Below are 56,971 nucleotides of genomic sequence, written 5' to 3' on the forward strand. Positions count from 1 at the left end.
AGCGCCGCCATCCGTTCATGCGGCGGGTACATGATCTGCGTCAGCGACATGACCTGCGGCAGCATGATCGCCGCCGTTGCCCCCTGCAACAATCGCGCGGCGACCAGTTGGCCAGGATCCTGCGCAAGACCGCAGAGCAGCGACGTCAGGGTGAAACCCGCGACGCCGATCAGGAAAGCGCGGCGATAGCCGAATATGTCGCCCAGCCGCCCGCCGGTGATCAGCAACAGCGAAAAGATGGTCGAATAACCCGCGACCATCCATTGCACTTCGGCGTCGCTGGCGCCCAGTTGTGCCTGCAATGTCGGCACCGCGACATTGATGATCGTCATGTCGACAAGGTCGAGCACCATGGCGGTGGCGACGATGGCCAGCGCGATGCTGCGTTGCCGATGGGTGAGCCGCGACGCGGACGCAAGCGCACTGTCCGCGCCTGCCACAGCCTGCCCCAAGGCCCGACCTACACCCTGCCCTGCGGTGCCGTTCATACCCCTCCCCTGCGGACCCGCTGGCCTTGCCGCGAGTCAATTATGAACTAATATTCTAGTAATAGAATATCGCAATCTGCGTGCCCGTCAAGTTTGCCGATCTGGTCTAGCAAAAGCCTATCGACAAGCAGAATTTTTGTTCTAATAAATGTCGCGCGGCGCTTTGTCTGCCGCGCGAATCGGTAAGACTGCACCAATTTTTGTCCCGCAGCATCAACCCTGTACGGGGTGATTGACGCTGCCGGACAACGCGCCCGGCCGCACCTGACAGCTCGCCTCGACTGCCTGCATCATAATCACAATCACAAGAGAGGAGAATGCAATGAAGCTCGCCACCCTTGCGGCTATGACAGCCACCGCCATGCTGGCCCTGCCCGTCAGCGCGCAGGTTATCGTGAACATCAAATATCGTCCGCCCGAAACCGTGCAGCGCGTCGCCATTCCGGTCGATCCGGCGGAAAAGCGGGTGAAGGTGCTGATCATCAGCGGCCAGAACAGCTATGAACATGACTGGACCGGCGTGAACAACATGCTGCGCACGCTGATGCAGGACACGGGCCGTTTCGATGTGCGTATCACCGAAGATTTCGACCATGGTGATCTGGCCACGCTGAAAAATTACGACGTCGTGCTGCTCAACTATTCCAGCCGCTGGAACTATGCCGACAAGGATGAGCATCGCTGGTCGAAACCGGCCGAACAGGCGCTGCTGGACTATGTGAAGCAGGGCGGCGGTCTGGTCGCCTTTCATTCGTCCTTCACCTGGGGACAGAATTGGCCGGAATATCAGACGCTGATCGGCGCGGTCATGGAACCGGGGGCCAGCCGGCGGTCGCCGCCGGGCGCTTTCCCCGTTCACATCGTCGACCGCGATCATCCGATCACGGCGGGGATGCGCGAATATGTCTGGACCTTCAACGACGACATGTACACGAACATGCGGATGGACTCGAATGCGAAGATCCATGTGCTGGCGACGGCGCATGATTCTTCGGCCAGTTACGATCCCAAGCTGGCGGGCCACAAATATCCCGCATCCGCCTATACCCCGGAAAAGCTGAAGGCGATGAAGGGCATGGACGCGGACCATCCGCAAGTGTGGACGGCCGATTATGGCAAAGGCCGCGTCTTTTCCATGACGCCGGGCCATGACGAAGTGTCATTGCATTTCGCGGGCCTGCAATCGCTGATCCTGCGCGGCACGGAATGGGCGGCGACAGGCAAGGTGACATTGCCCGTGCCCGAAGAAGCGAAGGATTATCCGATTAAGTAAGCATATGGTTCGGGGGGGGGTGGCGTAGCTGCGCCGAAGCGGGCCTCCCCTATTCCTCCCCAAGCTTGTCTTGGGGAGGAATTAGTCCGCCCTTCCACAGCCCACGGTCTTCCAGACCCTCTAGGGGAGTTACCGTATTGCGGACCGTCGATCGGTGGATTGACAGGCCGCAATCAAACCAATAGACGAATATCAGTTCTAATTAGAGACGGCCAATTTTGAGTCGTCCGGGATAGAGGAGCTGAGGCGCAGTGCGTTCCCTGATCGATTTCTTCCGACGCCTGTCGCTGATCCCGCAGGGGATCACCATCGTCGTAGCCGGTTTCCTGCCGATCTTCGCGATCGTTTCCATGTTTCCCGCCATCCCAGCGATCATCGATCATTTCGCGGGCGATCCCGATGCGCGCTGGAAAGTGCCGATGATGGTGTCGGCCCCCGGCCTGACCATCGCGCTGCTCGCGCCGTTTGCGGGCTTCTTCATCGACCGGTTCGGCCGCCGGCCGCTGCTGATCGGCGCGACGCTGCTCTACGGCATTGTCGGCACCGCGCCTTTCTTTATCGATAGCCTGAACGCGCTGATCGCTTGTCGCCTGTTGTTGGGCGTGGCGGAAGCCGCGATCCTGACCATCGTGAACACGCTGATCGCCGATTATTGGGACGATCGCGGGCGCAAGGACTGGCTGTTCCTTCAGGGCATTTGCGGGCCGTTCTTTGCGTCGGGCGTGATCCTGATGTCGGGCGCGGCGTCGGCCGTGCGCTGGAACGGGATCTTCCTGGTCTATGCCGTCGCCTTCCCGATCTTCATCGCGATGATTTTCTGGCTGTTCGAACCGCGCCGCGCCGATGGCGCGACCGTCGCCGACATCGCCCGCAAAGGCCAGACCCAGCGCACCCCCTTCCCCACGGCATCGGTCGCGGTGATCGGTGGCGTGACGCTGATCGCATCGGCGCTCTATTATGTCTTCATCATCAGCGGTTCGCTCGCCTGGCGCGAAGTCGGCGTGATGGACCCGGCCCGCATCGGCCAACTGACCGCCATCCCCAGCCTGTTCGTGATGCTGGGCGCGCTCATCTTCCGCCTGATGGGCAACAAGCCGCAGGCCATTCAACTCGCCACCTTCTTCGGCATGCTGGGCGTCGGCCTGGCGGGCATTGGCCTCGCCCCGGACTGGCGCTGGCTGGTCGCGGCGCTCATCGTGCAGCAGACGGGGGCCGGCATGGCGGTGCCGACCATCATTTCCTGGGCGCAGAGCAAATTGCCCTTCGAACATCGCGGCCGCGGCATGGGCGTGTGGACCGCCTGTTTCTTCTTCGGCCAGTTTTCCAGCCCCTGGCTGGTGCACAAGGCCGAAACCATCGTCGGAACCATGCAGGGCGCATTCCTTGCAGCGGGCCTGACGGGCATCGTCGCCGCCATCATCATCGGTTTCGTGCGCTCGCCGCGCACACCTTCCCCTTCCATCGCTCCAGCGGAGTAAATCATGACCAGCGATATCAAACGGGGCGTCAGCCTCTACAGTTTCCAGCACGAAACCTTTCAGGGCAAGATGAGCCTGGAGGATTGCTTCAAGGCCTGCGCCGACATGGGCGCACTGGGCATCGAAATCATTGGTGAGCAGACCTTCTGGGGCTGGCCCGAAGCGAGCGTCGACGAAGCGAAGATCGATGAATGGCACAGCCTGATCGCGAAATATGACGCGGTTGCCGTCAGTCATGACTTCATGCTGGATTACAAGCGCTACAAGGGCCGCATGATGCCCTTCGAAGAGCAGGTTGCCAGCGTGAAGAAGGACATCGACTTCGGCGCGCGTCTGGGCATGAAATATATCCGCGCCCTCGTGTCGATCGCGCCCGAAGTACTGGTCGCCGCCGCACCCTATGCCGAGGAAAAGAACATCAAGATCCTGATCGAAGTGCACGCGCCGCTGCATTTTGACCATCCCTGGATCATCCGCCATGCCGAAGCCTTCGAAAAATCGGGTTCGGATGCGCTGGGCTTCCTGCCCGATATGGGCATGTTCCTGTTCAAATTCCCGCCGGTGTGGAAGGAACGCTTCATCCGCAACGGCGTGCCGCAGAAGATCGCCGACTATATCGAAACGGCCTATGAAGACCGTGTCCTGTCCGAATATGTCATCCTGAACGTGCGCGAGATGGGCGGCGAAGGCCCGGCGCTGGGCATGGCCGAAACGCTGCGCCACAATGCCGCGTTCGAACCGAAGCGGATGCTGGATTTCATGCATCGCATCCACAATGTGCATGGCAAATTCTACCAGATGGACGAAAATCTGGTCGAACCCTCCATCCCCTATGACGAAATCGTCAAGGTGCTGAAGCAGGGCGGTTACAAGGGCTATATCTGTTCCGAATATGAAGGGAACCGCTGGATCGAGGACGCCCAGGAGGTCGATTCCGTCGAACAGGTCCGTCGCCAGCAGCTAATGCTGAAATCGCTGATCGGCGAACCCACCCCCTCTGCCCTCGCTGCTTAAGGAGCCACACCCATGTTCGACAAGATGATGCTGTGCGACGAAGGCTTTGAAAATGTCGTCGAAGGTGGCGAAGCCATCGGTTTCTCGCTGCTCGCCCGCCTGCCCTATTATCGCGGGCTTGGTCTGTCGATGATCGAGGACATCGGCCTGACCATCGACGGAGAGCCAGTGGCGCGCGAGGATGTGCGCTTTAGCGTGCGCGGCCGTGCCTGGACGCTGGACGAGATGGAAAGCGTCTATGACGATCGCTGGAACTTCGGCGAGAAGGCGAAGGTCACGGTCCTGCGTGCAGGCGGCCTGACGCCGGGTGCGCACAAGGTGGACATCGCCGTGCGGATGCGCGTGTCCTACCTGCCCTTCGTTCCCACGACGAAGACCGGCCGCGAACTGCAACTCGCCGCCTGATGTTTAGCGGCATGGCGGCGTAGTGCGTCGCCATGCCGTCAACCCGCAGAAGACAAAAAGCGCGGGCGATTGCACAATGATGGGGAGAGAATGAGATGATCCGACGCATGCGTTGGCGCATGGCGTGCGCGCTGCTGGCCATGACCATGGCTCCGCCCTTTACGATACAAGCAATGGCCGCCGGGCCGGACAATCCGCCCAGCTTTCAGTTCGCCCCGGCATCCCCCCCTTCGCAATCCGCAGCCATCCCACTGAACACAGGGCCGCAGGCGCCCGACGTTCCGGCGGAAAACTGGTTTCGCATGAACGGCGACCTGAATGTCCGCAACGTGTCCGCCGTCACGCTGACCCCTATCCTGCCCGATCCTGCCAAGGCGACAGGCACGGCCGTCATCGTCGCGCCGGGCGGCGGGTTTCTGGGCCTGGCGATCGAGACGGAGGGCTATGCCGTCGCCCGGTGGCTGGCCGACCATGGCGTCGCCGCGTTCGTCCTGAAATATCGACTGGTCCCGACGCCGGGTGATTTCGGCGTGTTCACGCGCGAAATGACGGCGGGGCGTACAGGCAAGCCATCGTCCATCCGGCCGCCGCAGGACACACCCGATTTTGCGCGCGACGACGGCCTTGCCGCGCTGGCGCTGGTGCGCGCGCGGGCGAAACAGTGGAAGGTCGATCCCGCCCGCGTCGGCATGATGGGATTTTCGGCTGGCGCCTTCACGACTATCAGCGTGACGCTGTCTGCGAAACCGGGGGAACGCCCGGCCTTCATCGCGCCCATTTATGGCAGGCTGACCTCTCGCGACGTACCACCCGACGCGCCGCCGATGTTCGCGGTGCTGGCCGCTGACGACCATTTCTTCGCCAGTCAGGGGTTCGGCCTGATCGACGCATGGTCGCAGGCGAAGCGACCGGTGGAGTTCCATCTCTATCAGGATGGCGGCCATGGCTTTGGCCTGGGGAAAGCCGGAACCACCAGCAATGGCTGGATTAACGGTTTCATGAGCTGGCTGGAGGTGAATGGCCTCCTGCAAAAGCGCTGAGCATTTTTCCGACAGAAAGGGATCATCATGTTGCGCATGTCCCGGATGGAAGGATTGGGCGTGCCTGCCCAGCCCTTCGCCCTGCCCGACATACAGGGCAAGATCGTATCGCTGGACGATTTCGCGGAGTCGCCCGCACTGCTGGTCGCGTTCATCTGCAACCATTGTCCGTTCGTGCTGCACATCATCGATGATTTGGCAGCGTTGGCGAAGCATTATGCGCCAAAGGGGCTGGCAACAGTGGCTATTTCCTCCAACGATCCCGCCGACTATCCCGACGATGACGCGGCCCATATGGCGGCCTTTGTGCAGGATTATGGCCTGACCTTTCCCTATCTGCACGATGCAACGCAGGAGGTCGCGCTGGCCTATGGCGCGATCTGCACGCCAGATTTCTTCCTGTTCGGGCCGGACCGGACGCTGTTCTACGCGGGCCAGTTCGATTCCAGCCGTCCGAAGATCAACCGGCCGCCGGTTCCCGGACTGCCGCCGCTGCGCACCGACCTGCCGGTGACGGGGGAAGATATGCGGGCGGCGGTCGATGCATTGCTGAACGGAGAGGCGCCGCCCTCCCCACAGCGAGCGAGCGCGGGATGCAGCATCAAGTGGCGTGAGGACCGGCAACCATCATGGGCGTGACGCGCGAAATATGGGTCGCCCCGGCGGCGGTGCAGTTGCAGGAACATGGCCCGGACTGGCTGGATGTGGTGGACGACAAGCAGTGGTCGGACGAAAACGGATTCCATCGCGGTTTCTGTTCCAGTTTTCGCATCCGCCCCGACCGGCAAATCTGGTTCCATTTCCCGTTTCAGGTTCCTGCCGGCGGGTCCATCGATCAGGTTTCGTTGCTGTGGGAGACGGAGGAAGGCGCGCAGGTCAGTTGGGCCTGCGTCCATCATGGCGGGATGGAACGCCGGCATCTCTACGAACCCAACGCGCCGCTGAACGGCGTGCCCGAACCGTTCGATCCGCCGGAAATGTGGCGGAAATTCTACCCCGCCGCAAAGCGGATGCGCGCCGACATGGCCGTGGAACCGGCGATCAGCACGCGGTTCGGATTTCAGCTTTGCATATTGGTGGATGGCCCCGGCGTGATCCGACTCTACGGCGCCGGACTGCGCTATACAGACTTGATCGGCTGACGCACGGCGCGCTGGCCGATCCGGTCAGCGCGTCAGCGGACCTGCGCGCAGGAAGGCTGCGCACATGATCGCCAGATCCTCCTTCAGTTCGTCCCAATTGCCCTGATGCGCGGCTTCGGGCGAAGATCCCAGCCCCAGATAGCGCGCCAGCGTGTAATAGATCATTCGATTGGCATTGCCGACCAGACGCGCATGATCGGGGCGGCCGAACTGGTCGGCATAGCGCAACATCTGCCTTTCCGCTTCCTGCGTCAGCTTTTCCGCATAGCTGCGGCCCAGTGCCGAAATCGATTCGTCGGTGATCGCCCGGAACATGATAGGGCGCAGCACCGCGCTGTAGCGCTTGAGCAATTCGGCATAGGAATCGACGAACAGTCGCGCAAAATCGTCCAGCTTCTGCGCCTTGTCAGCAATGTCCTGCATCATCAAAATCTGTTCGTCGTCCAGTTGCGCCAGCACACGGCCATGGACGGCGCGGATCAGGTCATCCTTGCTGTCGAAGCGCAGATAGATGGAGCCGATTGAGACCTTCCCCGCCTTCGCCACTTCGGTCAGCGTGAAATCGTCATTGCCCCGCTTCACCATCAGCTTTTCAGCGGCGGTCAGCATGCGTTCGTAAGAGGCGCGCGAACGGCCCTGCTGCGGTACACGGCTGGCCTCCGCAGGACCAGAAATAGAATCATTCTTCGACTTCGCGGTTGACACTGACGGCATAATGACCCTATCGGTAATGAGAACACTGGTTCTAATTGATTTCTATTCTGACGGCTTTGGCCGCCAATGTAAACAAGTCGTCATATCAGCGCCCACGGGGCAGCGGTGGAGGGGATAATGCGCTTTTCTGTTTTTCTGAACGCCCGGTCGATGGCCGCGGAAGAAGACCGTCAACTGATCCATGATCTGACCGATCACGCCACGCAGGCATCGGACCTGGGTTTCGACGCGATCTTCCTGCCTGATCATCATTTCAATGGTTATATGCCGGTCGCGTCGGACAGCTTCATGTTCGCATCCTATCTGGCCGCGAAACTGCCGCGCATGCACTTCGGCTTTTCGGTCGTGTCCGTGCCGCTGCACCACCCGGTGCGTTTCGTCGAGCGGATCAACATTCTGGACCAGCTGACCGACGGCAAGCTGCTGGTCGGTGTCGGCAGCGGTACCACGCCCGAAGAAATGATCGGCTTTGGCGTCAACTACAAGGAAGCCGGGCAGGTTTCCGAAAACAACCTGGCCGTCGCCGAACAGCTTTGGGCCAAGCGGATGGAAGACCCGGCGATCGACATCGACAACGGCCCGCACAAGGGCCGCGTGTTGCAGCGTATCGCACCTGCGCAATATAGCCCGCGCCACGCACGATTGATGCCCGTCGCCATGAAGGAAAGCAGCACCCGCCGCGCCGCCGAAAATGGCTGGCCCGCCTTCATCCCCGCCTTCACCCCGCCGCAGATCGGCGGCACCGAACCAATGAAACATGTGTCCAAATATTTCGGCATCTATCGCCAGATGCTGGATGAAGCGGGCCATTCGCCCGAAGTGATCGCGCAGGCGCTCGACTGGACGACGCACACCTATCAGGTCGTGCATGTCGCCGAAACGGATGAGCAGGCGCGCGAGGAACTGGAAGTGATCCTGCGCTCCTATCAGGATGCGATCGAACGCGAAGCGGCGTTCAACGCCCGCGCCGAAGCGGATTCCGCCAACAAGAAGACGGACCGCACGCCCAATGCCCTGACCGAAGACTGGATCGGGACATGGTGCCTCTATGGTTCGCCCGAAACGGTGATCGAGCATCTCAAGCCCTATGAAGAACTGGGCATTGGCAACATCCTGTGCGGCACCACCACCGGCCCGCTGACGCAGGAACGTTTGCGGCTGGGTAACCAGACGCTGCGTCTGATGTCAGAAAAGGTGATGCCGGCGTTCAAGGTTGCCGAACCGGCGGAATAAACAGTGTTACGTGCGAGCGCGGCCCACAAGAAGGCCGCGCCGCCCATTTGAGGAGTGTGGAATGTCCGGTCTTTTTACGACCCGTGCAAAGCGGATCGTCGGCCTTGGCGGCACCTTTCGTCAGGCATCCTCCAGCGAGCAGATCGTCCGCGCGGTGCTGGCCGACTGTGCGGCGCTGGGCGCCGAGACGATCATGTTTGATGGCCCGGCGCTGGCCCGGCTGCCCCATTTCAATCCCGAAAATCCGGCACGCACCGATGAGGAAAGCGCGCTGGTCGAAGCCGTGCGCGAATGCGACGGCATCGTCATCGGCAGCCCCGGCTATCATGGCGGCTATTCGGGTCTGGTGAAAAACGCCATCGACCTGCTGGAAGATTTGCGTGCCGACGCCCGCGTCTATTTTGACGGGCGGCCGGTCGGCCTGGTCGTGACGGCGGCGGGATGGCAGGCGTGTGGCACCACATTGTCGGCCATGCGCGACGTGGTCCACGCCATGCGCGGTTGGCCCACCCCCGTCGGCGTCGCCGTAAACAGTGTGGAACAGCGACCGTTCGGGGCGGACGGCACATTGAGCGACGAAGGCGTCGCCAGCGCGGTGCGCGCGCAGGCGCAACAGATCATCGCCTTCGCCATGGACACGCCCCAGATGGAGAATACCGCATGACGGACGCCCTGACGCTGGAGCAGCGGATCGCGATGAGCGCGGGCGCGACCATGTGGACCACGGTCGGCTATGCGGATGCGGAGATTCCCTCGCTCGCCATGGCGGACGGCCCTATGGGCATCGCCAGCGGCCGGGTGGACGAACGCGACATCTCACTACTCACCCCCTGCCCCACGGCACTGGGCGCGAGTTGGGACGTGGAACTGAACGGCCGCGTCGGCGCACTGGTGGGCGGCGAAGCCATCCGCATCGGCGTGGACATGGTGCTGGCCCCGAACGTCAATCTGGCCCGCAGCCCGCTGGCCGGGCGCGCATTCGAATATTATTCCGAAGAACCGCTGCTCGCCGGGATATTGGGCGCGGCCTGGGCGACCGGGCTGCAATCGACCGGTACGGCGTCGGTCGCCAAACATCTGGTGTGCAACGACAGCGAAACCGATCGCGACCGGATGAACGCCGTGGTCGACGAAGCGACGCTGCGCGAAATCTATCTGCTGCCGTTCGAACATTGCGCACAGGCAGGCGTGGGCGGCATGCTGACCGCCTATAATCGCCTGAACGGGCAATGGTGCGCGGAGCATCATCATGTCATCACCACCATCGTCAAAGGTGAATGGGCCTTCCCCGGCGTCATGATGAGCGACTGGTTCGGCACCCACAGCACCGTCGCGACGCTCAGCGCGGGGCTTGATCTGGAAATGCCCGGCCCGGCGCGTTTCCTGGGCTTCAAGGCCGCCGAAGCGGTGGCGCAGGGGCATGTAAGCGAGGCGCGCATAACCGACGCCGCAACCCGCATCGCCCGCGCGGCCGCCCGGTTCAAGGACAACAAGAACGCGCCGATCATCGGCAAGGCGGCCGAAGACCTGCTGGTGGAGGCTGCATCTGCTGGTTTCGTCCTGCTGCGCAATCAGGACAATCTCCTCCCCCTCATCCCGGGGCGGGACAGGCATATCGCGATCATCGGCCCCAATGCGGCGGCCCCCTGTTATCAGGGCGGCACCTTTGCCAAGATCGCTGTATCGCCCGGCGCATCGCCCCCGCTGGACGCGATATTGGCGCGCTTTGCCCCGCATGGCCGGATCGATTATGAGCCGGGCGTCGACCCGCAGCCGCGCCTGCCATCCATGCCCACCCGCCCAGCGCGCGATCTTGGCGATGGCTATGTCAGCGGCATGACCGTCGATTATTATGACGGGCAGGATGCCGACGCGCGCAGAACCGCCAGCGAAACCCGCGACACCAATTCGCTGGTCTGGTTCACGGGCGTGCATGACGATATGGCGACCCTGAACAAGGCGGCGCGGATCGTCGCCAGCGGCGTGTTCGAGGCCGATCAGGATGGCGACCATAGCTTCTATCTGGGCGCGACCGGTCCCGTCGTCCTGCGCGTCGATGGGCAGGATGTGCTGGCGCAGAAGGAAGCGATCCCGTCGTCCGACGTGATGGGCAAGCTGAAAAGCGGCGATGCGCGCAGCACCACCATCGCGCTGAAGGCGGGGCGGAGCGTCAACATCGAAATCGAGTTCTGTTACGATCCTGCCCGCGTCCATGGCCTGTGGTATGGCATCCGCCGCCCCGACACACCGGAAGCCATGCTGAAGCGCGCCGTCGATCTGGCGACGCAGGCGGATGCAGTGATCCTGATGGTCGGTGAAACGTCCGACGCCAGCGTGGAAAGCAAGGACCGTAGCCATACGCGGCTGGCCGACGAGCAGATTGCGCTGATCGACGCGGTGACCGCCGCCAATCCGCGCACCGCGATCATCGCCAATGTCGGCCATGCGTTCGACACGGCATGGGAGGACAAGGCCGCTGCGTTGATGATCGCCTGGTATCCGGGCGAAGGTTTTGGCGAGGCGATTGCGCAGGTGCTTGCCGGGGACCGTGAACCGGGCGGGCGCATGCCCGTGTCGATCGCGCGCCGGGATGAGGATTATCCAGCCCTGTCGCTGAAGCCTGATGCTGATGGCAACCTGACGTATGCGGAAGGACGGCGCGTGGGGTATCGCGGCATGGCCGATCCCCGCCACACACTGGGCGCCGGGTTCGGCTATGCCGACATCACCATCGTCGCAGCGCAGCTTTTGCCGGATGGAGGCGACGGACTACGACGCATCACGGTGACGGTGGAGAACCGGTCCGACCGCGCCGGTAGCGACGTGGTGCAAATCTACCGGCGGGAACCCGAACTGGCGCTGGTAGCCTTCGCCAAGCTGCATATGCAGGCGGGCGAGCGGCGAGACGTGGTGATCGATGTGCTGCAACGCCGCCTGCAATATTGGCGCCATGGATGGCGCGACATTGCCGCCCCGCGCCTGTTCGTCGGCCGGTCCGCCGCCGACATCGCCTTTGACCTTGCCCTTCCCGTTTCGGAGTCCGTTGCATGAGCCGCGTTAGTGAGATTCGATATGTTGGCTACGCTGTGCCTGATGTTGCGGCGGAGCGGGCCTTTTATGCTGAGCAGTGGCAGTTGGTTGAGGCTGGCGAGCGGGACGGCATGGCCTATTTCGCGGCGGACGGCGGCGAAGAAGGCTATGTGGTTCGGCTCCGCGCGGCGGAAGAAAAGCGGATCGATGTGATCGCGCTAGCGGCGGACAGCCGGGCCGATGTCGATGCGCTGCATGACAAGGTCGCGGCATCGGGATGCCGGATCATCTTTGGTCCGAAGGATCTGGACACGCTGGGCGGCGGCTATGGCTTTCGCTTCTTTTCGCCCGACGGCCTGCCGTTCGAGATTTCGAGCGACATGGCGCGGCGCACCGCGCGCGAGATCGTGCATTGGGAAGGCGTGCCGCAGAAGATCAGCCACCTCGTGCTACATTCTCCCGATCACAAGGCGCTGGTGCAATGGTTCTGCGATGTGCTTGGCTTCAAGGTGTCGGACTGGCTGGGCGATTTCATGTGCTTCCTGCGCTGCAACGAGGCGCATCACCGCATCGCCATCCTGCCCGGACCGCCGTGCCTCAACCATGTCGCCTACGACATGCTGAGCGTCGACGACATGATGGTTGGCATCAACCGCCTGCGCCAGAAAGGCACCGACATTCGCTGGGGTCCGGGCCGTCACACTGCGGGTAACAACACGTTCAGCTATTTCACCACGCCCGCAGGCTTCGCTGTCGAATATACGTCCGAGCTGGAATATGTGGATTTCGAGAGCCATGAGCCGAAGGTCCATATTCCCGGCCCGAAGGTGATGGACCAGTGGGGCATTGGCGTGGGCGGTCCGCAGACCATGCCGCACCCCGAATCCGACAAGGGTCTGTTCCAGGCGGTCGAGGTCTGAACCCATGGCCTTATTCGAATATTTCCCCAACTATATCTGGAACCTGTCGGTATCGATCGCGATGGAGAGCGGCGCGCAGCTCGGTGAGATCATCGACATGTGCAAGCCGATCAAGGACGCGGCCGATGGCGGCGCGGACGCCGGCACGACGATGTTCATGAAGGCCTGGGCCGCGATGGGCGACAAGCTGCTCGACCTCGCCGCCGAAGACGAGGCGAAGGGCCGCCATTTCTCCGCCTCCAACAAGCTGGAGCGCGCGTCGCTCTACCTGATCACCGCCGAACGCATGCAGGGCCATGGCGCACCGGGCCGTGAGGCGACCTATGCCCGTGCGCGCGACGCCTTCGATCGCTCGACTGCATTGGGCGCGATCAACCGCGAGCGTGTGGAAATCCCGCTCGACACCGGCACCATGCCCGCGCTGTTCACCCGTGCGCCGGGTGAGGGGAAGAAGCCGGTCGTGGTCTTCTGCAACGGTCTCGATAGCTGCAAGGAGCTGCTCTACTGGACCCGGCTGCCCGCCGAACTGGCGCGGCGCGGCATTTCCACCCTGTGCGTCGATCAGCCAGGCAGCGGGGAGGCGCTGCGCCTCCAGAATCTCCCCGTCGATCCGCATAGCGAAAACTGGGCGAGCAAGGCGGTCGACTGGCTGGAACAGCAGCCTGAAGTGGACCCACAAGCGATCGGCATGACCGGCATTTCGCTGGGCGGCCATTTCGCGCCGCGCGCCGTCGCCTATGAACCGCGCTTCGCCAGTGGCGCGGTGTGGGGCGCGAACCACAATTGGCGCGAAGTGCAGGACAAGCGCATGGCGCGCGAGGGCGAGAATCCGGTTCCCCATTATTGGGCGCATGTCCACTGGGCCTTCGGTGCGAAAGATCAGGAGGATTTCCTCGCCAGGTCGGAGGCGATGAACCTCAACGGCCATATGGACAGCATCAAGGTGCCCTTCCTCGTCACTCATGGCGCCAATGACCGCCAGATCAGCGTCGCCTATGCCGACGATCTCTATGACCAGCTCGTCAATTCGCCGCGCCGCGAGAAAGTCATCTTCACCCCCCGCGAAGGCGGCGTGGAGCATGTCGGCGCCGACAATATGGCCTATGGTCGCGACCTGATTTCGGACTGGTTCGCTGAAACGCTTGGAGGGCAAAAGGCATGACTCGTCGCTTCATCGACCTGTCGATCACGCTGGACAATGACGTTGTCTCCGATCCGCCCTTCATGCGGCCCAGGATCACCTATGAGACGCATCAGGAAACGGTGAAGGAACTCCAGCATTTCTTCCCCGGCGTGACGGCGGAGCAGACGCCGGGCGGGGAAGGCTTTGCGGCGGCGGAGTGGGTGACGCTGACCACGCATAATGGCACGCATCTCGACGCGCCCTATCATTTCTCGCCGACCATGGACGGTGGCGAGCGGGCGATCACCATCGATGAAGTGCCGCTCGACTGGTGCTTCCGCCCCGGCGTGAAGCTGGACTTCCGCCATTTCCCCGACGGCTATGTCGTCACGGCCGCCGATGTGGAGGCGGAACTGGCGCGCATCGGCCATGATCTGCAACCGCTCGACATCGTGCTGGTGAACACGGCGGCGGGCAAGGCGCTCGGCCGACCCGATTTCGTCAATGTCGGCTGCGGCATGGGCTATGAAGCGACCATGTATCTGACCCGCCAAGGCGTGCGCGTGACCGGCACCGACGCCTGGAGCTGGGACGCGCCGTTCAGCTACACGGCCGAAAAGGTCAAGCAGACCGGCGACACCTCGCTCATCTGGGAAGGGCATAAGGCCGGCCGCGACATCGGCTATTGCCATCTTGAGAAGCTGCACAATCTGGAGGCGCTGCCCGCCCACGGCTTCACCGTCAGCTGCTTCCCGCACAAGATCAAGGGCGCGTCGGCTGGCTGGACCCGCGCCGTCGCCATCATCGAAGAGTAAGCCCATGCGCCTCGCCACCCTTGCCGACGGGTCGCCCGACGGCGCCCTGTTCGTCGTGTCGCGCGATGCGCAGCGCTGCCTGCCCGCCGGCGGCACGCTGCAACAGGCGATCGAAAGCTGGACCACGGCCGAGCCGGATTTGCGCGCGCTCGCCGCCCGGCTGGAACAGGGCGGTGGCGAACCGCTCGACCATGGCCGCCTGCTCGCACCGCTGCCGCGGGCCTGGCAATGGCTTGACGGATCGGCCTTTCCGCAACATGGCGAACTGATGCAGAAGGCCTTCCACCTTCCGCCGATCGAAACGGATCGGCCGTTGATGTATCAGGGGCTGTCCGATCGTTTCCTGTCCGGCACGCAGGACGTGCCCCTGCCCAGCGAAGCGGACGGCATCGATTTCGAAGGCGAATATGGCGTCATCACCGATGCGGTGCCGATGGGCACAAGCGCGCAGGATGCGCTTTCCCATGTCAAGCTGCTGCTGCTGATCAACGACTGGTCGCTGCGCGCCATCGCCCCCATCGAAATGAAGACCGGCTTCGGCTGGGTTCAGGCCAAGCCCGCCTGCGCGGTCGCGCCCTTCGCCGCGACGCCCGATGAACTGGGCGACGCATGGGCCGATGGCCGCGTCCATCTGTCCTTGCAGGTGCATGTCAACGGCCAGTGGTTCGGCCATCCCCATGGCCGCGAAATGGCCTTCGGCTTCCATGTGCTGATCGCCCATGCGGCGCAGACCCGCAACCTGCCCGCTGGCACCATCATCGGTTCTGGCACCGTCTCCAACGCCGGCTATGCCTCCGTTGGGTCCTCATGCCTCTCCGAACGCAGAGCCATTGAAATGATCCGCACAGGGCAACCTCAAACGCCCTTCCTCTCTTTTGGCGATAGCGTTCAAATGGAAGCCTGGGGTGCAGACGGATCGCCGTTCGGGAAAATCGACCAGCGCGTCATCGCCGCAAACTGAACGACGGCAAGGAGGAGAGACGTGAAAATCCGTGCAAAAATCCGTATGGGCATGGTCGGTGGTGGCCCGGGCGCCTTCATCGGACCGGTCCATCGCATTGCGGCCGAACTGGACGGACATATCGCGTTGGTGGCGGGCGCGTTCAGCAGCAGCGCCGAACGCTCTCGCGCGGCGGGCGCGCATTATCGCATCGATCCGGCCCGCGCCTACCCTGACCTGGGCACGATGCTGGCGGACGAGGCAGCGCGGGACGACGGCATCGATTTCCTGTCCATCGCCACGCCCAATCACCTGCACTTACCCGCCGCCATAGCTGCATTGAACGCCGGTTTGCCGGTGATGAGCGACAAGCCCGCCACCGCCACTCTGGACGAAGCGCTGGAGTTGCGCCGTGTTGTACGGACGTCAGGCACGCCCTATGCGCTGACCTATACCTATTCTGGTTATCCGCTGGTGCGCGAAGCGCGGGCGCGCATCGTGACCGGAGAGATTGGCAAGGTGCGCAAGGTCGTGGTGGAATATCCGCAGGGCTGGCTGGCGGGTGAAGCCAGCGGCAAGCAGGCGGAATGGCGCGTCGACCCGGCCCGGTCGGGGCTGGGCGGGTGCATCGGCGACATCGGCGTCCATGCCTTTCATCTGGCGGAGTTCGTCACCGGCCTTACCGTCACGGAATTGCTGGCGGATCTGGCCGCCGTGGTGCCGGGCCGTGCGCTGGACGATGACTGCGCTGTGCTGTTGCGGTTCGACACCGGCGCACGCGGCGTGCTGATGGCGTCGCAGATTTCGGTCGGCGAACGCAATGGCCTGCGCATCCGCGTCTATGGCGAACATGGCGGCATCGACTGGCGGCAGGAATCGCCCAACGCGCTGACGTTGCATCATGGTGACGGGCGCACGGAGATCATTCAGGCGGGCGACGCCGCACTTGGCCCAGACGCGCGCGCCGCGACGCGCACGCCCGGTGGCCACCCGGAAGGCTATCTGGAAGCCTTCGCCAACCTCTACAGCGATTTCGCCCGGATGCTGCGCGGCGAAGCCGCCCCGTTGCTGGCCGGCATAGACGATGGCGTCCGGTCGATGGCGTTCATCGCCACCGCCGTCGATGCCAGCGCCCGCCGTGCAGGCTGGACGCCACTCATCATCCCTGGAGATTGACATGAAGACGATCAAAGGCCCGGCCATTTTCCTGGCGCAGTTCGCAGGGGACGTCGCGCCGTTCAACAGCCTGGACAGCATCGGCCGGTGGGTCGCGAGTCTGGGGTACAAAGGTGTACAGATACCAAGCTGGGACGCGCGCCTGTTCGATCTGGCCAAAGCAGCGGACAGTCAGGATTATTGCGACGAAATAAAAGGGACGCTGGCCGCCCATGGCTTGGCGATCACGGAATTGTCGACCCACCTTCAGGGACAACTGGTCGCCGTCCACCCCGCCTATGATGCGCAGTTCGATGCCTTCGCCGCGCCGGAAGTGCGGGGCAATCCCACCGCGCGACAGGCATGGGCCGTGGATCAGGTGAAGATGGCGGCAAAGGCCAGCCAGCGTCTGGGCCTTAACGCCCATGCGACCTTTTCCGGCGCGCTGGCATGGCCCTATGTCTATCCCTGGCCGCAGCGGCCCACCGGACTGGTCGAGGATGCGTTCGACGAACTGGCGCGGCGCTGGAAGCCGATACTGGACGTGTTTGAAGACCATGGCGTGGACGCGGCGTTCGAAATCCATCCGGGAGAAGACCTGCATGACGGGGTAACGTTCGAAATGTTTCTGGACCGGCTGGGCGGACATGCCCGCGCCAACATCCTGTACGACCCCAGCCATTTCGTGCTGCAACAGCTCGATTATCTGGCCTTCATCGACATTTATCGCGACCGCATAAAATGTTTCCATGTGAAGGATGCGGAGTTCCGGCCTACGGGGCGTTCCGGCGTCTATGGCGGCTATCAGGGCTGGGCCGATCGGCCTGGTCGGTTCCGGTCACTAGGCGACGGTCAGGTCGATTTCCCCGCGATATTTTCCAAGATGGCGCATAACGACTTCCCCGGTTGGGCCGTGCTGGAATGGGAATGTGCGCTGAAACACCCGGAGGTCGGTGCAGCGGAAGGCGCGCCGTTCATCGCGCGGCACATCATCGAAGTGACCGAACATGCGTTCGACGATTTCGCTACCGGTGGTGCTGACAGAGCGCTCAACAAGCGCATGATGGGCATTTATACATGACGATCCACTCATAAGCCTTAAGCCAGAGACGTGCAGAGAATGGATTGATGGCGGCCAAACAGGTGCTGTCTTTAGGAGTAGCTCTGAGCGGCAAATCAACCTGCCGGCAATCACTCGCCTGTCCTTCCGAAAGGTGCAGCCGTAGCGCTCAGGAATGATCTTGAGCGCAACAATTCCCATGAGCCTGAGCGTGGAAGATTGATCGCCGAGCGGCTGGAAAGAACGTCAGTGACGGCTTTCCGGACCGGGAACGAGCGAACAACCGAAAATTCAGGATGAAATATACGCGCCACAATATTGCAATAACAACGGCCTAACCGCCCCCTGTCGGCCTTGGAGCCTTGGGGAGAACCACCACATGTCACGTTCATCGCGCATGCTTTGCGCGCCGCTTCCGCTCGCCATTTTTGCGCTGGTGCTGTCGCCGCCGGTCCAGGCGCAGACCGTTGCACCGGCCGCCGATCAGCCGGTAGCTGCCGATGGGCAGGACGAAGGCGCGATCGTCGTCACCGGTACCTATGCCCGCAGTCTGGCGACCGCGACCGAAATGAAGCGCAAGGCCGCCTATGGCGTTGATTCCATCGCGTCCACCGACATCGGTAAATTCCCGACCCAGAATGTCGCCGAAGCGCTTCAGCTCGTCACCGGTGTCGCGATCACCCGTCCGCGCGGGGAAGGCCTTTACGTCAGCGTGCGTGGCCTTGGCCCGCAATTTCAGAGCACGCTGGTCAACGGCCGCACCATCGCGATCAACGACCTCATCGAAAATGGCGGCGCACAGGGGCGCCAGTTCCGCTTCGAGATGCTGCCGGCCGAATTCGTGTCGCAGATCGATGTGGTCAAGACGCCAACCGCGGACATGACCGAAGGCGCGCTGGGCGGCAATATCGACGTCAAGACTTTCCACCCGCTCGATGTCGGCAATAAGACCACGGTCAATCTGCGCGGCACTTATACCAGCATGACCGACAAGGTGCGGCCGAACGCCACCGTGCTGACCAGCTTCAAGACCAAGGACGATCAGTTCGGCATCCTGGTCGGCGCCCAATATTGGGCCAAATCGGTCCGCAACGACCGCTTCTACAATACGGGCTGGAACCTGAACAAATTCGTGCAGCCTGCCAATCCGGTTGCGGGCGCCGAATATCTGCCTGCCGGCTATTATACGCCGACCCGCACCCGCCCCACCATCGAAACCGAAGACCGCAAGCGGTTGTCGGGCCTGATTTCGGCCCAATGGCGTCCTTCGGACGAACTGGAAACGACGCTGGACGTGTCGCTGACGCGGCTGGATGTCGAATATGACGAATTCGGCCTCGACATCTATCCAGACGATCCGGGCACCTATCTGGTGCCGGGGTCGGTGATGCTGGACGGCAATACGGTCACCAAGGCGACGATCAACAATGTCCGCTTCATGGCCTCGCGCGAATACAGCCTCAACCGCCACGACCTGATCAATGTCGGCCTGAAGCAGGTATGGAATCCGGGCGACTGGCATGTTTCGGCCAATGCCAACTGGTCCTACGCCCATAGCTTCCACCCCAGCTATGCCGAAGGCACGGTGCGCAGCCGCATGCAGATCATCGCGCCGCTGACCTATGATGCGTCAGGCGGGTACAAGATCGCGCCGACGCTCAGCACGCCGGTCGACGTCAGCAATCCGGCCAATTACATCTATTACCCCTTCAACATCGCGCCCAAGAACAGCAAGGACTGGGACAGCTATGCCCGCCTTGACGTCGGCCGCGATCTCAACGGCTTTATCACCAAGGTCCAGGCCGGTGGCGAATATCATTGGCGCAAGCGCGACTATTGGCGCCGCGACTTCACCGTGAACATCGCCGGCAACCCGCCGATCTCGCAGGTCGTGCCGGGCGGCTACGAAGCGCTGCCCTTCGACGACGCCTTCTCGAACATTCCGGGCAATTTCCCGCGCAATTGGGCGGTGCCCATCACCAGCGCCTTCTATGATGCGCTGTTCACCGATGCGATCGCCAATGCGCCGCTGACGGCCGGCGACATGCGCGCTTCCTATGTCGTTACGGAAAAGATCCTTGGTGGCTATGTCCGTGCGGATTATGGTTTCGATCTGGGCAGCGTCGGCATCACCGGCAATGTCGGCCTGCGCTATGTCCACACCGACCAGGTGGCGAGCGGTACGCTGACGCTGGGTACCACGCCCACCCCGGCGAGCTTCCCCAAGACGTTCAACAACTGGCTGCCCAGTTTCAACCTGCGCGCCGAACTGACGCCAAATCTGATCGGCCGTCTGGCGGCCAGCCGGGTGCTGACCCGACCCAACATGACCCAGACCGCGCCACAAATCAGCGTATCGACCGATGCGCCGACCGCGAGCGGCGGCAACCCGGACCTCAAGCCGTTCCTGGCAACACAGTTCGACGGTTCGCTGGAATGGTATTTCCGTCCCAATGCCTCGCTGACCGGCGCGCTCTTCTACAAGAAGATGGACGATTATATCACGGCGCAGAACGTCAATACCGAGATTCCCGGGCGTGGCACAGTGCTGCTAAGCACCCAGGTCAATGGCGGCACGGCCAAGGTTTATGGCATCGAGGCGGCCTATAACCAGGTGTTCGATTTCCTGCCCGCACCGTTTGATGGACTGGGTTTCCAGGCATCCTACACCCATACCGAAGTCGAATCGAACTATACCGCTGGTGCGCGCCCGATCGTCGATCAGTTGATCGGCCTGTCGAAGGACAGCTACAATCTCGTCGGTTTCTACGACAAGGGACCGATTTCAGCGCGCCTTTCCTATGTATGGCGCGGCGAATATCTGTCGGGCAATGGCAGTACGACCCAGACCGAATCCTATGTGGCGCCGTTCGGCTCGCTCGACGGCAACCTGTCCATCCGGGTGCTGCCCAAGACGCTGGTCAGCCTGGAGGCGATCAACCTCGCCGGGGCCAGGGCCTATTCCTACAATGGCATCAAGGAGCGGTTCAACGAGATCCAATATTATGGCCGTACCTTCCTGTTCGGCATTCGGACTGAATTCTGATGCGCGGGATCGGACCAGCCATCGCCCTTGCTACCGCCGCGCTGATCCTGGTCGGTGCGGCGGCCCCCAGGGCCATGAACGATATCCAGGTGGTGGGGTCGCATAACAGCTTCAAGGCGCGCATACCCGCAGCGGTCATGGCCAGGATCAGGGCGATCGAGCCCCGGCTCGCCGATGGACTGGACTATTATCATCTGCCTCTCACCCAGCAGCTGGATGCCGGCGTTCGCCAGCTTGAACTCGACATCTTCGCCGATCCCCAGGGCGGTCGCTATGCCGACCCCAAGGGCGAACAATGGGCGCGGGAGGCCGGCGAACAGACCGGGTTCGACCGTCAGGCGATGCTGAAGCCTGGTTTCAAGACGTTCCACATTCCCGATGTCGACTATCTCAGTACCTGCCCGGCGCTGGTCCAATGCCTTGCCGAGGTCGATCGCTGGTCACGCGCGCACCCGGATCACCTGCCGATCATGATCACCATCAATGCGGCCGACACACCTTCGAACCGGCCGGGGATCAGCAATCCGATCGGGCTTGATGACAAGGGGCTGCTGGATGCGCTCGATGCCGAAATCCGATCCGTCCTGCCGGGCAAGCGGCTCATCACCCCCGATGACGTGCGCGGCAAGGCCAGGACGCTGCGCGACGCGGTGCGGACCCATGGCTGGCCTAGCCTGGATGCCGCACGTGGCCGCATCTACATCATGCTCGACGTGCGCGACGCGGTCTCCAACCTCTATCGCGATGGCCATCCTTCGCTTGCAGGGCGCGCGATGTTCGGTTGGTATCCTGACGATCAGCCCGAATCCGCGATCCAGATCGTGCAGGATCCGCTGGTCGACGGTGCTAAGATCAGCGATTGGGTGAAGCAGGGCGTCATCGTGCGCACACGGACCGATGCCAACACGGTGGAGGCACGCGCCGGCGATTATCGCAAGGCACAGGCGGCCATGGCCAGCGGCGCCCAGGCGGTCAGCACGGACTTATTATCCCGGAGCGCCCGATCCGTTGCGCAGAGGCTTTTCGGTGACGCTGCCGGAAGGGGCAATGGCGCGGTGCAATCCTGTTCGCATCTCCACAGGATGTTCGGCCGTGCCTTGAGGTTGCGCCGACTGATTTGCAACCTTCGCTATGATAATAGGTGAACTTCAATGCGTAGAAACAGACTGCACAATTCGAACGGTTGCCAATCTCACCATGCCAAAGCGCGAAGTGGCGCTCGTAACGCTCCGCACTGCGATGTCGCGAGAACAAAAATAGACGCCCGAAAAACGGCGACGAAGCAGGTTGCGTGCGGGTAGAGCCTTCACATGTTGTTCGACCTTCCTGACCACCAAACTCTCTATGCGGCGCTGCTTTCACGCGACGCCCGCTTTGACGGGCAAGCCTTCGTCTGCGTGTCTTCCACCGGGATATTCTGTCGGCTTACCTGTCCGGCGCGTAAGCCGAAGTCGGAAAACTACACTTTCTTCCCCACGATCGCAGAGTGCATCGACGCGGGATACCGGGCGTGCGCGCGATGTCATCCGCTGCAGGCCGCCGCACTGGCACGGGCAACACTGGAGGGCTGATCCGCCCTCCAGCCCAAACCATCATTCAGCCGACATTGTCCGGGGCGCCGGGCAGGAACGGGGTATAGATGCCCACAGTCATGCCGCCATCCACCGTAATTTCCGCGCCATTGACGTAGGAGGCATGGTCGCTGACCAGGAACAGGCTGGTCGCGGCGACCTCTTCGGGTTCGCCGATGCGCTGGATCGGCTGGCCAACATAATATTTGGCCAGTTCCGACGGCGCTTCGTTGGTGACATTGCCCATCACGGTATTGATGCCGCCGGGGAAGACCGCATTCACCCGCACGCCCTGATGTCCCAATTCCATCGACGCCGTCTTGCTGATCCCGCGCAGCGCCCATTTGCTGGCCGAATAGGCGGTCAGGCCGTTCATGCCCCACAGGCCCGAACTGGAACAGATATTGACGATCGCGCCCTTCCCCTTCGCGATCATGCCGGGCGCCAGCGCCTTGATGCCCAGCCATGCGCCGACCAGGTTGATGGACAGGACCCGTTCGAAATCCGCCTTGGTCAGGTCCAGCATAGCGGCCGGATGCACGATCCCCGCATTGTTGACCAATATGTCCACGCTGCCCCAGCGCGACTCGACCGTCCGGGCAAGAGCCAGCCATTCCTCCTCGGCGCTGATATCGATCTTCAGCACCATGGCATTGTCGCCAATGTCCGCCGCGACCTTCTGCGCCTCAGCTTCCAGCATATCGGCCAGCACGACCTTTGCCCCCTGCGCCGCGAAGAGCCGCGCGGTCGCCTCACCCTGCCCGCGTGCCGCGCCGGTGACGACCGCAACCTTGCCGTCCAGTTTTCCGCTCATATCCTGCTCCTGTCGTGCATTGCTCTTGTGCGCCTTCCATAATAGCATGCTACAAGACTGTACATATACTAACTATATGGAGAGAGATATGCGGCTGGATGGCAAGGTGGCACTGGTGCTGGGTGCTGCGGGCAAGGACAATATGGGCCAGACGATCGCCCAGCGGCTGGCGGCCGAAGGATGCAAAGTGGTCGTGGGCGGCCGGCATGCCGAGGAACTGGACCGGCTGGCGCAGGAGATCGGCGGCGCGGCGGCCGTCGTCGACATCACGGATCAGGCGCAGGTCGATGCTGCCGCCGATCTGGCTATCGCACGCTTCGGCCGGATCGATATCGGCGTCAACGCCACCGGCTGGGGCCTGCTCAAGCCCACCCATGACACGACCGAGGCGGATCTCGACAAGATACTCGGCATCCAGTTCAAGGGACCGTTCTTCTTCATCCAGGCGATGCTACGGACGATGGGCCAGGGCGGATCGATCATCCAGATTTCGTCGGCCACGGCGACGATCATGCTGGAAAATCACGCTGCCTATATGGGCACCAAGGCCGGCATCGACCATGTGATCCGCACGGTCGCCAATGAATATGGCGACCGGGGTATCCGCGCCAATTCCATATCGCCGGGCATCACCGAAACGCCGATGGCGGGCATGACCTTCCAGATTCCCGAAATGGTCGAAGCCTTCACCCGCGAATATCCGCTGGGCCGGGTCGGCACGCGGGAAGATATCGCTGCTGCCGTCGTCTGGCTGGGGTCGGACGAATGTTTCATGACCGGCCAGAATTTGCAGGTGAATGGCGGTCTGACCCTGCGGCGCAATCCCAGTCTGAAAGAGCTTGGCGCCGTCGCCGAACGCGCCACCGCCCATCTGCATAGCTGACCTGACCGGCGGGCCGCTTGACCGGCCCGCCGGCATTGGCGAGAAAGGCTGTTTCCACATGGCAAGAAGGGGGATCATCACCATGGCATCCGCACAGTCGAAGGGCCGCGCGAAAAAGGCCGTGCCGGCGGACGAAGCCCCCTTTCCCCAGTTCAAGGAAAGCCTCGCCTATCAGGCGCAACTGCTCGCCCGCATCACGCAGAATGACTATATGGCGCGGATCGCGGGCACCGGCATCGCGCCGGCCCAGGCCTATGTGCTGGGGGAACTCTGGTTCGATGAACCCTTGTCACAGGTGGAACTGGCCCGTCGGCTGGACATCGGCAAGGCGACTGTCGGCCAGACGCTGACCCGGCTGGAGAAAGCGGGCCTGATCGAACGGCGGCGGATCGCGTCGGACCGGCGGCTGATCATGGTGCATCTGACGGACAAGGGCCGCACTCTGCGCGAACCGCTGCGCGTGGCGGCGATCGACCAGAATGACGCCTTGCAGGATCGTATCGGCGCGGACCGGATGGAGCAACTCAACGAAACGCTCAAGACCGTGAACGCGCTGCTCGCCAACGCCTTCCCACGGGCGATGACCGACTGATCATCGCCCGCACGGTTGCGCCCTAGCCGATGGTGAAGTGCCGGATCGGATCGGTGCCGTCGAAATCCTGCGCCGACGAGCGGACCAGATCATAGACGCCCAGCAATTGCGGCGTGGGTTCGTACAGTTCCACAAAATGCCCCAGCGTCGCCACGCAATCCATCATGGCGAAACCGACGCCCGGCGCCACTTCGGCATAGAGCGCCGCTTCATGACCGGCCGCTTCGAAACGGGCCATCTCGGCCTTCAGATCGTCCACGATCAGCGCAACATGATGCATGCCCTGCCGCCCGCTACCTTCGGGATAGATATCGTGGAAGCAGGATGCGCCGGGGTTATTCTGCTGCACGAATTCGACCATGATGTCGCCCCACTGGCCATAGGCAGAGCTATGGTCCAGTTCCGCCGGCGCGCCGCGATAGCGGCACAGGCTCAGCGGAATATGCTCGGCGATATAATAGGGGCCGGACCCGAACGTCGCGACATGCGCCAGAGCCGCCTGTTCGACGTCCGGCACGAAATAGGCGATCTGGCGGATCGGCCGCCCGGCGATAAGACTGGTCATCTTCCTCTCCCTTTCAGACCGTTTCCACCATCAGCCGCGTGAGCCGCAGCGAGGCGATCTTCCACTGGCCATCCGCGCGGATGTAACGTTCATGATAATGGCCATAGCCCCGGAAGATGCGGAACGGCCCGCCTTCGGGCGCGCGCAATATGTCGAGCAATGCCCAGATGCCGGTGGCCTCGCTGCCTGAGAGAATCTCGATTTCGGGCATATGGCCAAAATGCGCGCTGGTCAGCGGCGTAATCCCGCGCTGCACATAGGCGGCGATGGCTTCCGCCCCGCGAATCGGATCGTCGGTGATGACGGGATTTTCCTCCAGCGCGCCGCGCACGTCGAACAGCGCGTCGGCCGTGAACAGGTCGGCAAACCCCACCCAGTCCTTTCCATCCATCAACCGGAAATAACGCGCCTTGAGCGCCTTGATCTCCTCGATCGCAATCAGCCTTTCTACCGGCTCCATCCTCTCTCTCCTGAACATCGTTGATATGTACGCTAGCTTTCGATATGCTAGCATTCATATTATCGATAGCAAGACGTTCCAGGAGTGGACATGACGGTTCAAGACAATCTGGGTAGCCTGGCCTCGCCGGATATCCAGACCTGCCCTTTCCCTTTTCTCGATCGCCTGCTGGAGGAGGCGCCGGTCTATAAAGACCCGCTGACCGGCATGTATGTCGTGACCCGGTATGAGGATATCGGCCATATCTCGGCCCATCCCGAACTTTATTCCAACAAGACGACCGTGGTGGTCGGACGCCATGATTCCCCGGTCGCCGAAGAAGTGGCGCGCCGCTTTGCCGACCGGGGCTTCCCGGAAATGCACACGCTCGTCACCAACGACCCGCCCGGCCACACCTCCTATCGCGCTCTGGTCGAAAAGGCATTCACGCCCAGCTACGTCAAATCGCTGGAACCCTATATCGAGGCGCTGGTCGACGAACTTATCGACGGCATGCTGCCCAATGGCGGCGCCAATCTGCTGCCCGGATTCGCGATCAAGGTGCCGATGTACATCATCGCCGACCAGTTGGGCGTCGACCGCGCCGACTATGATCGGTTCAAGCTCTGGTCAGACGTCACGGTGGAGCGCAACAATCCGCTGCTCGATCCCGACCGCGAACTGGAGATCACCGATCATCTGATCGACATGCAGAATTATCTGCACGAACGGGCCGAACGCTATCGCGCCCAGCCGGAGGATAATCTGCTCAGTCGCCTCGTTCATGCGGAGGTGGATGGCGAAACGCTCAGCCCGCCCGCGCTGATCGCGATCGCGCACCAGTTGCTGGTGGCCGGTAATGAAACGACCACGACCGGCATCACCACCGCCATGTGGCTGCTGCTGACCAAGCCGGATTTGCGTGCCGCGATCGAGGCGGACCCCAGCCGTATTCCCACCTTCATCGAGGAAGTGCTGCGCTCGCATTCCCCCGTGCCGCATATGTGGCGCGTCGCGACGCAGGCCAGCCGGATCGGCGATGTCGAAATCCCCGAAGGCGGCGTGCTGATGCTGAGCTATCTCGCCGGCAATCGCGATCCGGCCCAATGGCAATGCCCCGCCGATTTCGATGTGGGGCGCAAGGGCGTGCGCAATCATCTGGCGTTCGGCCGCGGCATCCATTTCTGCATCGGCAACCAGTTGGCGCGCGGCGAGATGCGCATCGCCATCCGCCGCCTGCTGGAACGGCTGCCCAATCTACGCCTGTCGCCCAATCATCCGGAGCCGCAGTTTATCCCGCATTTCGCGATCCATGCGCTCGATCATCTGCACATTGTCTTCTGACCGGCCCGCGCGCATGAACGGAACGGCATCGCCTTGGCCATCGAAGGGACCGGCATGAATTTCGACCATTATAAACTGCTGACCCTGTCGCGTAACGGCCGGGTGCTGACGATCATGATGAACCGGCCGGAACTGATGAATGCGGTCAACCATGCGCTGCATGAGGAAATGGCGCGCGTCTTCTTCGAGGCGGCGGACGACCCGGACAGCGACGTCATCGTCCTGACCGGCGCGGGCAAAGCCTTTTCGGCCGGCGGCGATTTCGACTGGCTGGAAAAACAGGTGAAGGGGGATCGCGTCCCCTTCGTCCATGAAGCCAAGAGCATGCGCCGCATCGTCATGGGCCTGCTCGACTGCCCCAAGCCGGTGATCGCCAAGGTGAATGGCGACGCCATGGGCTTTGGCGCGTCGATCGCCCTGCTGTCCGACATCGTGATCGCCGCCGACCATGTCCGGTTCGCCGATCCGCATGTACGGCTGGGGCTGGTGGCGGGCGATGGCGGCGCGCTGATCTGGCCGCAACTGATCGGCTTTGCCAAGGCGAAACATTATCTGCTGACCGGCGACGCGATCGACGCGGTGACGGCCGAGCGCATCAACCTGATCAGCTTCGTCGTGCCCGCGGCAGACCTGGACAGCTATGTCGACACCTATGCACAAAAGCTGGCACGCGGCGCGCAATCGGCGATCCGCTACACCAAGTCGGTGACCAATATCGCCCTGCGGCAACTGTTCAGTTCGGTGTTCGAAGCGGGCGTCGCCTATGAAGGATTGAGCACCTACACCCGCGATTTCGGCGAGGCGGTCCATGCGGTGATGGAAAAGCGACGGCCCGAATTCAAGGGCGAATAAGCGATACAAAAAAGGAGAGGGATATGGACGAGCAGCTTGAAGCGCGGCTTCGCGTGGCGCTGGACCGGCAGGAGATCGAGCATGTGCTCAAACTCTATTGCCGGGCGATCGACCGGTGCGATCTGGAGCTGCTCAAGACCATCTATCATCCCGACGGCACGGACGATCATGGCTCTTTCTCGGGCAATGCCATGGAGTTTGCCGAAACCATCATCCCGTCGCTGCGCGAAGGGATATTGGACGGCATGCATACCGTCACGCATTGCACCATCGATGTGGAGGGCGACTTCGCAACATCGGAATCCTATTATTGGGCCTATCAGCAGGCGCCGGGCGGCGAAGAGGCGGTGACCGCCTTTTTCGGTCCGGATTATGCGGCGAAAGCCAAAGCCGAGGGCACGATCGACGGCAAGCATGATTATTATTGCGGCGGCCGCTATATCGACCTGTTCGAACGGCGCGACGGGCAATGGAAAATCCTGCGGCGCAAGATCACCAATGAATGGAACGACATTCGCCCCAGCACTCGCATCACCGATGCGGGCCATGTCGCACATTACAACCTGCCCGGCCGCCGGGACCGGCAGGACCCGGTCTATCTCAACCATCTGCCCGATCGCGTACCGGCCTGACGCTTATCCGGCCGGGTCGACGGGATATTGCAGCGCCTCCTGCACCATGGAGGCGACCAGTTCTCCGGCCCGGTTATAGATCAGGCCGCGCGCCAGATTGACGCCATTTTCCGCATTGGGACCGTCGGTTTCGAACAGCAGCCAGTCGTCGCAGCGCACGTCCCGGTGAAACCAGAGGCAATGATCGAGGCTCGCGACGAACAGATGCGGTCCCGGCAGCGCCACCGTATGCCGCGACAGCGGTGCACCGGCGAACATGAAATCGGACAGGAAGGCCAATATCTGCCGCTGCACCATCGGATCGTCGCAGCTTTCCGCCCCCGGCGCCCGCAGCCAATAGTGCCGCTTGCCCGTTGCGTTGCGCTCCAGAAACCCGGCCTTGCCGGGCAACCGCACCTCGATGGGATAATGACCGCCAAACAAGGCGCCATAAGACCGCCCGTCCTCAGCCCGCAACGTGCGAAACGTCGCTTCGTCCAGTGCCTTTTCGGGATCGAAGGCGATAGAGCTGGCGCGATAATGGCTGAACCCGGCAACCGGCGAACGATAGCTCGCCTCCATCGTCAGGATAAGCTGCCCCTTTTGCAACGCCTCGACCCGGCGCGTGGAAAAACGTCCGCCGTCGCGCAACCGCTCCACCCGATAATCGATCGGTTCGCTATCGATGCCCGCCCGCAGGAAATAGGCATGGAGCGAATGGATCGTGCGATCTGGCGCGGTCCGGTCCGCCGCGACCAGCGCCTGCGCCACGATCTGCCCGCCGAACAGCGCGCGATAGACGTTGCGCTGATTGTCGCGGTTACGGAACAGGTCCGGCGCAACCTCATCCAGCGCCAGCAGGGCCGGTATGTCCCTGATCCACTGCGCATCATAGAGGCTATCATCATATTTGCGCGACATGCCCTCTTTCCTCCTGTGTCGCCTTGGCTATAGGCAATCTCCAAATGATATGCTAGCAAACTAATAACGAAAAAGACCGAGAGGGCCATGACTCCATATTATAGCGCCGAAGACACGGCTTTCCGCGCCGAAGTCCGGGCTTTCATCCAGGCGAATCTGCCCCCCGATCTGGCCCGGCGCGGACGCTATGATTATCATCCCCGGCGGGAGGATCAGGCGCGCTGGGCCAAAATCCTGGCTGAAAAGGGCTGGTCCGTCCCGCATTTCCCTATGGCCTATGGCGGCACCGGCTGGACCGGCGTGCAGCGCTTCATCTTGGAGGAGGAGATGCGCCGCGCCTACGCCCCCACCATGGACCGGATCGGCCCGGAACTGGTCGCGCCCGTCCTCTACACCTTCGCGTCCGAAGAGCAGCGGCAGGCCTATCTCCCCGGCATCCGGACCGGAGACACTTTCTGGGCGCAGGGCTTTTCGGAACCGGGTTCAGGGTCCGACCTTGCCTCGTTGCGGACCCGCGCGATGCGCGATGGTGATGACTATGTCGTCACCGGCCAGAAGACCTGGACCACCGAGGGGCATCATGCCGACATGATCTTCATGCTGGTGCGCACCGATATGGAGGCCAAGCCGCAGGCCGGGATTTCCGCCCTGATCATCGATCTTAAAAGCCCCGGCATCACCCGTCGACCGATCTGGACGATCGACGAAGGGCTGACCGTCAACGAATTCTTCTTTGACGAGGTGCGCGTGCCCGCCGCCAATCTGGTGGGACAGGAGGGGGCCGGCTGGTCCTATGCCAAATTCCTGCTGACCAATGAGCGGACCAACAGCGCGGAAGTGCCCCATACCAAGCGCGACATCGCCCAATTGCGCGATATCGCCCGGATCGAGCAGAAGAATGGCAAGCCGCTGATCGAAGACCCGTCCTTCCGCACCCGGCTGGCGCGGATCGAAATCGACACGATGGCGCTGGAAACCGCCGTACTGCGCGCGCTGACATCGGGATCGCATGACGGCGGCTCCATCGCCTCGCTGGTCAAGATACGCGGGTCAGAACTGCGGCAGCGTGTCGCCGATCTTGCCGCCGAAGCGCTGGGCGATCGCGGGCTTGCCGTCTGCCTCAACCCGGAGGGCGAACATCGCATGTTCGAGGACAGCCTGACCCCGCCAGTGCCGGATCATGGCATCGGCATCGCTGCCAAGGCGATGTTCCGCCGCGCCACCACAATCTATGGCGGTGCCAATGAGATTCAGCGCACGTTGATCGCCAAGACCGTGCTGGAGTTGTGACGATCATGGATTTCACCTACACGTCAGAACAGGATGCCCTGCGGGACAGCGTCCGGCGCTTTGTCGAGCGCGAATATGGCTGGGAAGAACGGTTTCGCATCGTCCGGTCGGAGAACGGCCTTGCCTCTCATCATTGGGCCATGTTCGCCGAACTGGGGTGGCTGGGCGCTGGCCTGTCCGAAGAAGCGGGTGGCTTTGGTGGCGGCGCGATCGAAAATGCGCTGATCGCGGAGGAACTGGGACGCGCTCTGGTGACGGAGCCCTTCGTCCCGCATGTCGTCGCGACGCAGTTGCTCGCTGCGATGGGCGGTGAGACGGCGGCCGACCTGATCGCACCCCTGATAATGGGCGAAACCATCATCGTTCCCGCCTTGCAGGAAGCAGCCGGGCGGGGCGACTGGCATCATGTCGATATGCAGGCCCACGGCGATCGGCTCACCGGCGTCAAGACCTTGGCGGAAGGGGCGGCACGCGCTGACAGCTTCTTCATGTCCGCCCGGCATGGCGATGCCATCCGCCTGTATCTGGTCGATGCCGCTGCGGCCGGCATCAGCCGCACCGATTATCGCACGCTCGACAACCGTCGTGTCGCCGATATCACGCTGGACAGCACCAAAGCGCGGCTGCTGATATCAGGCGAGCAGGCCCTGACGGCGATCGATCAGGCCATGGAACATGGCCTGATCGCGTTGTGCGGCGAAGCGCTGGGCGTCATGGATGCAGCGCTCTGGACCACACGCGACTATCTGCGCGTGCGCAAGCAGTTCGGCACCGCCATCGGCAATTTCCAGGCACTGCAACATCGCATGGCCGACATGCTGATCGAGGTCGAGATGACCCGTTCGCTCCTCTACGCCGCGCTGGGCGCCATGGCAGCAGGCGATGGGCAGGCCCGTGCCGCAGCGGTAGCAGCCCTAAAGGTACAGGCCTCGACCGGCGGGCTTCAGGTCGGGGCGCAGGCGATTCAGTTGCATGGCGGGATCGGCGTGACCGAGGAACTGAACATCAGCCACCATTATCGCCGGCTCTATGCCATCGCCCGCCAGTTCGGGGATGTCGACCTGCACCTCGCCCGCTTCGCGCAGGCTCGCGACGAGGGTCAATGATAGGTCCGGCCGCCATCGACAGCCAGGGCAATCCCGGTGATGAAGGCGGATTCGGCACTGGTGAGGAACAGGATGGCCGCCGCCACTTCCTCCGTCTCACCGACCCGCTTCAACGCATAGGGTGATCCGGGTTCGCGCGCGGCAGCCCGCATGGCATCGGGCAGCAGAGGCGTGTCGACCACGCCGGGGCAGACGCAATTGACCCGGATCGTCGGCGCCAGCTCCAATGCCAGCGCCTTGGACAGCGTCACCAATCCCCCCTTGGACGCGCAATAGGCCGCCATGCCGGGCACCGATGGGGTAAGCCCCTGCCCCGATGCGATATTGACGATCGTCCCCTGCCCCGCCGTTTCCAGATGCGGCAACACGGCGCGCATCAGCAGCATCGGCCCGGTCAGGTTGACGCCGATCGTCCGGTTCCAGTCCGCCAGCGACAGGTCGGCAAGGCGCCCTATGCCGCCAATACCCGCGACATTGACGAGCCCGTCGATACCGCCCATCGCCAGCGCCGCGTTCCGCACCGCGCGATCGATCGCCGTTTCGTCCGGCAGATTGACCTGCGCGTGATGCGCCCGCAATTCCCCCGCAATCCCGGCCAGTGCCGCCTTGTCGCGATCAAGCAGCGATAGTGTCGCGCCTTCTCGTGCCAGCAGCCGGGCCGTCGCTAGTCCAATGCCGGAGGCCGCCCCCGTAACGATGATGCGGCGGCCCGCGACCCGTCCCTCAGTCATTATTATCGTCCTCATCCTGCATGCTATGCGCGCTTTTCCATCGGCAGCCGACAAAAGGCTTCCACCCGATGCTTCGCCTCGTTATAGTATGCTAGAATAAGATATATATGCAATCTATCATGCCGGCGGGGCTAAAGGCGTCGGCAGAGAGAATCGCGGGAGAGGGGATAATGATGAAGATATTTGGCAGGACGAGTCCATCCCTGGCCGTCATGGCTTTCACCCTGATGACAGGCAGCGCCTTCGCCCAGAGCGAAGCCCCGCAAGCCAGCGAACAGGCGCAAGAGGAAGGCGCGATCGTCGTCACCGCCCGCCGGCGCGAGGAAACGCTGATGGACGTGCCCATCGCCATCGCCACGGTCGACGCCAAATCGCTGGAGACGAAGGCGGTCAACGATCTGCGCGCGCTCGACGGTTTCGTGCCCAATGTGAATATTCAGGCGGCGACCACGTCAGCCTCCTCGGCGCAGATATTCCTGCGCGGCGTCGGCATTGACGATGTCGGCTTTGGCACCGATCCCAATGTCGGCGTCTATCTGGACGATGTGTTCATCGGCCGGCTGGTGGGATCGCTGGCTGGCGCGCTCGATCTGGAGCGAATCGAAGTGCTGCGCGGGCCGCAGGGCACGCTCTATGGCCGCAACTCCACCGGCGGCGCGGTCAAGTTCGTCACGCGCAAGCCTGACCTGCACGAAAATTCCGCCAAGCTGTCCGCCACGCTAGGCACGGACGATCGCCGCGATTTCAAGGCCAATGCCAATATCGTGCTGGCGCCCGACAAAGCCGCCCTCATTCTGGCGGTGCAGACCCGCGATCAGGACGGCTATATCAAGCTGGTCGATGCCACGGGCAAAGATACGGGCGACCGCGCCAATGGCGTGAACGCACAGGATTATCGCGCCGTGTTGCGCCTTGCCCCGGTCGACGATCTGACGATCGACATTGCCGCCGACTATACCCGCAATCGCTCCGGCATTCAGGCGGTGACGCCGACCAATTGCGCCGCGCTGGGCACGCGGCCGGGCCTCGTCACCAATGCAGCGGGCGACTATGTGCCGGGCAATGTCTCCGCCGGTCAGTTCGAGCGCTGCCCGCTTTATTATGATGATCCCTACACCGCCTTTCGCGGCCCCTTCGCGGAAAATGATCCGCGCTTCGACGGCGGCGGCATCGCGAGCACGGTGAACTGGAAGACGGACCTTGGCACGGTCAAATGGGTCTCGAGCTATCGTGGCTTCCGCGACGTCTTCGCCTCCTCCCTCTGGGGCAAGCCGCCGCCGGTCACGCAGGTCAATCTGCGCGCGCATCTCAAGCAACGGCAGATCCAGCAGGAAGTGCAGCTTTCCTCCGCCAGCGGCGGCCTGATCGACTATACGGTCGGCCTCTTCTACTTCCGCGAGAAGGTGCATTCGCTCTATCAGTCGCAGATCGGCACCCTGTCCACCGTGCCGCGCCTGAATGACGATACGCAGATTTCCAACAGCTATGCCGCGTTCGGCGAATTTTATATCCGTCCGGTCGAAGCGCTGGAAATCACGCTGGGCGGCCGTTACTCGCTCGATCGCCGCTCGGTCGATCGTGCGCTTTACTCCGCGATCACCAATGCCGATCCCAGCTTCACCTACGCCACGAAGATCAAGTCGAACAAGTTCACGCCCAAGATCGGCGTCAGCTATGACACCGGCGGCGTTCTGCTGTTCGCTTCCTATACCGAGGGTTATCGCACGCCCGGCTTCATCACCTCCAACCCCGGCAATCTAGCCGGCATGATGCTCCAGTCGAAAATGGAGAGCGAAAAATCGATCGAGGGCGGGTTCAAGGCCAAACTGCTGAACAACCGGCTCAATGTCTCGGCGACCGCCTTCTCGGCCAAATATAATAATCTTCAGGCGACGCTCACCATCAATGGCATCACGCAGGTCGTGACGTCGGACGCCAAGATCGAGGGGCTGGAACTGGAAACCAGCTATCGCCCGATGCGGGGCCTGTCCCTCTTCGCCAATGCGGGGCTGATGCAGACCAAATATACGTCGCCCCCCGCCGGCCAGCCCTATGCCCGCGACCTCAAACATGCGCCGGGGCATAATGTCGTGGTCGGCGGCCTGTATGAAAGCGCGATCGGTTCGATGTCCGGCACCTTCTTCCTGGGCGGCGATCTGGCCCTGACCGGCAAGGCGTTCCGCAACGTCGCCAACACGATCGACCAGCAATCCGACGCCTATGAACTGCTGACCGCGCGGGCGGGTTACCGGGCGCAGGACAATCGCTGGTCGATCACCGTCGGCGGCACCAACCTGCTCGACAAAACCTATTATATGCTCGGCATTGAAAATCAGGCCCGGTCCTATCAACCCGGCCGCCGTTTCTATGCCACGTTGGAGACGCGCTTCTGATGGTCGGACCACATACAGGATTATCGGCATGAACAGCGAGAAGACCGACCGAATCAAGGCCGCCTTCGCGCGCGACCAGCAGGAAGACAGGCCGGCGGTGGCGCCGGGCGACATTCCCTGGCGCTATGAAGCGATCACGCCCGAATGGATGACCCACATAGTCTGCGCCGATCACCCGGATGCGCGGGTCGTCGCGGTACGGCTGGACGTACCCGATTCCGGCACCTCCAACCGGCGGCGCATCTATCTGGACTATAATGAGGCGGGGCAGGCGGCGGGCCTACCCGCGTCGGTATTCTGCAAGGCCACGGTCGACCTGCGCAACCGGTTGCTGCTGTCGACTTCGGCGCTGCTCAGCGAAACGAGTTTCTACAACCAGATCAGGCCGCAACTCGCGATCGAGGCGCCGCAGGCCTATCTCGCCACCTATGACCCGGACTCCTTTGCATCCATCGTGATGCTGAAGGATCTGGGCGGATCGGTCAGCTTCTGCAACCACCATACCCAGATGACACTGGAGCGGGTACAGGACCAGATGCGCGTGCTGGCCACTCTGCACGGCCATTTCTACCGATCGTCGCAGCTCGATCGGGAACTGGCGCATATGTTCCGCTATGACGATCGCTTCCTGGCGCTGGACCGCGATCATGACTTCAAGGGCATGTGCGAGGCTGGCTTGCGCGAAGCGGGCGATGTCGCGCCCGCCCGCCTGATGGCGCGACAGGGCGAGGTCTGGTCCGCCACCATGCGGGCATCAGCGCGGCATGGCGAGCTGCCGCTGACCATCACCCATGGCGACGTCCATCTGAAAAACTGGTACATCACCGGCGACGACCGGATGGGCCTGTCCGACTGGCAGGTAACGTCGAAGGGGCATTGGTCGCGCGATGTGGCCTACACCATCTCCACCGCGCTAACGGTCGAGCAGCGCCGCCTGTGGGAAAAAGACCTGCTGGCCTATTATCTGGAGGCCTTCGCCGCAGCCGGTGGAGAGCCTGTGCCGTTCGACGATGCCTGGCGCAATTATCGCCAGCAATTGCTGACGACACTGGCCTGGTGGACGATGACGCTGACACCGCTGGGCGATGTACCCGACATGCAGCCGCGCGATATCACGCTGGAATTCATCCACCGCATCGCGACCGCCATGGACGATCTCGACGCGCTCGACAGCCTCGACTGAAAAAGGGGCCGGTGCAAACCGGCCCCTCCCCCCTTCACCCCCGCTTGTCGAACGCCATCCACAACTGGTCCGGGCCATGGGCGATATAGCTGGTCATCCAGCGATAGCTGTCCTCGCCGCGGGTCGCGCGCATGTTGGTCAGCCGCCGGGTCAGATGCTGGAAGGCCAGCCGCAACTCGCCCCGCGCCAACTGGTTGCCGATGCACAGATGCGGCCCAGCGCCAAAAGCCAGATGGCTCGACGCATTTTTCCGGTCGAGATCGATGACGTCCGGCACCGCATATTGGCGGGGATCACGGTTGGCCGCACCATAGCGCACCTCCACCAATGCGCCCGCCGGAATCGTCGTCCCGGCAATCTCCACATCCTCGGCAACGCGGCGGAACAGCGTCTGGACCGGCGACAATAGCCGCAACGTCTCCTCCACGAACGGCTTGGCACGGGTCGGATCGGCACAGATCGCCTCGGCCAATGCAGGCTGCTCGATCATCAGTTTCATGCCCGACGCCAGCGTCGTAGTCGTCGTCTCATTCCCCGCCACCAGCAACTGGTGAATGATGCTCAGCAATTCGCGCATGTCGAGCAGACGGCCATCCGTCTCCGTATTGGCCAGATGGCTGATCAGCGTCTCATTGGGCGTTTCCCGTACCCGCTCGATCTCCTCCGCCAGATAGCGCTGCATGTCGGTGAGCAGTTCGGCAATTTCCACCTCGCGCTGCGACGTCAGAACCGGACTGACCGATTCCACCGACACGTCCGACCAGAGCTTGAACCGATCCATGTCGGATCGGGGCACGCCCAGTTGCTCGGCGATCACGAACATCGGCAGGCGCACGGCAAAGGCCTGAAGGAAATCAATCTCGTCCTGATCGATGAAACCGTCGATCAGTTCCTCGATAATCTCCTCGATCCGCGGCTCCAGCGCCCCGACGCGCGCGGGCGTGAACACCTTGTCCACCAGCGTCCGGTAGGTACGGTGATCGGGCGGATCGTTCGACACGAGCGTATCGATCGGCATCCAGCCCTTCTCTTCATAGACCGCATTGGCCGCCGCATCGTTGCGCGTGGCGTTGAGGCCGGTGCGATTGCGCAGCACTTTGACGTTCAGCAACGCCTTGCGAATATCTTCATAGCGGGTCAGCACATAATTGCCGGTCAGCGGATCGACATAGACCGGCTGGTCATCGCGCAGCCCCGCATAGCTGGAAAAGGGGCAACGCTGGACGGCGGGATCAGCGAAACTGATCGGCGCGGGCGCCTCTATCGTCTGGGGCATGCATCATCTCCATCTGTTCTTGATTCATATGCCGATGCGCGCCGCCATCTGTGCGGCCATGGTCGCCTTCAGCCGCGCGCGGAACTGCGCATCATCGGCGGGATCGGCCAGCCGATCGAGCAGCGGTCGCGACACGATGCTGACGACGATTGCGCCGTTGAGCGCCACGAAAAGATAATCGACATCGATATCCGCGCGATGCTCCGCCACGACATCGGCAATCAGCGGGCGCAGGATATGATGGATGGGATTGGCCAGCCGCGCCGCGCCATAGGCGGAGCGTTCGCTCGGCAGAACAACCTCGCGCAGGATGAAGGCGGCCAGTTCGGGCGCATCGCACAACAGGTCGATAATCTGCCCGACCGCTTCGTCCAGCCTTGCGCTCGCGCTGCCCGGACCAAGCGCAACGGCAGCCAGCCGATCGGTCAGTCGCAGCGACAGCCGATCGACCACCGCTTCCCACAGCGCCAGCTTCGACCCGAAATGATGGGCGATCATCGCCGGATCGACGTCGGCGCGATTGGCGATGGGGCGCACGCCCACCGCATCGAAACCCTGCTCGGCAAATAGGGCCGTCGCCGCATCCAGCAAGCGTGCGGACACCGGCGCTGCATCACCGTCCGCATGGGCGGGACGGCCCCTGCCCCGCCGCGGTTTCGGCGACACCGGAGAGGATAGAGTCGAGTCGCTGTGGGGCATGCGTTTAAATTCATCGATCGATGAATAAATGTCAATGCGCTATCCCGGATGTTGGCCCGGATAAGGCGCAGAAAGCCCGGCCGTTACCGCAGCGCGCGGACTTCCTTCTTCGTCAGGCTGGTCTTCACGCCGCTTTCCTCGACCGTCAGCGTATCGGCCGGGATGACGATCATCTTGCTGCCGAAGATCAGTTGGACGCCGGTCAGTTCATCGCCCTTCATCAGCAGGCGATCCACCTTGCCCAGCACGGTGCCGTCGGCGGAATAGATGCGGGCGTTGCGGTCGATCGCAGGTGCTGCCGCGTGAGCGGGTGCCAGGCTGGCGATGGCGAGCGCGACGGTCAGGGCAGGACGAAGGAACATGGCATAATCCTCATGATGCGTTTCCCATCGCCCATGCGACATAAGGTGCGCTAGCGCAATATATAATATTCTAGCATACTATTATGGGCGTCAAATTGGATAAGCATGCATATGGTATTGCAGAATATCAATCTTGTGCATAAGCTGGCCGATATAGAAGGACCACCGGCCACGAAGAGCGCCGGATAAGGACCCGATTCCCGTTTCGGAGAGGCGCCGTTCCAAAAGGGATCTGCCCTTTTCCGTAACCCCATGCGGAGGAACCGGCATGACCCAGGGTATCGATCTGGCCAGCTTCAACCCGTTCAATCCCGATCATCTGTCGGCGCCCGGCCCCGGTTGGGCGATGTTGCGACAGGAAGCGCCCGTCTATCAACTGCCGATCCCGTCCCCCTCGCCAGTCTTCCTCGCCACCCGCAAGCGCGACATAGAGGCGATCGCGCGCAGCACTGACATATTTTCCAACACGCCCGTCCCCACCGTCTGGCGCTGGGGCGAATTCGAACCCGCCATTGCCGAGGTTTTTGCCGAAGCCGGATATAAGGTCATCCAGACTCTGCAAGCCACCGACCCGCCGGTGTCGCTCGCCTATCGCCAGATTGCTGAACAGGCGCTCAATCGGCGCAAGATCATCGAATTGCAGCCGGAAATCGATCGCATCGTCGACCGGTTGATGACAGCGATACCGGATCGCGAAACTGTCAATTTCGTTGATGCTTTTGCGGTGGCGCTACCGCTGGAGGCGATCTGCCTGATCCTGGGCATGCCCTATGCCGACGCCGCCTTCCTCAAATATTACTCCGACGAATTCACCCATCTGGTCGACCCCGTCCACCCATTGCCCCGCGCGATCGAGGCGACACGGACGATCGTGAAGGGCTATCGCTATTTCGTCTACATACTCGATCGCTATCGCCGCGATCCGCAGGATAATCTGGTCAGCGCGATCGCGACCGCCAGCATCAATGGCCGGCCGCTCAGCATGGAAGAACAATTGTCGATGTGCCATGTGCTGGTGATCGCCGGCAATGAAACGACCCGCAATGCGCTGTCCTCCGCCATGTTCGTGCTGGCGACCCGGCCGGATTTGTGGGCAAGGCTGCAATCGGAACGCGCCAAGATCCCCGACTTTATCGAGGAGGTGCTGCGCGTCCACGCCCCGGCCATCACCACCCCGCGCACCGTCCTTCAGGACACGGAGATAGGCGGCGTCGCCCTGCCGCGCGGCGCCACCATCTTCGCCATGTGGGCGTCGGGCGGGCAGGATGAGGAGAGTTTCCCGGAACCTCAGACGATCGACCTCGACCGGAAGAATAAGCGCTCGCACATTAGTTTCGGCATGGGCGTGCATCATTGCGTCGGCAGTTTTCTCGCCCGCGCCGAACTACAATCGGCGATCAGCCGGTGGCTGGACGATTTCGAGGCGGTCGAACTGGCCGTGCCGCCAGAAGCGATCCGCTATGACCCGGTCTTCGCCTTCCATGCGCTGAGCGACCTGCCGATCCGCATCACGCGCAGGACGAGCCAGTCGCGCGCCGCCTGACGAGAACCAACAGGAGAGAGATATGGCCAGCTACGATTATATCATCGTCGGCGCGGGATCGGCTGGCTGCGTGCTGGCCAATCGCCTGTCGCAAAATCCCCGCAACCGCGTGCTGCTGCTGGAGGCGGGAGGCACCAATAACAGCTTCATGGTGTCGATGCCCAAGGGGATCGGCAAGCTGGTGACGGACCCCAATCATGCCTGGACCTATCCAGTGGGATCGGCCGATGCGCCATCCGAAGTGTGGCAGCGCGGTCGGGGCCTGGGCGGATCGTCCGCCATCAACGGCATGATCTACGTGCGCGGCCAACCGCAGGATTTCGATATCTGGGAAGGGGAAGCCGGGTCCGACTGGTCCTGGGCGCAGATGAAACAGGCCTATCGCGCGATCGAGGATCATGAACTGGGCGATGATGGGGTGCGCGGCGCAGGCGGCCCGGTCCATATCACCACCAACAAATTCCGCTATCCGCTGGCCGAACGCGCGATCGAAGCGGGCGTGCAGATGGGCCTGCCGCGCCATTATGAGGATCTCAATCGGGAGGATCAGGAGGGGATCGGCTATTATTGCTATAATATCCGGAAGGGCCGACGGCAAAGCTCCGCCGTCGCCTTCCTCGATCCGGTGCGGCACCGGAAGAACCTTCATGTCGTGACCGATGTCTATGCCGACCGCATCCGCTTTGACGGGCGGCGCGCGGCCGGTGTCGAATGTCGTGTCGATGGGCAGCGGACCTATTATGCCTGTCATGGCGAGATCATTCTGAGCACCGGCACGATCGGCAGTCCCAAGCTGCTGCAACTCTCAGGCATTGGCCCGGCAGAGAAGCTACGCGCGCTCGGTATCCCCGTGCTGCACGACAGCCCCGATGTCGGTCGGCGTGTCCTCGAACATCTGGGCATGATCGCTACCTATCGGCTGAAGGGTGGCGAGCGCGGCATCAATCACCGCCTGCGTGGCGTGGGGTTGGCCGCCAGCGTCGCGCAATATCTAATGCTGAAATCCGGCCCGCTGGCCAATGGCGCGATGGAGGTCGGCGCGTTCATCCGCACAAGCCCGGATCGGACACGCCCCAATGCGCAGCTCTATGTCAGCGGCTGGACACTCGACATTCCCGAGGAGAAAGAAAAGGACACAGTCGCGCCGATGCAGTCGGTCGAAGCCATACCGGGCATGAGCATCACCGCTCAGTTGATCGGTCTGGACAGCGAAGGCTCACTCGACCTCAGCAGTGCCGATCCCGATGCGCCGCTGATCATCAACCCCAACTGGCTGTCGAGCGAAACGGATCAACGCGCCGCGATCGAGATGGTGCGCTACATCCGTGCCTATGTCGCCCAGCCCGCGCTGGCGCCCTATATCGGCGAAGAAATGTCACCGGGTATCGCGCACCAGAGCGACGCAGACATATTGGCCGCCATCCGCCGCATCGCTTTGTGCGGCACCCATGCCGTGCGCAGTTGCCGCATGGGCCGCGACGAACGTTCCGTCGTGGACGAACGCGCTCGAGTGCGCGGTGTCCATGGTCTGCGGATCGTGGACTGTTCGATCATGCCGGGCCTGATTTCGGGCAATACCAACGGTCCGGCCATGGCGACCGGCTGGCGCGCAGCCGACCTCATTCTGGAGGAAGAAGCGCTGCGCAACGCGGCGTGACGAGGTTCGCGCCGGATCAGTCCTCCGGCGCGATCGTCACCGTCAGTCCATCCAGAGCCTCCGTCCAGATGATCTGGCAGGACAGGCGCGATCCGGCCTGACGATGATCGGAACTGTCGAGCAGGTCATTCTCATCCGCGCTCACCTCGCCGGTCCGGCCCATATCCGCGTCGGACAGGAAGACATGGCAGGTCGCGCAGGAACAGCATCCGCCACACAGCGCCATCAATTCGTCCACGCCTTGGTCGCGGATCATTTCCATGACCGATATGCCGGGTTCGCCCTCAATCTCCAGGCTGGTCCCGTCGCGTTTCACCAGAATCAATTTCGCCATGTCATCATTCCGATAGGAGTGGGGCCGACCCTTCGGCCCGAAAAGAACGCGCAACCGCGCGTTACGAAAGAGTCGCCAACGACGCCGGGCTATAGGGTTCCAGTTCGTCGTGGGCGCTGCGCCGCACCTTGTCGACCCAGTTGGGATCGACCAGCAAAGCCCGGCCGATCGCCACCAGATCGAAATCGCCGCGTTCCAGCATGACATTGAGGCTTTCCAGCCGCCCCAGCGACGGGGCTGCCTGCGATCCCGAGAACATGGTGTCGAGCATTTCCTTCTCGATTCCCAGCGATCCGACCGTGATGGACGGCCGCCCGGTCAGCTTGCGCGCCCAGCCCGCCAGATTAAGCGGACTATCAGCAAATTCGGGCTCCCAGAAGCGCCGCTGCGACGCATGGAAAATATCGACACCCGCCTCCGCCAACGGCTCCAGCAGGGTGGCCAGTTCGCCCGGCGCCGTCGCCAGCTTCGCGGCATAATCCTGCTGTTTCCATTGCGAAAAGCGAAACAGGATCGGAAAGTCGGGACCGACCGCACGGCGGCAAGCGCGCACCACCTCCACCGCGAAACGGCCGCGATTGGCCAGCGCCGCGCCGCCCCATTTGTCCTGCCGCCTGTTCGTGCCATGCCAGAAAAACTGGTCGATCAGATAGCCATGTGCGCCATGCAGTTCGACCCCGTCAAACCCCAGCGTCTGCGCGCTGGCCGCGCCGCGCGCATAGGCATCGATCAGCGCCGCGATATCCGCCTCGCTGCTGCCCTGCGCCACCCGTTCATCAGCGCCGACATAGCCGGAAGGACTGGACTTGAGGGTCATGTCCTCCTCGATCGCGTCATAGAGATTGTCGATCTGTGCCCGCCGTGTCATGCCGACATGCCAGAGTTGCGGCACGATCTTCCCTCCAACCGCATGCACTTCATCGACCACATGCTGCCAGCCGCGCAGGGCGTCCTCGCCATGGAAGCGCGGCGCGCTATCCTCGTTCGATGCGCTGGGATGGTCGATCCATGTGCCCTCCGTCACGATCAGCCCGACCCCGCCCTCGGCCCGCCGCCGATAATAAGCCGCGACGTCCGGCCCCACTACGCCGTCGGGCGAAAAGCATCGCGTCATCGGCGCCATGACCGTGCGGTTGGCGAGAAACAGGCTGCCGATCGTCACCGGATCAAACAATCGGGGGCTGGCGGCAATGCTCATGGCTCACTCCTCGTCCTGCGCAGCGACTAGCGGTTGCAATTTAGTTCATATTATTATCATGTGCATGTGTCTTATATGCCGGAGCACGGCAAAATCAAGGAGAGGAACGGAACATGCAGTTAAAGGACAAGGTGGCCGTGGTGCTGGGCGCATCGGCGGAAGGCGGCACCGGCTGGGCCATATCGGAAGCCCTGGCGGAGGCTGGCGCGAAGGTGATCGTCGCCGCCCGCTCCATAGACGGGCTGGAAAGGCTGGCCGCGAAAATCGGCGGACTGGCGGTGCAATGCGATGCCGGTAGCGAAGCGGACATCGGCCATCTGGCGCGCGTGGCGGCGCAGACCCATGGCGCGATCGACATCGCCGTCAACGCCGCCGCCCTGCCGGTCATCAGCATGATCGCCGATGTCACGCCCGAACAGTTGCAGCGCGGCGTGGAGGTCAATTATTTCGGTCATGTCCATTTCATCCGTCACATGACGCAGGTGATGAACGATGGCGGATCGATCACGCTCATCTCCTCCAACAGCACGGTGCAACCGCAACCGCCGCATTTCGCCTATGCCTGCGCCAAAGCGGCTACCGACTGCCTCGTGGGCTATGCTGCGCTGGAATATGGGGCACGCGGCATCCGCGTGAATTCCCTGCTACCCGGCCCGATCAAGTCGGCGCTGGCCGCCGGCCTGTTCGCCATCCCCGGCGTCGAAGAACTCTATGCCAGCCATGTTCCGCTGGGGCGGATCGGCCTGCCGCGCGACTATGCCGATACGGTCGTGTTCCTGTCCGGCCCGACCTATATCACCGGCGTCAACCTGCCAGTCAGCGGTGGCAATCATCTGACCGGCATGCCCCGTCTGGAGGAGGTCGAAAGCGGCGCGGACGCCTATCGATCCGAAAAGACGGCCTGAATGGCTTGGGGCGAGGCATCCCTCGCCCCCTCCTTACAGACCCAATAGCCCGAAACTGTCATGATCCAGCGCCGCCGTCGCCGCGCGCACGACATTGGCGGTGTTGATCGCTTCGGGCTGCCATACGGCGCTGTTGTTGAGCCAGGTGACGACCGGATAGAAAGCCGCACAGCGATAGAAGAACCATGCCTCCTCGAACGACGGCGCATCCGCCACGCCATAGGCACGCAACCGGGACAGGAAATGGGACAGCAACGCCTTCTCCCATGTCCGCCGGTCGGCAATGTCCAGCGCGCAGAGCAGGAAATAGGACAGGCCGATCGGCCAATGTTCCGGCCGCGCCACCCAGTCGATCAGGCCCGGCTGCCCGGACGCGGTGACATAGAGATTGCCCAGATGCTCGTCGCCATGGATCACCACCATCGCCGTCTGCGGCAATAGCGACCAGAGTCGGCTCCACGCATGCTGCGCGCGTCCCATATCCTGAAAGGCACGGGGCAACGCCCGCCCGCGCGGCAATTCGACATAGCTGCGCCAGTTTTCAGCCGTGAAGAAGGTCGGGAAATAGACGTCGTTCACCATCCGGCGATTTTCATGCGCCAGCGTCCCCGGCCCCATCGCGCCGCCTTCGCCAAACATTGGGCTGTTCCAACTGCTGGCATACATGCGGGCAAAGGCGTCCATGAACCCCATCGCCTGCCCCAGGTCGAGCGTGTGATGCGCATGGAAGAAGGTCGCGCCCTGCGGCGTCAAATCCTCCATGATGATCGCCGATGCTTCATCGCTGACGTCGATATGGTGCCATCGCGGCCCGGCCGGCGCGGCGACCAGCGGCACGATGTCTCGGAAGGACCGCAATTCATTGGCCATGGCCCAGGCCGACCCGGTCGCCGGATCATTTTCGCCGGGGAAATTGCCCTTCACGATGAAGCTATCCGGCTTGCCCTCGCCGCCCGCCGCATAGTCGACCTTGATGCGGAACTTGTTCTGCTTGAAGCCGAACACCGGCCCGCGGTCCACGCGCGAAACCGCCACTTCGGGCCAGCTCCGCCGCAGCGCAGCCGTCACCCAGGACGCATCGATATCCTCATAGCGCTGCGGAATGGTCAGCGTTTCAGCCATGTCTCTCTCCTTGTCAGGCCCTTATAAGCACGCTAGATTATGATATGCTAGCATATTTATAAGAATGAGAGGATAGACGGGATGAAAGCGGCGATTTTCGTGCAGGCGGGCCAGCCTCTGGCAATCGAGGATCGCCCCATTCCCCGGCCCGGTCCGCATCAGGCACTGATCCGCGTCCATCGCTGCGGCATTTGCGGATCGGATCTGCATATGACCAGCGGCAGCCCTTTCGACATGCCATGCGGCACCGCACCCGGCCATGAATATGCCGGTGACGTGGTGGAGGTCGGCCCCGAAGCCGGGCCGATCCGCGTCGGCGATCGCGTGACCGCGCTGCCCATGTCGGCCTGCGGCGATTGCCCTACTTGCCGAGCCGACAGGCCGCTCCATTGCACGGCGCTGCAATCGATGGCGGGGGGCTATGGCGAATATACGCTGATCGACACCCGCAAGGCGATCCGCTTGCCCGACACGCTGACATATGCGGATGGCGCTTTAGTGGAACCGCTGGCGTCCGCCCTGCGCGGAGTCCAGCGGCTGGGTCCGCTGGGACCGGACAGCCGCGTCGCGATTTTGGGCCCGGGCGCGATCGGCGCATCCGCCGCCTTCTGGGCGCGCCGGTTGGGTGCTGGGCGAGTGGCGATGATCGCGCGGTCGCGCCGCAATGAAGATCTGGCGGCCGCCATGGGCGCGGACGGATTTCTGACGGTGAATGACGATCTGCCGCAGCAACTGGAACAAATGCTGGGCGGGGCACCCGACATCGTGATCGAAGGCGCAGGATCATCCGGCGCCATCCAGCAGTCGATCAATCTCGTCGGCAATGGCGGGACGGTGCTTAGTCTGGGCGGCTGCATCCAGCCCGACCCGATCATGCCTGCCATCGCCATGTTCAAGGATATCAGACTGCAATTCAGCGTCGCTTATGGCCTGGCGGACTTCATCCAGTGCGTGGACACGCTGGACGCTGGCGCGCTCGAACCGCGCGCACTGGTCGGCGAGACGATCTCGCTCGCCGCTCTGCCCGCCCGATTCGAAGCGATGCGCAGCGGATCGCACGTCGCCAAGGTGATGGTCGACCCGACGATAATCTAACCGGCCATCATGTCCCGGATCGGCCGGAGGAAGCCGGCCATCATCGAATGGCCAACATGGCCGAGCTTCAGTTCGTCCAGCTTCCCCGTCTCGAAACAATTGGTCGTCAACTGGCTGGCGGTCAGATTGCGGACATGCCCCCATATCTGGAAGAAACGCACTCGCGCCTCGTCCAGATCGGGACCGCCCGCCGCGCGATAGGCGTCCATGAAAGCATCCCAGTCGAGCGAATTGCCCACCGTGTTGCGGACATAGCCGACATCGTCGGCCGGATCGCCGATATGGGAAAATTCCCAGTCGACCACGGCGCTCAGCCGCCCGTCGTCAACGATGAAATTATGGAAGCCGATATCGCCGTGCAGCAGCACCGGCCGACCCGTTGCCTCGGGAATATTGTCCATCAGCCAGCCATAGAGGGCCAGCACCGCGGGGGACGGCATCGCCATTTCGCGCAGATACAGATCCTTGATCGACTGGATATAACGGCGCGTCACTTCCGCAAGCGGCAGATCCCACAGATGCGAGGCAATCCCGTCGGTCAGGTCGCCCAGTTCGCGCATCGGCGGCAACTGGTGCAACCGCGCGACGCTGCCGGCCAGCAGGTCGACCAGTGCCTGATCCACCTTGCCCGCCGCGCCATGAACATTGCCGCCGCTCGTCCCCGGCGCTCGCGTCATGATCAGGAAGTCGCCGCCGGGCAGTAGTCGATGCTCCTCATCCACCCACAGGGCCTCGGGCGCGGGGAAGCCATGATCATAAGCCGCCCGGATGACCGGAAACTCGTAGCGCACGCGATGGCAATCATTGTCCATCGTCGGTTCGTCCCGGTCGCGGCGCATGACAAACGCACCGGAGAGCGCCTGCCCCTCGACCATGAACAGGATGGTTTCCTTGCCATAGCCGCCCGGCAACGGCCGAAAATCGGTAACGCGCAGACTGGCATCATCGAAGCGATCCGCCAGATAGACCTGAAGGCGGGGGGTCGTTACGGCCGTGTCCTGCATATTCTCAGCTGGCAGCAGGTCGCCACACAATTCGCCGATGCGCGTCAGTTCCGCGTCCGACGTTTCGAACACGATCCGCGTCCGCTCGGCGGCCTCGATGCGCGGGTCGGACGCCAGCCGCTCGACCAGCAAGGACCAGTCCCGCATCGTCGCGCGCTGCATCGCCTCCCGCTCCGCCTTGCCATCGGGCGCGCCCGCCAATGCAGCGCGAATGGCTTCGACCGCCTCGAACAGGTCGGGCGCGATGCTGGACAGGGACAGACGATCGACCAGCCCCGCCAATTGCGCCTCCAGCCGGTCGCGCCAGCCGGAAAAGAGCGGATCGTGGAAACTTTCCCGCGTCTCCAATATCTTGAGCGAGGCGACCAGCGCCTCCTCATTGGAGGCATAGACCACATCTTCATGAACGATGGCGGCGGTACGGTTGAGCGAGCGCAGCAGACGCGCGGAAATCGACATTCATTCTTCTCCCGGTACGGGATTACAGTTCAGGCGTTTACGCGGAGCGATGCGGCGGCTTCCTCACCCGCCAGCCGGCCAAAGGTCAGCGCGTTGCCGACCCCCATGCCACCGCCCGAATAGCGATTGCCCTGGACACAGCCCAATATCTCGCCCGCAGCATAGAGGCCGGGAATGGCGATGCCGTTGCGATCGCGCACCCGCCCCTTGGTATCGATGTCCAGCCCGGCGCTGGTCTGGCCGATCACCGATGCCCGCACCTCCACCGCAAAATAGGGCGCGGCGTCGATCGGGAAATATTTGGGCGCCTGCTTGGCCCACTCGCTGTCCACGCCGTCCTGCGCATCGCTGTTGTAGCGCGCGACCGTCTCGGCCAGCGCCAGACGATTGATGCCGACCATATCGGCCAGCGCCTCCAGCGTGTCCGCCTTGCGGATCTTGCCGCTCTCCACATGTTTGCGGATCAGATCCTCGTCCCAGGTCTGCGACACTTCGCCGGTATGATAAGGATCGGAAAAGCGCTTGTCGGCGCTCCCTTCCACCAGCGTCTTTTCATCGAAAATGGCCCAGGCATGAGCGCCGGACTGTTCGTTGATCAAATAGCCGGACACGGCATAGGGCGAATTTTCCGGCATAAAGCGCCGTCCTTCGTCATTCACCAGCATGCACCATGGCGGCAGGAAGGCTTCCACCGAATTGGGCACCAGCCCGGCGGATGGCAGGACGAGGCCCGTATCGTGCCCGGTAATCTGCGCGCCGATCGCCTCGCCCAGCTTGATGCCGTCGCCCAGAATGAAGGGCGCATCATTATGCACCGAATAGACGATGTCGCCATGCTGCGCGGCGGACGGGAAATAGCGCGCGCGCATGCCGGGGCTGTTGCCGAAACCGCCGGTCGTGATGATCACCGCTTTCGCACGCAGGTCCATGCCCGACGCATGAACGCCCACCACCCGGCCATCCTCGATCAGCAATCGATCGACCCGCGTGCCCAAAGCCGTTTCGATGCCCTTTGCGCCAACCTCGTTGATCAGCAGGCGGCCGATCGTGTCGCCCGCGCCAACGGTGCAATGGCCGCGCGGCACCGTGTCGACACCGGATTTCACCACCCACTCATATTCCGCGCCCAGGCTGACCAGCCATTCGACCGAAGCCGCGCTACGTTCCGCAAACAGGCGGATGATGTCGGGCCGCGTCTGCCAGCCGTTCAGCGTCATGATATAGTCGTACATGGCCTGCGGGCTGTCCGCGATGCCCATAGCCTGTTGGACACTGGTACCCGCCGCATAGACCACCCCGCCCGACAGCCGAGTCGCCCCGCCCAGCTTCGTGTCCGCCTCCAGCAGGATCACTGAAGCGCCGGCCGCCTGCGCGAACAGCGCAGCGGTCATACCCGCACCGCCGCCGCCCACCACGATGATGTCGTAATCCGTGCTCATGCGCCCATTCCTCTCCATGCCGATATTCGCCCGATATTCCGGAGGCTTGGCTCTCAAATATCAGACCGCTTCTGGTGCGGACCGGCTTCTGAAGACAATCTAGTATCCTAGCGTACCAGATTGCAAGGGGGATGAAAGCCGAGTTGTGATTTTGGCAATATGCGGATAATCCTTTGACGTATGGTACGTTAATATACTATATGTTTGCAGTCGGTCGAAACGGACCCAAAATATGTTCCGGGAGAGTAGAGTTGAAAAGCCATATCATCGTGCGCGATTCGCTGTTCGTTGCAGCGTTGCTTGCCTCGTCATCTGGCATCGCGATGGCACAGGGTAGTACGGACAGCACGGCTCGCCAGCCTACGGCCAGCCTGGACGACATCGTCGTCACTGCCCGTAAGCGCGACGAATCCTCGATCGCGGTCCCCGTCGTGATGACGGCTGTGGGCGCCAGTGAACTCTCCCGCCGTTCCGTCACCAATCTGGACGGCATCGCGCGCATCGTGCCCCAGCTTATCATCGCGCCGCAGAACGGATCGGTGCAGGGCGGCAATATCGCGCTGCGCGGCATCAGCGGGCCGGACAGCAACCCCTTCGGCGATCAGGCCGTGTCCTTCAACATCGACGGCGTGCAGATCGCCAAGGCGACCGTCCGCCGCATGAGCGACACCGACATCGCCCAGGTCGAAGTGCTCAAAGGACCGCAGGCGCTCTTCTATGGCAAGAACAGCCCCGGCGGCGTCGTGTCCATCCGCACTGCCGATCCGACCAACAGCTTCGAAGCGAAGGTCAGCGGCGGCTATGAATTCAACGCCGACGAACTGCGTCTGGAAGGCTATGTTTCCGGCCCTGTCACCGAAACGCTGGGCGTGCGTCTGGCCGGCTATTATTCGCGAATCGAGGGCGATCTTAATAATCAGGTGCCCGAAACCGCCTATCTCTATCCCAAGGAGCAGCGGCTGCCGCATAATCGCGACTATGCGATCCGTGGCACGGTGAAATGGGAACCGACCGACAATTTCGACGCCCGGCTGAAGGTCAATGTCGGCCGCACCAAATATGCCGGCCCGGCGCAGGCGGGCGAATTCATCCATTGCCCCTTCGGCTCGCCGCAGTCGGGATCGACCGACAATTGCAAGGCGGACGACCAGCTCATTCGCGGCTCCTCCGGCCCGATCGTCGGTACGCTCGATCCCACTTTCCGCGACGGCGAACCCTATGGCCGTCAGCGCCAGATCCTGACCGGACTGGAAATGAACTACAGCCCGTCGGACGAGGTGAAGCTGACCTCCATCACCGGCTATTATGATGTCGACCTTATCCAGGCAGAGAATTACGAAAACGACTATTCGATCGCGCTGCCCAGCCGCAACATCTACAAGGACAAGGAATTCAGCCAGGAATTGCGCATCCAGACCGATTATGACGGCCCGCTGAACTTCACCGCAGGCACCTATCTCGGCATCACGAAGGCGGAGACGGGATCGAAGACCTTCCTCTTCGCGGCGGAAGCAAGCGGCCTCGCCTCCCTGACGGCCAACGGCCTTGGCTTCATCCCGCTGCGCACGCCATTCCAGATCAACAACTATTATTTCGTGCAGGAAGGCACGGCTTATTCAGCGTTCCTCCAGATGAGCTACAAGCCGATCGAGCAGATCGAAATCACCGCCGGCGGTCGCTATTCCTATGAAAAGAAGAAGCTGACCAAGGTGCTGAACGGCATCAATGGCGGCGTCGGCTTCGTCGAACCCGTGCAGAATACGTTCGACAATATGGTCGACGTCACCGACCAGCTCGTCAAGCGCAGCGGCAACTGGAATGATTTCTCGCCGGAAATCAGCGTCTCCTATCGCCCGACCCAGGATCTGACGATCTTCGGCAACTATAAGCATGGCTTCCTGTCAGGCGGCTTTAACTCCAGTTCGGTCGACAATATCGCGACCACCGACCTGTCCTATGACCCGCAGACCATCAAGGGGTTCGAGGCCGGCCTGAAAGCCGCTCTTCTGAACCGCACGCTGCGCATCAACATGGCGGCCTACAGCTACCGCGTTAATGATCTTCAGGTTGTCAATTTCACCAATGCCAGTTCCACCATCCGCAATGCGGCATCGACCAAGATCAAGGGCGTGGAATTCGACTTCAATTACCGCACGCCACTGGATGGTCTGTCGGTCCATGGTGCCGCCGCCTACAACCGCGGCCGCTATGCGGCCTTCGCCAACGCGCCTTGCTATAATGGCCAGACGCCGACGCAGGGCTGTGTCATCGGGAGTTCCGGCGCACCGGTGCAGGATCTGTCGGGCGCCGAAATCCCGCGCGCACCGCGCTGGAACCTGTCGAGCGGCTTTTCCTATGAAACGCCGGTAACCGAAGCAGTGAAAATCGGCTTGTCTGCCGATGCTAATTATTCAAGTAGTATGTTGACCGACGCAACTTCCGCGCCGGAAGGTCGGATGCCCAAATATACACTGCTCGACGCATCGCTGCGCATCAGCGACACGGACGATAAGTGGGAAGTCGCGCTGGTAGGCCGCAACCTGACCAACAAATATTATTATGTCGCTTCGACCGACGTGCCCTTCACCGGCAGCGGCACGGGCACGGCGGCAGGCGTGCCGGGCGATCGCTTCGCGGCAGTCAGCCGCGGGCGGGAAGTGATGATCCGCCTGTCCTACAAGTTCGGGCAATAATCGCTCAATCTGTGATCGCCATTGCGGGTCTGCCGATACACTATCGGCAGACCCTTTTTCGACCCAATCCGATAACAGGCATTTTCAGGAGAAGGACATGGCACGATATCTGGTAGTTGGTGGCGCGGGCGGGGTCGGCTCAGCCCTTGTCTCGACGCTCAAATCGGCGGGCAATGAAGTTATCGCATCCGTCCTAAATGATCGGGAGGCGGCCGAGGTCGCATCCGCGCATGCCGATGTTGCAACTTTCCCGCTCGATCTGTCGCAACCATCCTCCGTCGTGCAGGCTGTGCGCGCAGCGACCGGCGACGATCAGCTGGATGGCGTAGCGGTCTGCGCGGCGGTCGCGCCGATCGGCATATTGGAAATGGCCGATCTGGATCAGGTCGCCCGCACGCTGAACGTGAACATCCTGTCCGCGCTCGCCATCTTTCAGGCCACCATTCCCTCGCTGCGCGCCAGCAAAGGCCGGCTCGTCTTCATCAGTTCCATGGCGGGCAAGGTGGCGATGCCCTTCGTGGGCCAATATAGCGCCTCCAAATTCGGCCTGGAGGGTCTGGCCGATGCGATGCGCCGCGAAGTGGCGGGACAGGGCGTGCATGTCGCGCTGGTGGAGCCGGGAGGGATCAAGACCCCCATGGTGGACACGCAACTGGCGCAGGTCAGCCAGATGATCGAGGAACTGACACCGCAGGACGATGCGCTCTACGGCCATTTCTATCGCGGTTTCCGCGCGGCCGCGCATGCCAGTCATATCAGCACCGCCTCCACCCCGGAACAGGTCGCCGACGTCGTGGTTCGCGCCCTGACCGATGCGACGCCGGCGGCGCGCTATGCTGCTGGTGCAGATGCAGAACAGCTTATAACCGCCGCGCACAACCTGTCGGACGCGGAAATGGATGCTATGATGGCGGCCATGATGTCGGGGGAAACCGCACCCGCCTGACGGTTATAAAATGCATGGGGCGACATAGGTGCTGCCCCATGCAGAAGCTGTCTAGCGTCGCGGCCCATGGCCGATAAAGGCCGGTTCCACAATGCTCCCCTCCTGCTCCAGCTGCCACACGATATAATCGCGCAGTTTCTGGTGCAGATTAGCCGCCTGCCCGTCCCTCTCCGGCGCAGCCTGCAACAGCAACAGCAGGTCGCACACATGCTGCCGCAACGCAGCCACCGTCTCGCCGAGGCGCGCAAGCGATGGATAGACGGTCGGATCGGGCGTTGCATCAACCGCACGACCAATAGCCGCCTTCAAAGCATCAGCATCCGGCCGACCAGCAAGCCAATCCAGCGCTACCGGAAAAAGATCGCGGAGATAGGCGATCTCATCGAACAGCAACTGCCCTTCCTTGTCGATGCGATGCTCCACGAAGCGCAGCATATGCTGGATCGTCGCGGCATTGCTGCGTTCGGTGCGACCAGAGAGCGAGGGAATGATCCCGCTTTCCATCGTCTCGCGTACGCAGCGCAGCACTTCGGTTGCGGTCGGGGTCAGGATCGGGGTCATGCGACAGTCTCGTTCATTTGAGCAAACCAGGCAGGGTCGATGGGCTTCCCAAGGCCGCCCGCGCCGGCCAGCATCCGTTTGGCCAGATGAAAGACTTCGGTGCCGGTCCAGGCCTGCCGGATATCCGCCTTGCCATTGTGCAGGACGACGGCTGCCTTGTGCCCATAGAGGATGGCACCCAGCGTGCGGAGACGCTGATAGAAATGGACATTCTCGATCGGCAGGTCGATCCCGCTGACCTCCCGATAATAAGCGAGCGCCTGCTCCAGCCCCCAAATCTTGGCGCCATCCCGCTCGATCTCCGGGATCAAATCCTGCAACGATGCGAAATCCGCCGCAGGGTCGCCGATCGACGCTTCCTCCCAGTCGCTCATGGCGACGATCTCGCCGTCCAGGAATATCTCCTCGCCCAGCCCGTTCGTGCCCTTGCACAGCGAAATGCAGGGTGCGACCGGCGCGCCTTTCTTCAGCGCGGCCAGGCATTCGACCACGACCGGCATCGGTTCGCGCTGAAAATCGGCCAGTTGCGCCATCAGCCGATCGATGAAGTGGCTGGCGCACGTTTCCCGACTGGCGGGCGCGGACAGGCGCGTATCGAAACCCAGCGCTTTCCAGTCCACCTGATGCACCAGCGCGAGCTTGCGCATATGCTCCTTCGACACGGCAATGCGCATGGCGTCATATTGGGGATCGGGGTCTTTGAAATGGGGGATTTCCCAGTCGCCCTTGATCTGCTGGCGGATATAAAATGGGCGTTCTGCCCATTGCTCATCCGCCTCCCACCGCAGCACGGGAGCGACCGGCACGGCGCTCTGCCCCAGCCGGTCATACATGAAATATTCCTGCTCCAGCGAACTGTGGATCGTGCTCCCGCCCTCGAAATCGGCGCGCAGGACGATGGAGGACAGGTCCGCGCCGGGGCGTTCGCGATAGTCGACGAACCATGTCAGGCGCGACGATCCGCGCGGATAGCGCACATCATGTTCCAGCACCGCTTCATCCCCGTAAAGATGGCGGATATATTCGGCGAGTGGCCGTTTCAACAATTCCACGCCTCTACCTCTCCATTATTGATTTCTGTTGTCAGCGGTCGCCCAGCGCCTTGCCGGACCCATAGGAATCAGCACCCTTGGCCAGTTCATCGGGGCGCGGCATGCGCGTCAGTTGATTGCCGCCATTCACCTGCAAATTGAGGCCCGACACATAGGACGGCCCGGCCAGCCACAGGACGGCATTGGCGAAATCGTCCGGCAGCCCCACCCGCCCCACCGGTATTTCCCTGGCATAGGCGCGTTCGAAATCGGGATCGGCAAAGGCTTCCTTCGCCATGTCGGAATTGATCGGCCCCGGCAGGATCGAATTGACCCGGATATTGCGCGGACCATATTCGATAGCAGCATAGCGCACGATGCAATCGGCGGCCGATTTCGCGGCGGCATAGGCGATGTGCGGCATCACCGGATGCGTTGTCGACATGGACGATATGAAAATGATGGCCCCGTTGCTGTCGATCGCCTCCGCCATATATTTGATGAAGAAGGTCGGCCCGTGGAAATTGACGCGGGTCGCATCGTCCAGCAACGTCTGCGTCATCTCCGAAATCATGCCCATGACCGGCAGGCCGGCGCTGTTCACGGCAATGTCGACCCGACCATAGCGTTCCAGCGCGAAGGCAGCCAGCGCCTTGATATCCGCTTCCACTCCGGCGTCGCAGCGGAATGCCGCACCGCCAATTCGCTCGGCCAGCCGCTCCAGCGGCGGCAGGCTGCGCGCGGCGACCACGACGCTCGCACCATTGCGCGCCAGCGTTTCGGCGATCGCCCAGCCGGTCCCGCCTTCCGCCGAAGCGCCCAGAACGACGGCGACCTTGCCCTTTAAATTCAGGCCAAACGCCATGGCTTGCTGGTCCAAATCCACTCTCCCATCATGGCTGGCACGGCAGATTGATGGCCGCCGCACAACTGCACTTACATTCATGTTTGCATGCATATTATATGCATATGGCCAAAGTGCAAATCCTTATTGCGCGCGCCATCCCGTCCCTTGCCAAAATCTCTATAGAAGCTAATCATATGCTTCATAACGATCAAATTTGAAGGAGCAGGAGCGATGGGTGCATCGGCGGAAGCGATTAAGGCGGCCTATGCGGCGGAGGTCGATCATGATCGCCCCGTGACCCAAAGGCATGAAGTGCCAACCAGCTATGCGGCCATCACACATGACTGGCTGACGGCCGTACTGTGCGCCGACACGCCGGGCGGCGCGGTGACGGATTTCCGCTTCGATGAAAGGGACGATGGTTCCTCCAACCGGCGCCGCATCTTCCTGTCCTACAATGATGTGGCGCAAGCGGCCGGTCTGCCTGCCACGGTCTTCTGCAAGGCAGCGGAGACGCTGGAGAATCGCATCGTCCTGGGCGTGTCGGATACGGCGCGAGCGGAATCGGATTTCTACAATCTCGTCCGACCCCGCATCGATTTCGAAGCGCCGACGCCGCGCTTCGCCAAATTCGATCCCGACAGTTTCGCCTATCTGATCATGATGGACGATATGGCGGGCAAGGTGCATTTCCCCGACGAGCGCACCACCCTGACGCGCAATCAGGCCGAAGCGCTGGTGACGACCCTGTCCAGCCTCCATTCCCGCTTTTACGAAAACCCGGAACTGGGCAGCGCCACCCTGCCCTTCAAACATTGGCCGGTCTGGTGGCGCGATATGATGCACGGCGCGCCCGACTTTCCCGACTTTTGCGCCAAGGGGGTCGAAGCGGCCGCCCATGTCCTGCCCACCGGTCTGGTCCGCCGCAGCGGCGAGATCTGGGACGCCACCGAACGGTCTGTCGCGCGCCATCTGGGGTTGCCCCGCACCCTGATCCACAGCGATGTGCATCTGAAAAACTGGTATATCACGCCCGATGACCGCTTGGGGCTGGCCGACTGGCAATTGACCACGATCGGCCATTGGAGCCGCGACTTCATCTTCTCCACCCTCACCGCACTAACCGTGGAGCAGCGTCGCGAATGGCTGGAAGATCTGCTGCGCCTCTATATCGATCTGATGGCGCAGAAGGGCGTGGCGAAGATCGATTTCGATGATGCCCTGCGCAATGTCCGCCAGCAGATGTTCACCGCCTTCGCCTTCTGGACGATCACCATGCGGCCGACGGACGACATGCCCGCGATGCAGCCGGAACATACGACGCTGGAATTTCTGCACCGCATGGGTACGGCGATCGACGATTATGGTGCGCTGGACGCATTCGACTGAGGTCACAATGGGATCGGGGTGAGGTCATTCATCCCGATCCGCCCTTGATAACATAAATTCTTTATTGCATGTAAATTGCGACGGCCAGCAAGGCCGCTGACAAGGGAGAGGCACTATGACTGGCATCATCGTAACCCAATCGAACATCTTCATATCCCGTTATCCGATCAAACCGGGCAAGCGGGACGCATTTCTGGCGATCTTCAACCCGCTCTGGCAAAATGCCACGGCATTCATGCA

54 protein-coding genes (2 of these 54 cut by a window edge) are annotated in these 56,971 nt (G+C 62.4%); 36 read left to right on the forward strand and 18 right to left on the reverse strand.

All coding sequences use genetic code 11. The features are described 5' to 3' along the window. A protein-coding gene (locus BMY84_RS08995) for an MFS transporter (protein ID WP_093083221.1) crosses the window boundary here: on the reverse strand, positions 1–488 show its 5' portion. 1,051 nt of this gene lie to the left of the window's left edge; 488 of the gene's 1,539 nt are visible here — the first part of the coding sequence; it begins with the start codon at positions 486–488; its stop codon lies beyond the left edge, outside the window. Positions 489–810: 322 nt separating this feature from the next. On the opposite strand from BMY84_RS08995, the gene BMY84_RS09000 reads away from it, so the two are divergent. From BMY84_RS09000 to BMY84_RS09030, 7 genes are all read left to right on the forward strand, one after another. Continuing rightward, entirely contained in the window at positions 811–1,761 is a 951-nt protein-coding gene (locus tag BMY84_RS09000) for a ThuA domain-containing protein (RefSeq protein ID WP_093083223.1), read from the forward strand. Positions 1,762–2,012: 251 nt separating this feature from the next. After that, entirely contained in the window at positions 2,013–3,239 is a 1,227-nt protein-coding gene (locus tag BMY84_RS09005; protein ID WP_093083224.1) for an MFS transporter, read from the forward strand. A gap of 3 nt (positions 3,240–3,242) precedes the next feature. Continuing rightward, the gene (locus BMY84_RS09010) at positions 3,243–4,253 is read left to right on the forward strand and encodes a sugar phosphate isomerase/epimerase family protein (RefSeq protein WP_093083226.1); all 1,011 of its coding nucleotides are present in this window, start codon (positions 3,243–3,245) and stop codon (positions 4,251–4,253) included. A 12-nt stretch (positions 4,254–4,265) separates the two neighbouring features. Next, complete coding sequence (locus tag BMY84_RS09015) at positions 4,266–4,658, forward strand: C-glycoside deglycosidase beta subunit domain-containing protein (RefSeq protein WP_093083227.1); 393 nt, start codon at positions 4,266–4,268, stop codon at positions 4,656–4,658. A gap of 95 nt (positions 4,659–4,753) precedes the next feature. Continuing rightward, entirely contained in the window at positions 4,754–5,698 is a 945-nt protein-coding gene (locus tag BMY84_RS09020) for an alpha/beta hydrolase (RefSeq protein ID WP_256215182.1), read from the forward strand. Positions 5,699–5,725: 27 nt separating this feature from the next. Next, complete coding sequence (locus BMY84_RS09025; protein ID WP_093083229.1) at positions 5,726–6,337, forward strand: thioredoxin family protein; 612 nt, start codon at positions 5,726–5,728, stop codon at positions 6,335–6,337. Next, entirely contained in the window at positions 6,328–6,840 is a 513-nt protein-coding gene (locus tag BMY84_RS09030) for a hypothetical protein (RefSeq protein ID WP_093083230.1), read from the forward strand. The genes BMY84_RS09025 and BMY84_RS09030 overlap by 10 nt, the downstream gene beginning before the upstream one ends. Before the next feature lie 24 nt (positions 6,841–6,864). Here the strand turns inward: BMY84_RS09030 and BMY84_RS09035 are convergent, their stop codons facing one another. After that, complete coding sequence (locus tag BMY84_RS09035; protein WP_256215183.1) at positions 6,865–7,554, reverse strand: TetR/AcrR family transcriptional regulator; 690 nt, start codon at positions 7,552–7,554, stop codon at positions 6,865–6,867. Positions 7,555–7,671: 117 nt separating this feature from the next. On the opposite strand from BMY84_RS09035, the gene BMY84_RS09040 reads away from it, so the two are divergent. The 12 genes from BMY84_RS09040 (at position 7,672) to BMY84_RS09095 (ending at position 22,447) form a co-directional block, all read left to right on the forward strand. Further along, positions 7,672–8,787 carry an LLM class flavin-dependent oxidoreductase gene (locus tag BMY84_RS09040; protein ID WP_093083233.1) on the forward strand — a complete coding sequence of 372 codons (1,116 nt, stop codon included), beginning with the start codon at positions 7,672–7,674 and terminating at the stop codon, positions 8,785–8,787. A 61-nt stretch (positions 8,788–8,848) separates the two neighbouring features. Beyond that, the gene (locus BMY84_RS09045; RefSeq protein WP_093083235.1) at positions 8,849–9,451 is read left to right on the forward strand and encodes an NADPH-dependent FMN reductase; all 603 of its coding nucleotides are present in this window, start codon (positions 8,849–8,851) and stop codon (positions 9,449–9,451) included. Beyond that, positions 9,448–11,838: a beta-glucosidase gene (locus tag BMY84_RS09050; RefSeq protein WP_093083236.1), complete on the forward strand. Its 2,391-nt coding sequence runs from the start codon at positions 9,448–9,450 to the stop codon at positions 11,836–11,838. Before BMY84_RS09045 ends, BMY84_RS09050 begins: the two co-directional genes overlap by 4 nt. Beyond that, entirely contained in the window at positions 11,835–12,737 is a 903-nt protein-coding gene (locus tag BMY84_RS09055; protein ID WP_093083238.1) for a VOC family protein, read from the forward strand. Before BMY84_RS09050 ends, BMY84_RS09055 begins: the two co-directional genes overlap by 4 nt. Positions 12,738–12,741: 4 nt before the next feature. Further along, a complete protein-coding gene (locus tag BMY84_RS09060) occupies positions 12,742–13,899 on the forward strand; it encodes an alpha/beta hydrolase family protein (protein ID WP_093083239.1) in 1,158 nt (385 codons plus the stop codon). Further along, a complete protein-coding gene (locus tag BMY84_RS09065; protein ID WP_093083241.1) occupies positions 13,896–14,675 on the forward strand; it encodes a cyclase family protein in 780 nt (259 codons plus the stop codon). Before BMY84_RS09060 ends, BMY84_RS09065 begins: the two co-directional genes overlap by 4 nt. A gap of 4 nt (positions 14,676–14,679) precedes the next feature. Continuing rightward, positions 14,680–15,636, forward strand: a complete 957-nt coding sequence (locus tag BMY84_RS09070) for a fumarylacetoacetate hydrolase family protein (protein WP_093083242.1) — start codon at positions 14,680–14,682, stop codon at positions 15,634–15,636. A gap of 45 nt (positions 15,637–15,681) precedes the next feature. Then, positions 15,682–16,791, forward strand: coding sequence for a Gfo/Idh/MocA family protein (locus BMY84_RS09075; protein ID WP_093083244.1), 1,110 nt, complete (start codon positions 15,682–15,684; stop codon positions 16,789–16,791). A 1-nt stretch (position 16,792) separates the two neighbouring features. Beyond that, positions 16,793–17,851, forward strand: coding sequence for a sugar phosphate isomerase/epimerase family protein (locus BMY84_RS09080; RefSeq protein ID WP_093083246.1), 1,059 nt, complete (start codon positions 16,793–16,795; stop codon positions 17,849–17,851). A 358-nt stretch (positions 17,852–18,209) separates the two neighbouring features. Then, entirely contained in the window at positions 18,210–20,876 is a 2,667-nt protein-coding gene (locus tag BMY84_RS09085; protein WP_256215184.1) for a TonB-dependent receptor, read from the forward strand. Then, entirely contained in the window at positions 20,876–22,021 is a 1,146-nt protein-coding gene (locus tag BMY84_RS09090; RefSeq protein ID WP_256215185.1) for a Ca2+-dependent phosphoinositide-specific phospholipase C, read from the forward strand. Before BMY84_RS09085 ends, BMY84_RS09090 begins: the two co-directional genes overlap by 1 nt. Before the next feature lie 165 nt (positions 22,022–22,186). After that, entirely contained in the window at positions 22,187–22,447 is a 261-nt protein-coding gene (locus tag BMY84_RS09095; RefSeq protein ID WP_218146928.1) for an Ada metal-binding domain-containing protein, read from the forward strand. Between the two features lie 25 nt (positions 22,448–22,472). Here the strand turns inward: BMY84_RS09095 and BMY84_RS09100 are convergent, their stop codons facing one another. Continuing rightward, positions 22,473–23,261 (reverse strand): SDR family NAD(P)-dependent oxidoreductase, encoded by a 789-nt coding sequence (locus BMY84_RS09100; RefSeq protein ID WP_093083249.1) that lies wholly within the window; start codon positions 23,259–23,261, stop codon positions 22,473–22,475. A gap of 88 nt (positions 23,262–23,349) precedes the next feature. On the opposite strand from BMY84_RS09100, the gene BMY84_RS09105 reads away from it, so the two are divergent. After that, positions 23,350–24,144 carry an SDR family oxidoreductase gene (locus tag BMY84_RS09105; RefSeq protein ID WP_093083251.1) on the forward strand — a complete coding sequence of 265 codons (795 nt, stop codon included), beginning with the start codon at positions 23,350–23,352 and terminating at the stop codon, positions 24,142–24,144. 82 nt (positions 24,145–24,226) lie between these two features. Further along, positions 24,227–24,736: a MarR family winged helix-turn-helix transcriptional regulator gene (locus tag BMY84_RS09110; RefSeq protein WP_177203951.1), complete on the forward strand. Its 510-nt coding sequence runs from the start codon at positions 24,227–24,229 to the stop codon at positions 24,734–24,736. Positions 24,737–24,758: 22 nt separating this feature from the next. On the opposite strand, the gene BMY84_RS09115 is transcribed toward BMY84_RS09110, so the two are convergent. Together BMY84_RS09115 and BMY84_RS09120 are read right to left on the reverse strand one after the other, a co-directional pair. Beyond that, positions 24,759–25,301 (reverse strand): VOC family protein, encoded by a 543-nt coding sequence (locus BMY84_RS09115; protein ID WP_256215186.1) that lies wholly within the window; start codon positions 25,299–25,301, stop codon positions 24,759–24,761. A gap of 13 nt (positions 25,302–25,314) precedes the next feature. Beyond that, positions 25,315–25,761 carry a nuclear transport factor 2 family protein gene (locus tag BMY84_RS09120; RefSeq protein ID WP_093083254.1) on the reverse strand — a complete coding sequence of 149 codons (447 nt, stop codon included), beginning with the start codon at positions 25,759–25,761 and terminating at the stop codon, positions 25,315–25,317. A 90-nt stretch (positions 25,762–25,851) separates the two neighbouring features. On the opposite strand from BMY84_RS09120, the gene BMY84_RS09125 reads away from it, so the two are divergent. From BMY84_RS09125 to BMY84_RS09135, 3 genes are read left to right on the forward strand one after another with little or no spacing between them, the layout of a single operon-like run. Then, complete coding sequence (locus BMY84_RS09125; RefSeq protein WP_093083256.1) at positions 25,852–27,084, forward strand: cytochrome P450; 1,233 nt, start codon at positions 25,852–25,854, stop codon at positions 27,082–27,084. A 33-nt stretch (positions 27,085–27,117) separates the two neighbouring features. After that, entirely contained in the window at positions 27,118–27,936 is an 819-nt protein-coding gene (locus tag BMY84_RS09130) for an enoyl-CoA hydratase/isomerase family protein (protein ID WP_256215187.1), read from the forward strand. Positions 27,937–27,959: 23 nt separating this feature from the next. Next, on the forward strand, positions 27,960–28,568 hold the full coding sequence (locus BMY84_RS09135) for a nuclear transport factor 2 family protein (RefSeq protein WP_093083257.1): 609 nt from the start codon (positions 27,960–27,962) through the stop codon (positions 28,566–28,568). Positions 28,569–28,571: 3 nt separating this feature from the next. Here the strand turns inward: BMY84_RS09135 and BMY84_RS09140 are convergent, their stop codons facing one another. Then, the gene (locus tag BMY84_RS09140; protein WP_093083259.1) at positions 28,572–29,468 is read right to left on the reverse strand and encodes an acyl-CoA thioesterase; all 897 of its coding nucleotides are present in this window, start codon (positions 29,466–29,468) and stop codon (positions 28,572–28,574) included. Between the two features lie 87 nt (positions 29,469–29,555). Between BMY84_RS09140 and BMY84_RS09145 the strand changes: the two genes are divergently transcribed. Beyond that, positions 29,556–30,758 (forward strand): acyl-CoA dehydrogenase family protein, encoded by a 1,203-nt coding sequence (locus BMY84_RS09145; RefSeq protein ID WP_093083260.1) that lies wholly within the window; start codon positions 29,556–29,558, stop codon positions 30,756–30,758. 5 nt (positions 30,759–30,763) lie between these two features. Continuing rightward, a complete protein-coding gene (locus tag BMY84_RS09150) occupies positions 30,764–31,864 on the forward strand; it encodes an acyl-CoA dehydrogenase family protein (RefSeq protein WP_177203952.1) in 1,101 nt (366 codons plus the stop codon). Here BMY84_RS09150 and BMY84_RS09155 read toward each other — a convergent pair. Next, positions 31,858–32,595, reverse strand: a complete 738-nt coding sequence (locus BMY84_RS09155) for an SDR family NAD(P)-dependent oxidoreductase (RefSeq protein WP_093083263.1) — start codon at positions 32,593–32,595, stop codon at positions 31,858–31,860. The genes BMY84_RS09150 and BMY84_RS09155 overlap by 7 nt on opposite strands. Positions 32,596–32,765: 170 nt before the next feature. Between BMY84_RS09155 and BMY84_RS09160 the strand changes: the two genes are divergently transcribed. Together BMY84_RS09160 and BMY84_RS09165 are read left to right on the forward strand one after the other, a co-directional pair. Then, complete coding sequence (locus tag BMY84_RS09160; protein WP_177203953.1) at positions 32,766–34,988, forward strand: TonB-dependent receptor; 2,223 nt, start codon at positions 32,766–32,768, stop codon at positions 34,986–34,988. Between the two features lie 28 nt (positions 34,989–35,016). Further along, positions 35,017–36,171: a phosphotransferase gene (locus BMY84_RS09165; RefSeq protein WP_177203954.1), complete on the forward strand. Its 1,155-nt coding sequence runs from the start codon at positions 35,017–35,019 to the stop codon at positions 36,169–36,171. A gap of 34 nt (positions 36,172–36,205) precedes the next feature. Here the strand turns inward: BMY84_RS09165 and BMY84_RS09170 are convergent, their stop codons facing one another. From BMY84_RS09170 to BMY84_RS09180, 3 genes are all read right to left on the reverse strand, one after another. Then, complete coding sequence (locus BMY84_RS09170) at positions 36,206–37,447, reverse strand: cytochrome P450 (protein ID WP_093083268.1); 1,242 nt, start codon at positions 37,445–37,447, stop codon at positions 36,206–36,208. A gap of 24 nt (positions 37,448–37,471) precedes the next feature. Then, complete coding sequence (locus tag BMY84_RS09175) at positions 37,472–38,050, reverse strand: TetR/AcrR family transcriptional regulator (protein ID WP_218146929.1); 579 nt, start codon at positions 38,048–38,050, stop codon at positions 37,472–37,474. A 179-nt stretch (positions 38,051–38,229) separates the two neighbouring features. After that, the gene (locus tag BMY84_RS09180) at positions 38,230–38,508 is read right to left on the reverse strand and encodes a hypothetical protein (protein WP_093083422.1); all 279 of its coding nucleotides are present in this window, start codon (positions 38,506–38,508) and stop codon (positions 38,230–38,232) included. A 268-nt stretch (positions 38,509–38,776) separates the two neighbouring features. Between BMY84_RS09180 and BMY84_RS09185 the strand changes: the two genes are divergently transcribed. Together BMY84_RS09185 and BMY84_RS09190 are read left to right on the forward strand one after the other, a co-directional pair. Continuing rightward, positions 38,777–40,051: a cytochrome P450 gene (locus tag BMY84_RS09185; protein ID WP_093083271.1), complete on the forward strand. Its 1,275-nt coding sequence runs from the start codon at positions 38,777–38,779 to the stop codon at positions 40,049–40,051. 22 nt (positions 40,052–40,073) lie between these two features. After that, on the forward strand, positions 40,074–41,708 hold the full coding sequence (locus BMY84_RS09190) for a GMC family oxidoreductase (protein ID WP_093083272.1): 1,635 nt from the start codon (positions 40,074–40,076) through the stop codon (positions 41,706–41,708). 16 nt (positions 41,709–41,724) lie between these two features. Here BMY84_RS09190 and BMY84_RS09195 read toward each other — a convergent pair whose 3' ends face one another. Together BMY84_RS09195 and BMY84_RS09200 are read right to left on the reverse strand one after the other, a co-directional pair. Then, positions 41,725–42,042 (reverse strand): 2Fe-2S iron-sulfur cluster-binding protein, encoded by a 318-nt coding sequence (locus tag BMY84_RS09195; RefSeq protein ID WP_093083274.1) that lies wholly within the window; start codon positions 42,040–42,042, stop codon positions 41,725–41,727. A gap of 61 nt (positions 42,043–42,103) precedes the next feature. Further along, the gene (locus BMY84_RS09200) at positions 42,104–43,240 is read right to left on the reverse strand and encodes an NADH:flavin oxidoreductase (protein ID WP_093083276.1); all 1,137 of its coding nucleotides are present in this window, start codon (positions 43,238–43,240) and stop codon (positions 42,104–42,106) included. 113 nt (positions 43,241–43,353) lie between these two features. Here BMY84_RS09200 and BMY84_RS09205 point away from each other — a divergent pair, with 113 nt between their 5' ends. Next, positions 43,354–44,145: an SDR family NAD(P)-dependent oxidoreductase gene (locus BMY84_RS09205; RefSeq protein WP_093083279.1), complete on the forward strand. Its 792-nt coding sequence runs from the start codon at positions 43,354–43,356 to the stop codon at positions 44,143–44,145. Positions 44,146–44,178: 33 nt separating this feature from the next. On the opposite strand, the gene BMY84_RS09210 is transcribed toward BMY84_RS09205, so the two are convergent. Beyond that, positions 44,179–45,267, reverse strand: coding sequence for a phosphotransferase (locus BMY84_RS09210; protein ID WP_093083281.1), 1,089 nt, complete (start codon positions 45,265–45,267; stop codon positions 44,179–44,181). Positions 45,268–45,348: 81 nt separating this feature from the next. Between BMY84_RS09210 and BMY84_RS09215 the strand changes: the two genes are divergently transcribed. Continuing rightward, the gene (locus tag BMY84_RS09215; RefSeq protein ID WP_093083282.1) at positions 45,349–46,362 is read left to right on the forward strand and encodes a zinc-dependent alcohol dehydrogenase; all 1,014 of its coding nucleotides are present in this window, start codon (positions 45,349–45,351) and stop codon (positions 46,360–46,362) included. Here BMY84_RS09215 and BMY84_RS09220 read toward each other — a convergent pair. Continuing rightward, on the reverse strand, positions 46,359–47,825 hold the full coding sequence (locus BMY84_RS09220) for a phosphotransferase family protein (RefSeq protein WP_093083284.1): 1,467 nt from the start codon (positions 47,823–47,825) through the stop codon (positions 46,359–46,361). The genes BMY84_RS09215 and BMY84_RS09220 overlap by 4 nt on opposite strands. A 29-nt stretch (positions 47,826–47,854) precedes the next feature. Further along, the gene (locus BMY84_RS09225; protein WP_093083286.1) at positions 47,855–49,264 is read right to left on the reverse strand and encodes an FAD-dependent oxidoreductase; all 1,410 of its coding nucleotides are present in this window, start codon (positions 49,262–49,264) and stop codon (positions 47,855–47,857) included. A 251-nt stretch (positions 49,265–49,515) separates the two neighbouring features. Here BMY84_RS09225 and BMY84_RS09230 point away from each other — a divergent pair, with 251 nt between their 5' ends. Together BMY84_RS09230 and BMY84_RS09235 are read left to right on the forward strand one after the other, a co-directional pair. Then, complete coding sequence (locus tag BMY84_RS09230; RefSeq protein WP_177203955.1) at positions 49,516–51,957, forward strand: TonB-dependent receptor; 2,442 nt, start codon at positions 49,516–49,518, stop codon at positions 51,955–51,957. 97 nt (positions 51,958–52,054) lie between these two features. After that, positions 52,055–52,903: an SDR family NAD(P)-dependent oxidoreductase gene (locus BMY84_RS09235; RefSeq protein ID WP_093083289.1), complete on the forward strand. Its 849-nt coding sequence runs from the start codon at positions 52,055–52,057 to the stop codon at positions 52,901–52,903. 51 nt (positions 52,904–52,954) lie between these two features. On the opposite strand, the gene BMY84_RS09240 is transcribed toward BMY84_RS09235, so the two are convergent. From BMY84_RS09240 to BMY84_RS09250, 3 genes are read right to left on the reverse strand one after another with little or no spacing between them, the layout of a single operon-like run. Then, the gene (locus tag BMY84_RS09240) at positions 52,955–53,464 is read right to left on the reverse strand and encodes a hypothetical protein (RefSeq protein WP_093083291.1); all 510 of its coding nucleotides are present in this window, start codon (positions 53,462–53,464) and stop codon (positions 52,955–52,957) included. Further along, positions 53,461–54,516, reverse strand: a complete 1,056-nt coding sequence (locus BMY84_RS09245; protein ID WP_093083292.1) for a phosphotransferase family protein — start codon at positions 54,514–54,516, stop codon at positions 53,461–53,463. The genes BMY84_RS09240 and BMY84_RS09245 overlap by 4 nt, the downstream gene beginning before the upstream one ends. A gap of 31 nt (positions 54,517–54,547) precedes the next feature. Beyond that, positions 54,548–55,375 (reverse strand): SDR family NAD(P)-dependent oxidoreductase, encoded by an 828-nt coding sequence (locus tag BMY84_RS09250; RefSeq protein WP_256215188.1) that lies wholly within the window; start codon positions 55,373–55,375, stop codon positions 54,548–54,550. 198 nt (positions 55,376–55,573) lie between these two features. Here BMY84_RS09250 and BMY84_RS09255 point away from each other — a divergent pair, with 198 nt between their 5' ends. Together BMY84_RS09255 and BMY84_RS09260 are read left to right on the forward strand one after the other, a co-directional pair. Further along, positions 55,574–56,731: an aminoglycoside phosphotransferase family protein gene (locus tag BMY84_RS09255; protein ID WP_093083294.1), complete on the forward strand. Its 1,158-nt coding sequence runs from the start codon at positions 55,574–55,576 to the stop codon at positions 56,729–56,731. 115 nt (positions 56,732–56,846) lie between these two features. After that, a protein-coding gene (locus BMY84_RS09260; protein WP_093083295.1) for a putative quinol monooxygenase crosses the window boundary here: on the forward strand, positions 56,847–56,971 show its 5' portion. It continues 274 nt past the right edge of the window; only the first 125 of its 399 coding nucleotides appear in the window; the start codon lies at positions 56,847–56,849; the stop codon falls past the right edge of the window.

This window comes from Sphingobium sp. AP50 (genome assembly GCF_900109095.1).
Classification (GTDB): Bacteria; Pseudomonadota; Alphaproteobacteria; order Sphingomonadales; family Sphingomonadaceae; genus Sphingobium.

Coding starts and splice junctions, on each gene's coding strand:
- BMY84_RS09020 (WP_256215182.1), top strand. CDS start 4,754: ATGATCCGACGCATGCGTTGGCGCATGGCGTGCGCGCTGCTGGCCATG.
- BMY84_RS09115 (WP_256215186.1), bottom strand. CDS start 25,301: ATGACCAGTCTTATCGCCGGGCGGCCGATCCGCCAGATCGCCTATTTC.
- BMY84_RS09090 (WP_256215185.1), top strand. CDS start 20,876: ATGCGCGGGATCGGACCAGCCATCGCCCTTGCTACCGCCGCGCTGATC.
- BMY84_RS09165 (WP_177203954.1), top strand. CDS start 35,017: ATGAACAGCGAGAAGACCGACCGAATCAAGGCCGCCTTCGCGCGCGAC.
- BMY84_RS09055 (WP_093083238.1), top strand. CDS start 11,835: ATGAGCCGCGTTAGTGAGATTCGATATGTTGGCTACGCTGTGCCTGAT.
- BMY84_RS09065 (WP_093083241.1), top strand. CDS start 13,896: ATGACTCGTCGCTTCATCGACCTGTCGATCACGCTGGACAATGACGTT.
- BMY84_RS09080 (WP_093083246.1), top strand. CDS start 16,793: ATGAAGACGATCAAAGGCCCGGCCATTTTCCTGGCGCAGTTCGCAGGG.
- BMY84_RS09105 (WP_093083251.1), top strand. CDS start 23,350: ATGCGGCTGGATGGCAAGGTGGCACTGGTGCTGGGTGCTGCGGGCAAG.
- BMY84_RS09140 (WP_093083259.1), bottom strand. CDS start 29,468: ATGTCGCGCAAATATGATGATAGCCTCTATGATGCGCAGTGGATCAGG.
- BMY84_RS09150 (WP_177203952.1), top strand. CDS start 30,764: ATGGATTTCACCTACACGTCAGAACAGGATGCCCTGCGGGACAGCGTC.
- BMY84_RS09195 (WP_093083274.1), bottom strand. CDS start 42,042: ATGGCGAAATTGATTCTGGTGAAACGCGACGGGACCAGCCTGGAGATT.
- BMY84_RS09205 (WP_093083279.1), top strand. CDS start 43,354: ATGCAGTTAAAGGACAAGGTGGCCGTGGTGCTGGGCGCATCGGCGGAA.
- BMY84_RS09155 (WP_093083263.1), bottom strand. CDS start 32,595: ATGACTGAGGGACGGGTCGCGGGCCGCCGCATCATCGTTACGGGGGCG.
- BMY84_RS09030 (WP_093083230.1), top strand. CDS start 6,328: ATGGGCGTGACGCGCGAAATATGGGTCGCCCCGGCGGCGGTGCAGTTG.
- BMY84_RS09100 (WP_093083249.1), bottom strand. CDS start 23,261: ATGAGCGGAAAACTGGACGGCAAGGTTGCGGTCGTCACCGGCGCGGCA.
- BMY84_RS09125 (WP_093083256.1), top strand. CDS start 25,852: ATGACGGTTCAAGACAATCTGGGTAGCCTGGCCTCGCCGGATATCCAG.
- BMY84_RS09135 (WP_093083257.1), top strand. CDS start 27,960: ATGGACGAGCAGCTTGAAGCGCGGCTTCGCGTGGCGCTGGACCGGCAG.
- BMY84_RS09170 (WP_093083268.1), bottom strand. CDS start 37,447: ATGCCCCAGACGATAGAGGCGCCCGCGCCGATCAGTTTCGCTGATCCC.
- BMY84_RS09235 (WP_093083289.1), top strand. CDS start 52,055: ATGGCACGATATCTGGTAGTTGGTGGCGCGGGCGGGGTCGGCTCAGCC.
- BMY84_RS09180 (WP_093083422.1), bottom strand. CDS start 38,508: ATGTTCCTTCGTCCTGCCCTGACCGTCGCGCTCGCCATCGCCAGCCTG.
- BMY84_RS09070 (WP_093083242.1), top strand. CDS start 14,680: ATGCGCCTCGCCACCCTTGCCGACGGGTCGCCCGACGGCGCCCTGTTC.
- BMY84_RS09095 (WP_218146928.1), top strand. CDS start 22,187: ATGTTGTTCGACCTTCCTGACCACCAAACTCTCTATGCGGCGCTGCTT.
- BMY84_RS09025 (WP_093083229.1), top strand. CDS start 5,726: ATGTTGCGCATGTCCCGGATGGAAGGATTGGGCGTGCCTGCCCAGCCC.
- BMY84_RS09185 (WP_093083271.1), top strand. CDS start 38,777: ATGACCCAGGGTATCGATCTGGCCAGCTTCAACCCGTTCAATCCCGAT.
- BMY84_RS09225 (WP_093083286.1), bottom strand. CDS start 49,264: ATGAGCACGGATTACGACATCATCGTGGTGGGCGGCGGCGGTGCGGGT.
- BMY84_RS09110 (WP_177203951.1), top strand. CDS start 24,227: ATGGCATCCGCACAGTCGAAGGGCCGCGCGAAAAAGGCCGTGCCGGCG.
- BMY84_RS09015 (WP_093083227.1), top strand. CDS start 4,266: ATGTTCGACAAGATGATGCTGTGCGACGAAGGCTTTGAAAATGTCGTC.
- BMY84_RS09000 (WP_093083223.1), top strand. CDS start 811: ATGAAGCTCGCCACCCTTGCGGCTATGACAGCCACCGCCATGCTGGCC.
- BMY84_RS09255 (WP_093083294.1), top strand. CDS start 55,574: ATGGGTGCATCGGCGGAAGCGATTAAGGCGGCCTATGCGGCGGAGGTC.
- BMY84_RS09060 (WP_093083239.1), top strand. CDS start 12,742: ATGGCCTTATTCGAATATTTCCCCAACTATATCTGGAACCTGTCGGTA.
- BMY84_RS09010 (WP_093083226.1), top strand. CDS start 3,243: ATGACCAGCGATATCAAACGGGGCGTCAGCCTCTACAGTTTCCAGCAC.
- BMY84_RS09050 (WP_093083236.1), top strand. CDS start 9,448: ATGACGGACGCCCTGACGCTGGAGCAGCGGATCGCGATGAGCGCGGGC.
- BMY84_RS09220 (WP_093083284.1), bottom strand. CDS start 47,825: ATGTCGATTTCCGCGCGTCTGCTGCGCTCGCTCAACCGTACCGCCGCC.
- BMY84_RS09040 (WP_093083233.1), top strand. CDS start 7,672: ATGCGCTTTTCTGTTTTTCTGAACGCCCGGTCGATGGCCGCGGAAGAA.
- BMY84_RS09210 (WP_093083281.1), bottom strand. CDS start 45,267: ATGGCTGAAACGCTGACCATTCCGCAGCGCTATGAGGATATCGATGCG.
- BMY84_RS09145 (WP_093083260.1), top strand. CDS start 29,556: ATGACTCCATATTATAGCGCCGAAGACACGGCTTTCCGCGCCGAAGTC.
- BMY84_RS09085 (WP_256215184.1), top strand. CDS start 18,210: ATGTCACGTTCATCGCGCATGCTTTGCGCGCCGCTTCCGCTCGCCATT.
- BMY84_RS09075 (WP_093083244.1), top strand. CDS start 15,682: ATGGGCATGGTCGGTGGTGGCCCGGGCGCCTTCATCGGACCGGTCCAT.
- BMY84_RS09215 (WP_093083282.1), top strand. CDS start 45,349: ATGAAAGCGGCGATTTTCGTGCAGGCGGGCCAGCCTCTGGCAATCGAG.
- BMY84_RS09035 (WP_256215183.1), bottom strand. CDS start 7,554: ATGCCGTCAGTGTCAACCGCGAAGTCGAAGAATGATTCTATTTCTGGT.
- BMY84_RS09120 (WP_093083254.1), bottom strand. CDS start 25,761: ATGGAGCCGGTAGAAAGGCTGATTGCGATCGAGGAGATCAAGGCGCTC.
- BMY84_RS09045 (WP_093083235.1), top strand. CDS start 8,849: ATGTCCGGTCTTTTTACGACCCGTGCAAAGCGGATCGTCGGCCTTGGC.
- BMY84_RS09200 (WP_093083276.1), bottom strand. CDS start 43,240: ATGAGCATTGCCGCCAGCCCCCGATTGTTTGATCCGGTGACGATCGGC.
- BMY84_RS09160 (WP_177203953.1), top strand. CDS start 32,766: ATGATGAAGATATTTGGCAGGACGAGTCCATCCCTGGCCGTCATGGCT.
- BMY84_RS09190 (WP_093083272.1), top strand. CDS start 40,074: ATGGCCAGCTACGATTATATCATCGTCGGCGCGGGATCGGCTGGCTGC.
- BMY84_RS09240 (WP_093083291.1), bottom strand. CDS start 53,464: ATGACCCCGATCCTGACCCCGACCGCAACCGAAGTGCTGCGCTGCGTA.